A 56,834-nucleotide genomic window follows, 5' to 3' on the forward strand; every position below is an offset into this window, starting at 1 on the left:
CCAGTCCGTCATCGGTGCGTCTCCCGGACCGCCGGACGCCCGCTCAGGTCGCCGCGCGTAGCGTGCCGCGCATGAGCTACAGCCAGCCCGACCCCTCGGAAGAGACCACCCAGGCCGAAGCGCCCGAGCAGCCCGACACGGACCGCGAGGTCCTCGAGGAGCGCGACGACGAACAGGCCGCACTCGAGATCGACGCGGACGACGTGCCGACCGACGGTGAGGACCCGGGCGCCGACGCGGAGTCCTGATCCGTCCGGCCGAACGGTCAGTCCTGCGGGACAGGCGGCCGCAGCACACCGTCCGCATCGATGGACGGAGCGGTTCCGGGGAAGTCGCGTTGTCCGAACCGATCGACGAGGGACGCCGCGCGACCGGTCGGGTCGGGCACCGGACGCCCGTCGTCGTACTCGAAGTCCACTGATCGCAGGCGGCCGTCGACGAACGTCCCGTCGTCCTGCAGCGTGAGCTCCAGGAAGGCTCCGAAGCGCGTGGCCCGTTCGGCTCCGAAGACGCCGCCACCACCGAAGTTGCCGAGGCTGTAGGCGATGAGCCTTCCCTTGTGGAACTCGGTGCCCCGGAGGCTGTGCGGTCCGTGGCCGATGACGACGTCTGCTCCGGCGTCGACCGCCGCGTGGGCGAACGCCCGGACATCGCCCCGGTCTTCCCCGTACATCTCCTCTCGCCCTGGACGGACGGCGTTCGCCGCCGGGCCCTCGGCACCCATGTGCGCGTGCACGACGACCACGTCAGCGGTGGCTTCGGCTGCCGCGACCAGCTTCCGGACGTGCCGGAGGTCGGTCACCCGGTTCGTCCCGGCGTACGGCGCGAATCCGATGGTCGCGACGATCGTCCCGCCGATGTCCGAGCACGCGACCTGGTCCGTGCGACCGACGCTCGCGATGCCCACGGCCGCCAGCGCTTGTTCGGTCCTCCGGTACCCCGCGGGGCCGAAGTCACCAGTGTGGTTGTTGGCGAGGTTCACGAGATCGAACCCGTCCAGGTGCTGCGCCGTCTCCGGGGCGCTCCGGAACGCGAGACAGTCCGCTCGCCCCTCGCACTTGTCGTAGCCCGTGTCGTCGGAGATCACCTGCTCGAGGTTGCCGGTGACGAGGTCCTGCGTGAACCACGACCGGACGGCGGCGAAGTGCCCGGCGCCGCCGTCCGCGGGGACGCGGTGTCCGACGTCGTGCACGAGCACGTCGCCGACGGCACCGATCGACACCTGACCGGGCACCTCCGCATCGTGGTGCGGCGTGTTGTTGGTGCACCCTGCGATCGAGGTCACGTGGGTGGCACCGACGCTGGTGGCGGCGATCAGCGCGACGGCGAGGCCGATCCGCCACGGGATCCGTGCACGGTTGCCGAAGGAGCGGCTCGATGCTCGGTCGCCGGGGAGACGAACTCGTAGTGTCGGACCCCGCCCTGCAGCGTCCCGGGAGATCGAACAGCCACGTCGCGCGGTCCCGTTCGGCCAGCCGGGCCAGGCCGAGGCACGCGGCGATCAGCACCGCCGTGAGGACGACCGGGAGCGTCGCAGCGGCGACCAGTTGCACCGCCGGTCGTTCTGACGACAGCCACCCGTGCAGGAGCGCGTCGACGACCGCCAGCAGCGGCATGTGGATCATGTACACGGGCAGGGTGCGCCGCCCCAGCCGTCGCAGACCCGACCCGATGAACCGCACCCGTCCGAGCCACGGCGCCACCGCGAGGGCCATCGCCACGCCCAGCAGCGAGACGACGGGCCACACGCCAGGGGTCTCCTGGGTGCGGGTCAGGCGCATCAGTGTGAAGGCGGCGCCGTACGCCGCGACCGCGCCGAGTGCGACGGGCACCGTGACGCGGGGGAGGGTCCGTCGGATCCGCGGGGCGAGGTGCGCTCCGAGCAGGAAGAACGTCAGGTTCGCGAGGAGCGAGCCCCGGTTGCTGACGATGTCGACGGCGCCGGCCGTGACCAGCACCGTCAGCACTGCGGCAGCCGAGACGACCACCCACGGCGGGAGCCGGACGAGCGTCTTCGCCACCACGAAGTACAGCGCGAGGGCGTACAGGTACCAGGTGTCCGGGGGGCTGATCGTGACGGCTTCGACGAACGCACCGACGCCGCGCGGGACGAGCGTGGGAAAGTCCGGGAAGGCCCACATCGCCGCGGTGTGGATGAGCGACCAGAGCAGGTAGAGGTACAGGAACCGGACCACCCGGGGTCGGAGCACCGCGGCCCACGGCCTGCGCAGGGCGTCGGCGGCGTAGAACCCGGAGACGAGCAGGAAGAGGGGCATCAGGAAGGGCCAGACGAAGTCGGCGAGCAGGCCCCACACGCCGGGTACCGGGACGGGCAGGTGCCAGTCCACTTGGAGGAGGTCCTTCATGACGACGTGCCAGAAGACCACCAGGACGATGAGGAGTCCCTTCAGGGTGTCGCCCCACGCATCGCGGCTCATCGGGCGGTCTCCGTCGAGGGGAACGCCGCGGCGAGGAGCTCCCGGACGAGTTCGACGTACGGCAGGCCGACCGCCTGGTACATGCGGGGTACCTGCGACTGCTCGGTGAACCCGGGGGAGGTGTTCACCTCGTTGAGCACGACGCCATCGGTCGTGACGAAGAAGTCGAACCGTGCCACGCCGGCGCACCCGAGGACCTCGTACAACGTGCGCGCGGCGTCGTCGACCGCAGCGTGTTCGTCGTCGCTGAGCCGGGCGGGCAGGGTGAAGGCGGCGGTGCCGTCGTACTTCTGCTCCCGGTCGAAGAGCGTGCCCTCCGCGACGCCGATCTCGAGCGTGGAACCGGTCCGGAGCGCGCCCGAACGATCGCGGAACACGGCGATGTCGACCTCTCGTCCGGTGACGAACGTCTCGACCAGGACGTCGCTCCCAGCAGCTCGCGCCGAGGCGAGCGCCCCGGGGTACTCGTCGACCGCACGCACGACGGAGACGCCGTTGCTGGAGCCGCCCGTGGTCGGCTTGACCACGATCGGCGGCGCGAACGGGAGCTCTCCCGCAGACGCTCCAGCGCGGACGAGCGCGGCCGGTGCCGTCCTGATGCCCACGGCCTCGGCGATCGTCTTCGTCACCCACTTGTCCATGCCGAGGGCTCCGGCGCGGACGGGGACCCGGCCACCGGCACCCCGATCATGTCGAGCAGACCGGCGACGGCTCCGTCCTCGCCGTGCTCTCCGTGGAGGGCCGGGAACGCGACGTCGCACGACGTCAGCAGCGCGACCGCATCGGCCGCCGTCAGAGCGGGACCGTCGGTGTGCTGCCACGAGGCGTCCGCGGTGATGGTCAGGAGGACGGCGTCGAGGCCGAGCTGTCGGATCGCGCGTCCCACGGCGGCGGCCGAAGCGAGCGACACGTCGTGCTCGGCGTTCACCCCGCCTCCGATGACGGCGATGCGGTGCGGTGCGGCTGTTCCGGCGTGCTCAGGCATGTGCGGTCTCCGTGGTTCGGCTGGCGGTCCGGTGGACCCGGGCGACGCGAGATCCGATCCGGGTGACGATCTCGTGCTCGATGGTGTCGGCCCAGCGCGCCCAGTCGGCGACCAGCGGAGCGCCGTCCGTACCCGGCCCGAAGAGCGTCACCGTCTCGCCCAGGTGGAGGCGGTCGTCGCCGGTGTCCACCACGACCATGTCCATCGAGAACCGGCCGACCAGGGGCCGTCGCCTGCCTCTGACGAGGACCTCGGCGCGGCCGGAGGCGCTCCGCGGGAGTCCGTCGCCGTAGCCGAGGGGGAGCAGGGCCAGGTTCGTCCGACGGTCCACCACGTGGTCGCCGCCGTAGCCGATGCCGACGCCGGCGTCGACCCGCCGGACGCCGACGACCGGTGCGGTCAACGACAGTGTCGCCTGCAGGTCCGTCGCGGTGCCCGACGGGTCGATGCCGAACAGGCCGGCGCCGATCCGGTGCACCTCGTACCCGTCCCCGACGCCCGTGACGGTGGCGGCGGTGGCAGCGAGGTGCGTGACGAACCCGCTGAGGCCCCGGCGGCGGGCGGTCCGGACAGCGTTCGCGAAGAGGAGCCGCTCGCGGTCGTTCTGGGGGTTCTCCGGCTGGTCGGCGCAGGACATGTGGCCCATCACGCCGACGACGCGGACCGTGCCGAGCGCGTGGAGCTCTCGTGCCGCGCTGCACAGCGCAGCCCAGTCGGACGGCGAGGCACCGTCGCGCGCCATGCCGATGTCGACGTGCAGGTGGATCCGTGCGGTGCGACGGGTCCGGAGCGCCGCACGGCTGACGGCGCCGAGCAGTTCCGGGCCGGCCACCGCGACGTCGACGTCGGCGAGCAGCGCACCCTCGAAGTCCGCGTCGACGGGATTGAGCCAACTGACCACCGGCACCGCTGCACCGCTGGAGCGGACGGCGAGGGCCTCGTCGATCGTGGTGACGCCGATCGAGGTCGCACCGCTGGCGACGACCGAGTGGGCGATCGACCCGTGCCCGAACCCGTCTGCCTTGAGGACGGCCATCAACCGACCGCCCGTCCGGGACGCGAAGGCGGCCACGTTCTGCCGGACGGCAGCGTCGTGGACGAGGAGCATCGGTGCGGAGGCCGTCATGCGCCGAGCTGACTGGTCGACAGAACGCTGGAATACATGTCTACAGGTTGGCGCAGCGGGATCGCCCGGTCATCGTCCGGATGGATGAGGTCGACCGCCGCGGGACCCAAACCGTCGGCGCCGGGCGGATGACGGCAGCGTCCGTCCGGGGTGCCAGGACCGTCCGGTGGTCGGCTCAGCTTCGCCGTCCGCCTCCAGCGCACCGTGTCGACGCGCGGGAAGGGCGACGATGCGCGACGTGGTTCGGGGTGCGGCCCGCCAGCCGAGGCACCTGAGCAGTCGTGGTCGGGCGGGCGATGACGCCGAGGCGTTCATAACCTCGGCATCACCGCCGCCTCCGTCGGGTCACGTCACCGGCGGTCGGTCCTCCGAGGCCGACGACGGACCAGCAGGAACCCGCCGCTGACGAGCAGGAGTGCAGCAGCGGCAACGAGCACGCCGACGCTCTCGGCGCCGGTGAACGCAAGCCTGTCGGCGGACGTCCGCTCATTCGTTCCCGGTCGGTCCGCCGTGGTTCCGCTCCCCGACGTGACTGACGTACCGGGGTGCGTCGGGTCGATCACCTGACCCTGGTCCTCGGGGCTGACCGGGCTGACCGGCTCGACGGGGTCGACGGGATCGACGGGATCGACGGGCGGGACGATCGGGGTCACCGCTACGGGCATGATGCCTGCGTCGACCGTGTCGTTGCGCTCGACCCCTGCAAGGCGTCCTTCGTCAGACCGGAGTGCCGCGATCGTGATGGTGCCGGTCGAGCCGTCCTCGTCCGCGTCGGAGTCGTTACCGTGGTCGCCGCCGACGAGTTCCTCGGCGAACTCGCGGCCCTCGGGTGCGGTCCAGTGCACGCGGTAGGTGCCAGGCCGGAGCCCGTCGAAGTGGTACTCCCCGTCGTCGTCCGTCGCGGTCGCGGCCACCACCTCGTGCCCCCGGTCGTCCTCGCCGGTCAGCCGGACCGGCACCGTGGCGATGCCCGGCTCTCCACGGTCCTGGACGCCGTCACGGTTCTCGTCGGACCACACGCGGTCGCCGACGGCTCCCGCCACCACGGTGATCGTTGCGGGGTTCGACTGGACGGGGAGGGCGAGGTTCGACGCCCGCAGCCCGAAGCGGTTGGTGTACCGGTCGCCGTCCTGCTGCCCGCTGGTCACGACCGCCACCTCGTGCTCGACCGTCTCGCCGACGCCGACCGAAGCGGTCCGCAGGATGCGGAACGCTGTCACGGTCGCGAGTCCGGTCGGACATCCGGCGGCGCCGAACTCGGCCTCGGTGCACCACGGGGTCGCGCCACCCGGCGTGTTGGACTGGTCAGCGCCATCGAGGGCGACGTGCGATGCCCTGCGACTGGTGTAGCGCACGCTCTCGCCGGAGTCCACGTCGACTGCGATCGGCTCCGCCAGTCCGATCGATCCGTGGAAGGCGGAGTTCCGCCCGTCGCCGCGGTGGGGGAGCACGTCGATCACGTCGAGTCCGTCGATCGTGCTGGCATCGGTGTTCGTGTACCCCAGCGTCCACTCGAGCACGTCCCCGGTGACGACCACCGGATCGACGGCGGCCTTCTGGACACCGACGCCGCCGGTCGTGACGATCTGCAGCGCTCGGGCGGCGTCACGGAACTCGGCGGCCGACCGGTCCGTCGGGGAGGCGATCTCCGTGACGTTGGTGATCGGGCCCGCCGGCGCGAGGTTCGAGATCGCCGTCGTGTAGGTGATCGGGTCGATGGCTTCGTTCGGGCGCACGACCAGCGTCCACGTGAGGCGTTGGAGGCCGTTGCCGTCGGCGTCCTTCGTCGTGTCGATGTGCGGCGGCAGCGAGGCGCTCCCGGCGGCGTAGGCCATGTGGCGGGGGAGCACGTCCCGCACGGTCACGGTCGTCTCGATCCCCGTGGTGTGTCCGTTCGTGAGCGAGGGGTACAGGGCGTAGTCGACGGTGTTGCCGGCGACCGCGAAGCTGGTGTCGTCGGGGGTGTCACCCGCGTCGTGGCCGGGGTCGACGATCTTCTTCTGGATCCGGGCGAGGTTCTCGGTGATGAGGACGCTGTCCGACAGGGGACCGGCTCCGAGGTCGGGGTCCGACCAGATGTCGTGCAGCCAGTGCTCGGCCCGGTCGCCGAACCAGACGTGGCCGAAGTCGTACGCACGCGTGCCGTCGGCCGCGTCCTCGACGGTGACGTAGCTGTACAACGCAGCGGTGTCGCCTCCTGCGATGTCCCCGGTCGCACGGACCGCTCCGACGGCCGCGATGCCGCCCGGGACGTCCTCGGGCTGGTCGTACCAGGGGCCGTCCTGGTCGTCGCACGTCGCCCGCTGGCCCGCAGCGGGCGACGGCATGTCGTAGGCCGCGTACTGCACCTTCGCGGCGGACAGGTTGCTGGTGTCTGCGGCGACCTCGCCGTCACCGGCGCGCGTGAGGCGTTGCGTGTCGCGGTCGAACGTGTCGCAGATGATCACGCCGTGGAAGGGGGACAGCCCCGGGTTCTCGGCACCGACATCGCTGCGGAGCACCGAACCGGGAGTCGTCCAGGGTCTCCGCCGCGAGCGGACCCCTGCTCGACCGTCCGTCCGTCGTCGTCCACACGGTAGAGGTTCTTCTGCGCCGATCCGGCGGCGGCACCGACGATCGTGCGCGTCGCGACGTTGTCTGCGAGCGGCTCCGTGCCGCCGGGGAAGTTCGTCGTTCCGCTGGCGGAGGTGGTCTGGAGAGCCGTGTAGGTGTTGATCGATCGGGCCGAGCTGCCCGCCGACGGGTTCGGCATCCACAGGCTGATGAAGCCGCTGACGAAGGTGAACTTGGCGCCGCCGGCGATCGGGCCGTTCGTGATGCTCTTCGACGGGATGTGTGTCGGGTCGGTGACGGTGCCGTCGATCGTGACGTCGATGTCCCGGCCGGGGCCTGACTGGTCGCACGTGAACCGCCCGGAGTCGGTGACCGCGTGCTCGCCACCGCCAACGCCGCCGGGGAGCCCGCCCATCTGCGAGTCGCCGAGCAGGTTCGGGCCGCAGACGGGGTTGCCGGCGTTCCAGAGGACCGCGTTGGACGGCACCGTGCCGAGGATCTGCGTGAGGTCGTCGGTGAAGGTCATCGGGCCGGCACTCCGCTCGAACCCGAGGAGGCCCTGGCCCGCGACGACCGGCTGCCAGTCGACGGCGATCGGGTACACCAGCTGCAGCCCGTTGGTCGTGCCGTCCGGTCCGGTGACCCCGGTCCGGAGGGTCGACGCGTGGACGGCGTTGCTGAGGTTGTAGCGGGCAGCCGCCGAGACGGTGGTGGCCGGGGACGTCGCCTCGACGGGGCCGTTCCCCGCGTTGTCCGCCGTGGCGGTGACGTGCACGGCGAGCGAGTCTCCGTTCCGCAGGTCGCCCGAGACGTCGAGGACGATCGGGACGAAGACGGTGGTCCCCTCGTCGAGCGTGCCGATGGTGCACCGCAGCTCGGCACCGCTGATCGCCGACCCTGCACCCGTGCAGACACCGGGGACGCCGGCCCAGGTCGTCCCCTCGGGGGCGGTCGCGATGAAGCGTTCGTTCGTGCTCGTCGCGTCGTTCGAGTTCAGGGACACGCGGTAGGTGATCGCGTCCATCGTCCGCACGACGCCGTTCGCAGCGCTGGTGTCACCGCCGGCATCGTCGGTCGGCGTGAACGGACCGTTGCCGTCCTCCGCGACCTCGATGTGGAGGCCGATCGTGCTGGACGTCGCCGCTGTGCCGGTTCGAGGGGGAGGCGCGGGACTCGGCGGCGGTGTCGGCCTGCCCGCCGTGACGGCCGCCCGTGACGGTTCCGGCGCGGGCTCTGCGTCCGGTGCCGACCCGGATGCGATCGAGGTCCCTCCGGAGCCCGACGTCAGCTCCGACGCCGTCTCGGTGGGTTCGTCCGGCTCGCTCGCCAGCGCGGGGGCGGCCGGGATCACGACTCCGACGACGATGCCGAGGGTGATCAACGTCGAGGCTGTGGCGTGCGCGGTGCTGCGGATTCGCATGGGTCTCCAGTTCTCGCGACGTGCAGGGTGCGGGATGTCGGGCTTGAGCGCCCGATGGAGTCCGAGCATAGAACTGGCATACCACATCTACAATGCCTTGCAGCCGCGAGGATTTGCTCCGGGTCAGGACCCGGAGTGCTGCACTCCAGCAGGGGTGGCGTCCGTGTGCCAGCGCAGTGGGTGTCGGCCTGCTCGGATTGCTGCACCGGAGCCGACGAGAAACGCCCGACCGGTCTCACCACCGTCCGCACACGAGCGCCGATAATGCATATTATGTCAACTCAGGTCCCCGGAACGGATCCCCGTGGGATGCTCGACGCCATGACCACCAAGCCCACGATCCTGTTCGTCTGCGTCCACAACGCCGGACGCTCCCAGATGGCAGCCGGGTACGCACGGGCACTCGGCGGCGACCGTGTCGAGGTGCTCTCGGCGGGCTCCGAGCCGAAGGACGCGATCAACCCGGTGGCGGTCCGCGCCATGGCCGAGGACGGCATCGACATCGCGGGCACGCAGCCGAAGGTCCTCACGACGGACGCCGTCCGGATCGCCGACGCCGTCGTCACGATGGGCTGTGGCGACGCCTGCCCGGTCTTCCCCGGCAAGCGCTACGAGGACTGGGAGCTGACCGACCCGGCCGGCAAGGACATCGAGGACGTCCGACCGATCCGCGACGAGGTCAAGCAGCGCGTCGAGGCACTCCTTTCGCAGTTGCTCGACTCCCCCGTGTGACGGCCGATGGACCGGCGCAGTTCACCCACGTCCGGGACGGCGTCGGCGGACCGCCTGCCACGTTGCGAGAGCGATGCCGGTCAGCAGCGCGACCGCTCCGAGCACCACCCCGGCGAGCAGGTGCGCGGGGCCGGTGAACGCGAGTCCGCCGGAGCCCGTCTGGTCGTCCCACGCCCAGCCCATCGGCCCGGCACCGCCGCCCGCGGGAGCCGCCGACGCAGTCGGGGTGTTCGTCGGCACAGGTGACGGCGTCGGGTTCGGGTCGACGAGCCACGTGTTCGTGACGACGCACGTGGTGTCGTCACCTGCGGCGACCGTCACGGCGTCGCCGTCCGACACCGCTGCAGCGCCGCAGTCCCACCCGTCGGAGCGGAAGCCCTCCGTCGGTCCGTCCTCGCGGAGCGTGTACGTGCCAGCCGGCACCGCGCGTGCCGTGACCGCCTCGTCGCCACTCCGACCGGTGACGGTCTCCGTCGCTCCGGTCGCGGTGAGGACCCAGTCCGTCGGCGGAGCCGTGCCTGCCGGAGCGCCGACGACGTCCTTCCGGAGCGTCAGTGTTCCGGTGGCGGTGACCCCCCTCCGCGACGTTCGTGACGACGCAGACGACGTCGGCGTCCTCGGGGACGGTCACCACGCCGGCGTCCGACACCGGCACCACCGCCTCGCCGTCTGTGCACGCCCAGCCCTCGCTGCGGAAGCGCGGCGGCCCCGACTCCGACAACCGGTACTCCCCCGGTGCGACGCTGACGGCCTCGACGGCGCCGGACCGTCCGGTCACGGTCGTGTCGCCGTCGGACGACGTGGCCGTGAGGGTCCACGAGGACGGTGGCTCGTCGGATCCCTCCACCGCCTTCCGGAGCGTCAGGGTGGACGCCGCCGCATCGGCGCAGGCCACCTGCGCGGCGAAGGCGTAGTCGTGGATCTCCCGAGGCGCTCCCGGCCCCTGGTCGGACCCGTGGGTGAACGACGCGGCGACGACGTTGCCGGACAGGTTCTGCGTCTGCGCCCAGGTGACGGCGGCGTTCGGCGCGTACAGACTGCCGTTCAGCTCGGCGGTGTTCCCGACGACCGCCACCGCGGTGGCCTCCGGGAAGTTCCAGAGCACGTACGGCGAGGCGGCCTCCGGCCACCCCTGTCGTGGGAGCGTCCCGCTGAAGGTGGTCCCCGTCACCGTGATGACGAGCGGCGTCGAGGCGGAGAGCGCCTGACCGTCGAGCAACCCGATCTGCGAGATGTTCGCGAGCTCGGACGGCGTGAACCTGAGGAAGTTCGTCCGGCCCGGGACGAGGTCGACGTACACCTGCGGTGTGGGAGACGTGACCGGTCGTGGCACCGTCGGGGACGTCGCGGTCGGCGCGCTGTACAGGGCTTCGGTGGCCGGACACGCGGCGATCGCTCGCGACAGCGGACGGTAGGCGGCGAAGGCCCCGGCGATGTCCGGGGCGCCCCGGAGGTCGGCGACGGACGCCGCCGTCTGCGGCACGGTGTCGCTGCCGATCCGCGGGGTCGCCGTCGGGTCCGTCACGCCCGCCGGGACGACCTGGTACGAGTTCGGGTTCTCCTGCAGCACCGTCCACGCGGTCGGGCTGCCCCCGAGCTTCGTGTACCCACCGTTCGCGATGTTCAGCACCGACGTGCTCCCGGCCCAGTCCACGCCGCCACCGGCGTACAGGTACGTGTCGCGTTCGTCGCCGGGTGAGCGGAACGTCGGCGGCGGCGTCGCACCGGCGCCCACGTTGTACGGCTGCCGGAACCGGACGGTCCCGGCTGCGGCCATGGTGCCCTCGGACTCGTCCACACCGGGCCCCACGGTGACGTCCCCGTCGGCGATGACGAGGAAGCCGGAGTTCGCGCGCCGGTCGAGGGTCACCGGGTTCACGGCCTCGACCGCGGCTCGAGCCGGTTCGACCGGGCCGACGAGGGCGAGACCGGACGTGACGACCAGAGCTCCTGCGACGAGGACGGCGGTCAGCGCGCGACTCCGGCCGCCGATCGGACGTCGGTCGGCCTGCCGGCCCTGGTTCGCGTGTGCCATCCAGCCACGCTGATCGATCGGCGGACCGGTGACACCGCCCGGTCCGGGTGATCCCGCTGCCGAGCGCGACGTTCAGACGACTGCGACGCTCAGACGACCGCGACGGTCATGCCCGCGGAGGTGGCGGGCCCGTCCATCGCGACGAGCGCCGCCGGCAGGTCCTCGAAGCCGATCGTGCGTCCCACCGACTCAGCCGGCCGCAGCCGTCCGGCGACGACGTCGTCGAGCATCGCGGCGTACTCCCCCACGGCGATCCCGTGGCTGCCGAGCAGCTCGAGCTCCTCCGCGATCACGCGGCCCATCGGGATCGCGGGCGTCGCCTCGTCGTCGAGCAGCAACCCGACCTGCACGTGCCGGCCCCGCGGCCGCAGCGAGGCGACGGCCGCGACCGAGGTGGCCCGGCTGCCGAACGCGTCGACCGAGACGTGCGCGCCTCCGTCGGTACGAGCCCGCACGGTGGCGACGACGTCGGCGTCCATCGGGACCACGACGGCTCCGAGCGCCTCGGCCCGTGCCAGGGCGGACGGTGCGACGTCGGTCGCGATGACCCGGGCGCCGGCCGCGACGGCCACGATGACGGTCGACAGGCCGACGCCGCCGCACCCGAAGACCGCGACCCACTCCCCCTCGGCCACCCGTCCGCGGGCGTGCAGCGCGTGGTACGCCGTGCCGAAGCGGCAGCCGAGCCCCGCGGCCTCGGCGAAGCCGACGCCGTCGGGCAGCCCGACGAGGTTCACGTCGGCGTGCGGCACCACCACGGACTCGGCGTACGAGCCGGGCAGGGTGAAGCCCGGCTGCTGCTGGCGGGTGCACACCTGGGTGGCGCCGGCCCGGCACTCCGCGCAGGTGCCGCACGCGAAGACGAACGGCGCGGTCACGCGGTCGCCGACCGAGAATCGCGTCACCGCCGACCCGGTCGAGGAGACGACCCCGGCGAACTCGTGACCCGGCACGTGCGGTAGACGGACGGAGTCGTCGTGCCCCTTCCAGGCGTGCCAGTCGCTCCGGCACACACCGGTGGCGGCGACGCGCACGACGACCCCGTCCTCCGGGGCGACGGGGTCGGGGAGGTCGACGATGGCGGGGACGGCACCGAACCGGTCGTACTGCACTGCGCGCATCCCGCCATCCTGACAGAGGCTGGACCACGTCAGGGGCGTGCGGCGCACCGCCGAGCCGCCACCCGCCCGTCGCCACCCGACCGCCCGTCGGACGGAGGCGACGGGGCGGACGACCCCCGCGCCTCCAGGCCGGCGACGACACCGGCGACGACACCGGAGACCACACCGGCGACCCTGCCGGAGACCACACCGGCGACCCTGCCGGTGACAACACCGGCGACGCTGCCGGGGTCCACCGTGGCGGGATCGGCCGTTGCCCCCGAACCCGGACCCCCGGTTCACTGGGCGGATGGGACTGCGCTTCTCCGACGACCCCGCCGACCTCGACGTCGCCCGTGTGCACCGCTGGCTGAGCGAGGAGTCCTACTGGGCCCGCGGACGCGACCGCGCCACGCAGGAGGCGATCATCGCGGGGTCGCGGAACTTCGGCGTGTACGACGACGCCACCGGGCAGCAGCTCGGGTACGCCCGCGTCATCACGGACGGTGTGACCTTCGGCTGGCTCGCCGACGTCTTCGTCGACCCGGACGCCCGCGGGCGGGGTGTCGGCGTCGCGCTGGTGCAGGGCGTGACGGCGGCGATCGAGCCGCTCGGGCTGAAGCGGTTCGCGCTCTTCACGGCCGATGCGCACGGCCTCTACGAGCGCTTCGGGTTCCGGCCGCTGCCGGACGCCGACGGGTGGATGATGCGGCCCGGCCCCGGCTTCGGTGCCGACGTGCACGACTGACCCGCTGGTCGACAGAGCGCAGCTGAGGTGCAGGCCGGCCCCCGGGGCCGCGCTTGTCCACGGAGCGCGGGCGACGCGCCCGCGCCGGTCCCCCGGCCGCCGAACCCCGGTAGAAGGAGGAGCAGGGGTCGCGCCCAACGGCGGGTGCGGGGATGGAGGAACGGTGTCCGTGCGCCGGAAGCAGACGACGACCACCACCACAGCCCTCGGCACCGCGGCGGTGATCGCCCTCGTCCTCGGGGGCTGCGCCTCCGGCATCCAGCCGCGCGACGACCGCGACGTGGACTACTCGCTCGACGCCCACCTCACCGGCACGCTCGACGTGATGGGCTTCGGCCTCGGTGACGACGTCGCGACGGTCCGCGACCGCGACGCCCGGGCCGCCCTCGGCGGGGACGTCCGCGTCTCGATGGCGGAGGGCGCGCTCGACACCCAGACGTTCCTGTCCGCGGTCGCGGCCGGCGACCCACCGGACCTCGTCTACGCCTCGCGCGACGACATCGGATCCCTCGCGACGCAGGGTGCACTCCTCCCCCTCGACCGGTGCCTCGCCGGTTCGGACACCGACACGGCGCAGTTCCGCGACTCCGCGGTGGCCCAGGTCTCGCACGGTGGGCACGTCTACGGCGTCCCCGAGTTCAACCAGCTGCAGATCGCGATGGCGTCGACGGACCTGCTCGACCGGTCGGGGCTGTCGATGGCGGACGTGAACGGCTCGGACTGGTCGGCGATGACGGCGGCGAACGAGGCGATGACCCGGACGACCGGCAAGCGCCTCGACGTGATGGGGGTCGACGCGAAGCTGCCGGACTTCTTCTGGCTCTGGACCCTGGCGAACGGCACCCGGCCGATCTCGGAGGACGGCCGGACGGCGCAGCTCGACGACCCGGCCGTGGTCGAGGCCCTCGCGCACGCGGTCTCGCTGACCGAGCCCGAGGGCGGCTTCGACCGGGTGAAGGCGGTGCGGGACGCGGCCGACCTGTTCGGCGAGGACAACCCGTTCGCTGCGGGGAAGCTCGGCGCCGAGCCGATGGACAACTGGTACGTCAACGTGCTCGAGGACGTCAGCCCCGACGTGCGCCTGCAGTTCGACGCGTTCCGCGACCGGAAGGGGCAGCCGATCGCGTTCGCCGGCGGCAGCGCCTGGGCGGTCCCGGTCAACGCCCGCGACCCGCAACTCGCCTGCCGGTACGCGGTGACGATGACGAGCGTCGACGCGTGGCTCGACGCCGCGAAGTCGCGGATCCGGGAGGGCGCCAAGACACACAAGCAGTTCACCGGCCTGCTGACCGCGAACCGCACGGCGGACGCCCGCATCGAGCGGCTCGCACTCGACCAGGCGTCGTCGCAGGGCCGGTCGTCCGACGACCAGTGGGTCCAGGCCGTCCGGGCGATCTACACGGCGAACGACCGAGCGGTCTCGGCCCCGGCGAACCCCGCGGCGGCCGAGTTCGCGAAGGCGTGGCAGGACGGGGTGAACAGCGTGCTCAACGGGCAGGACACCCCGGAGCGGGCGATGGCCCGTGCGCAGCAGGTGGCCCAGCGGGCGCTCGACGACGCCTGGGCCGAGGAAGGACGACGATGACCACGATCCAGCGCCCCGCGGCGGCCATGCCGCCCGGAGCGGAGCGGCCCACTCCCGCGCCGCCGGCCGCCCCGGCGTCCGCCGACGGCGCCGCCGCGAGGCCACCAGCGCCCTGCTCTTCATCAGCCCCTGGATCATCGGCTTCCTCGTGTTCACCCTCTGGCCGATCCTGCAGAGCGCGTGGCTGTCGATGACCGACTACGACGTCCTGCACGCGGCCCGCTGGGTCGGCTGGGACAACTACGTCGAGCTCTTCCATGACCCGAAGGTCGCCCTCTCGCTCGGCAACACGGTGCTCTACACGGTGCTCGAGGTGCCGGCGCACGTCCTGGTGTCCCTCGCGCTCGCACTGTTGCTGGCCCGAGCCGGTCGGTCGTCCGGCTTCTTCCGGACGGTCTTCTTCCTGCCGAAGATGACCCCGGCGGTGGCGGTCGGCGCCCTGTTCCTCCTGGTGTTCAACGGGCAGGACGGCCTGGTGAACCGTGCGCTGGCGTTGGTCGGCATCGACGGACCGGCGTGGACCACCGATCCCGCGTGGGTGAAGCCCGGCCTCGTCATCATGAGCCTCTGGACCGTGGGCGCGAGCGTGGTGATCTTCCTCGCCGCCCTCCGCGCCGTCCCGACCGACCTGCTCGAGGCGGCGACCCTCGACGGCGCGGGCCCCTGGCAGCGGACGCTCCGGGTGACGCTCCCCCTGATCAGTCCGACCGTCTTCTTCGTGACGGTGGTCACCACGATCGCGTCGTTCCAGACGTTCACCGAGTCGTACACCGCGTTCTTCGGGGCGTCGAGCTCCGCGTACGGCAACGACGCGGCCCTGTTCTACGTCATCTACCTGTTCCAGCAGGGCTTCGAGTACCTGCACATGGGCTTCGCCTCCGCGATGGCCTGGGTGCTGTTCGTCATCATCCTCGCGGTCACGATCGTCCAGATCCGCGTCTCGCGACGGCTCGTCCACTACGAAGGCGGTGACGCATGAGCGCCGGGACCCTGCCTGGAGGCGGGGCCTCCCCCGACACGACGGTCGGCGTCGGCGCCGGGCCGGTCCCACCCCGCTCGGTGCGGGCCGGTGCGGTCGGCGCGGTCCGCCCCGACCGCGGCTCCGGCCGCGGCTGGCGCCGCGGGCTGACCGTCGCTGCGCTGGTCGTCTGCGCCGTCGTGTTCCTGTACCCGTTCCTCTGGCTGGTGAGCGCGTCGTTCAAGCCGCGCAGCCGGGTGTTCGACAACGCCCTGATCCCCCGCACGTTCACGTTCGACAACTACGTGACGATCTGGCAGACGGCACCGATGGCGCTGTGGATCGTGAACACGCTCGTCGTCACCCTGCTCGCCACCGTGGCCGTGACGTTCACCTCGGCGATGGTCGCCTGGGGCTTCGCGTACTTCCGGTTCCGCGGGCGCAACCTGCTGTTCGGGTTGGTCCTCGCGACGATGATGCTGCCCGGCGCGGTCACGATGATCCCGACGTTCATGATCTGGAACACCCTCGGGCAGTCGGGGACGCTGACGCCGCTGTGGGCCGGCAACCTGTTCGGGTCCGCGTTCTACGTGTTCCTGCTCCGCCAGTTCTTCCTGGGGCTGCCACGGGACACGTTCGACGCGGCGACGGTGGACGGAGCCGGGAACTTCCGGGTGTTCTGGTCGGTCGCCCTGCCGCTCTGCAAGCCGGCGCTCGTCGTGACCGCGCTGTTCGAGGCGCAGGCGAGCTGGACCGACCTGATGAAGCCGCTCATCTACCTGCGCGACTCGTCGACCTTCACGGTGCCGCGCGGGCTGAAGGCGATGGTCGACCAGTTCGGGTTCGGCGGCGAGTTCCACTGGGAGCTCATCGTGACCGCGTCGGTGATCACGACGGTGCCGATGATCATCCTGTTCTTCATCGGGCAGCGGCAGTTCGTCGAGGGGATCGCCACGACGGGCACGAAGGGCTGAGGCACGGCACCGACTCGCGGCGCCGTGCCCCGGGTTCCGACCCGCGGCGCAGCGCCGCAGGCGGTGCTCAGTACTCGACGCGGCCCTCGCGGTCGTGGAACTCGCCCGTCGGCCCGTCCGTCCCGATCGTGGCCAGCGCCACCGTCGCGTCGGTGCCCTCGGTCACGGTCTGGTGCCCGCCGAACCCGTTGAACTCGGTCGCGGTGTACCCGGGGTCGCTCGCGTTCACGCGGAACCCGGGCAGGTTCTTCGCGTACTGCACGGTCAGCGCGATGAGCGCGGCCTTCGACGCCGCGTACGGGATCGACGGCACCGGGAACTCGTCGCGGCCGGGCGTCGTGAGCCACCTGGCGAAGCCGACGCCGGACGCCACGTTCACGATGACCGGGTTCGCCGACCCGCGCAGCTTCGGCAGCGCCGCCTGGGTGACCCGGACCACGCCGGTGACGTTCGTGTCCAGCACGGAGGCGATGGCGTCGGCGTCGAGGTCGTCCACGCCGAACGAGGTGCCGAGCACCCCGGCGTTGTTCACGAGCACGTCGAGCGACGGGATGGTCGCGACCGCGCGGTCGATGCTGTCCTGGTCGGTCACGTCGAGCCGGACGACGTGGGCGCCGAGGGCACGGGCCTCGTCGCCGCGGCTGGTGTCGCGCATGCCGGCCCAGACGGTGTGCCCCGCCTCGACCAGGCGCCGGACGGTCTCGAGTCCCAGGCTGCGGTTGGCTCCGGTGATGAGTGTCGTTGTCATGCGTCCAGCCTGCGCCCGAGCGCCGCGCTCCCCAGGCACCGCACGACGGTGGGACCGGCAGTACCAGGGAGGACGTCGTGCGTGGGGCGATGATGGTGGGCATGAGCGAGTTCGCGAGTGTGCTGCGGTCCTGGCGTGACCGGGTGCGTCCGGAGGAGGTGGGGCTCCCCGCGGGTGCCGGTCGCCGGACGTCCGGGCTCCGCCGCGAGGAGCTCGCCGCCCTCGCCGGGGTGAGCGTCGACTACGTCGTCCGGCTCGAGCAGGGGCGTGCCACGAACCCGTCGCCGCAGATGCTCGGCGCGCTTGCGACGGCACTCCGTCTCTCCGTCGAGGAGCGCGACCACCTCTTCCGTGTCGCCGGGGCCGCCGCGCCGTCCCGTCAGGTGGTCCCCCGGCACGTCACCCCGGGGGTCCAGCGGATCGTCGACCGCCTCGGCGACGTGCCGCTCGCGGTCTTCACGGCGACGCACGACATCGTCCTGTGGAACGACCTCTGGGCGGCGCTCAACGGGGACCCGGAGCAGTACGCAGGCATCGAGCGGAACCTCGTCTGGCGGCACTTCATGCACGGGCACGACGGCGTCGCGTGGGACGACACCCACCAGGAGGAGTTCTCGAGCGACCTCGCCGCCGACCTCCGCGCCGCGATCGGCCGTTACCCCGCCGATCGCGGCCTCGCCGAGCTCGTGGCGCGGCTCCGTCGGGAGTCGCCGGAGTTCGAGCGGCGCTGGGAGACCGGCCGGATCGCCGAGCACCGCGCGAGCCGCAAGACGGTCGCCACGCCCGTCGGCCCGATCGAGATCGACTGCGACGTGCTGAGCGTGCCCGGCGGCGACCTGCGGATCGTCGTCTACACCGCGGTGCCCGGCACCGAGGACGCCGCCAAGCTCGACCTCCTCCGGGTGACCGGGCTGCAGGAGCTCGCGCCGACCGTCACGCCGCGGTGAACACCAGCGACGCGTTCTGACCGCCGAACCCGAACGAGTTGTTGAGCGCTGACCGGATCGGAGCCGTCCGTGCCGAACCGGACACCACGTCGAGGTCGACCGCCGGATCCAGGTGCTCCAGGTTGAGCGTCGCCGGCACGACCCCGGTCTCGATCGCCCGGACGGACAGGATCGCCTCGACCGCGCCGGCTGCACCGAACATGTGGCCGATCGCGCTCTTCGGAGCGGTGACGAGCGCTCCGGTGCCGACCGCACGGGCGATGGCAGCAGCCTCGCCGACGTCCCCGACCGGCGTGCTCGTCGCGTGCGCGTTGACGTGGTCGACGTCCGCACCGGTGAGCCCGGCCATCCGGATCGCTGCCGTCATCGCTCGTTCCTGCTCGCTGCCGTCGGCGAGCGGCGCGGTGATGTGGTGGGCGTCCGAGGTGATCCCCCACCCGGCGAGCGTGCCGTGCGACCGCTGGGCACGAGCTGCTGCGTGCGCGGCGCGTTCGAGCACGACGAACCCCGCTCCCTCGCCGAGGACGAACCCCGGCGGGAGACGTCGAACGGCCGCGAGAGCGTCGTCGGGTCGTCGTCGCCCGGCTTCGCGAGCGCCTGGGACTGCGCGAAGGACGCCATGGTGACCGGCGTGACGGCGGCTTCGGTCCCGCCGGCGATCACCACGTCGGCCTCGCCGGTGACGATGAGTCGAGCGGCCATCGCGATCGCCTCAGCGCCGGACGCGCACGCCGACACCGTGGTGTACGCCCCGGCTCGTGCGCCGAACGCGATGCTGATCTGCGCTGCCGCGCCGTTGGCCATGAGCATCGGCACCGTGCGGGGTGACACCCGCCGGGCGCCGGATGCACCGAGCACGTCGTGGGCGTCCAGCAGGGTCTCCACTCCCGATGCCGGTGCCCACGACCACCGCCAGTCGGTCGCCCTCGACCGCCGGGGCCCCGGCGTCCGCCCAGGCCTCCTCCGCGGCGACGAGCGCGAGCTGCTGGCTCCGGTCGAGCCGGGCGGCACGGACCCGACCGAGGGCACCGTCCGCGTCCAGCGCGGCGTCCGCCCCCACCATGATCGGGACCTGCGCCCACAGCGCGCCCGGGCGTTCGAGGACGTGCACGCCCGAGCGCCCGGCGACGAGTGCGTCCCACAGGACGTCGACGCCGTGGCCGAACGGGGAGACCGCGCCGTAGCCGGTGATGGAGATGTCCACGGAAGACTCCTTCTTGTACGTTGAACAAGTTGAGTTGTACCACGTACAATTCCGGCATGGCAACCACGACGGACGCGCCCGGCACGGCACGCGGCGCGGCGACCCGGGCGAAGATCCTCGCAGCGACCGCCGGACTGCTCACCGCGACCGCCGGAGACGGCGGTCCCCGTCGGACCGTCACGGTCAGCGAGATCGCCCGCGCGGCCGGGGTGTACCCGAACCAGATCACGCACCACTTCGGCTCGAAGGACCGACTCGTGCTCGACGCGTCGTTCGCGCTCTTCCTCCGCGACACCACGCGGTTGCAGGCGGTCGGGCGACGCGCCCGGTCGGCCGAGACCTTCCGGCAGACGCTCGCACGCACGGCGCTGGCGATGCCGTCGACGCTCCTCGTCGTCCGGGCACTCGCGGCGACCGGCGACGACGACGGGCAGCGCGAGCGGGTGCGGCTGCTCCTCGCGGTGGTGTTCCGGCAGTCCGAGCGCTACCTCGACCGGGTGGTCGCCGAGCACGGCTGGGCGAGCGGCAGCGGGGTCGGTCGTGACGCCCGCACCTTCTGGAGCGCGGTCTTCGGCGCGACCCTGCTGGCGGACGCCGGGGTGACCGGCGGTCCGTCCGACCTCGACCTCGCCGGCACCGTCTCCATCACCTGAGCGGGGCGCCCGGGATCAGCGGTGCGCCGCCCAGAGCTCCCCTGCCCGGTCAGCACCGCGCCGGATCAACTCCGCGAGGTCCGGCCGGTCCGGCACCGGGAACGAGACGTACGCCCCACGTCCACCGGCGACGGGCCGGCCGTACGCCTTCGCCGCGAGTGTCCGGTCGGGCAGCATCCGGACGGTGATGGTCTCGAGTTCGAACTCCTCGCCACGGCGCTCGTCCCGCCACCGCAACGCGGGCGGGACGGTGACGGTGATCGCCATCGCTCCCACCACGACCTCGCCCGACGAGTCGATCGGCTGCGCCATCAGCCGCGCCAGGTCACTCGCCGAAGCCGGACCGCACGAGCGCGACGAGCGCCTCGACCGCGTCCTGCGCGTCGGGACCCGAACCCTCGATCGTGACCGTCGCGCCCTTCGGCAGGGCCAACGCCATGATCGCGAGCAGGCTCTTCGCGTCCACGCCGTTCACCCGCACCGACGCCTCGTACTTCGCTGCGGTCTTCACGAACTCCGCCGCGGGCCGGGCGTGCAGCCCGCTCTCGTTGACGAGTTCGACGCGCTCGGACGCGGCCACGTCGTCGCCGGTACCGGTACCGGTCTCGGCGGCCGGCGCCGCGCCTCCAGGCTGGTCACCGGACGGACTGGAGGCGATGCTCGCGTCCGCCTCGGAGGCTGCGGCGGACGCGGCAGCGGCCAGGACGGCGTCGGCGTCACCGCCCGTCTGCGCGGCGACCGCCGCGGCCACCGCGCCTTCGACCAGCGGGGCCTGCGAGACGTGCACGCGTGCGCGGAGGTCGTCGTCGAGGAAGTCGAGCGCCGTGTCGGTGGTGAGGTAGGCCGACCCGAGGTCGCACAGCACGACCACGGCGTCCGCGGCGGCGAGCTCCTCGATGCCGGCGGTGATCGCCTCGAACGAGGTGCCGATGCCGCCGTCGTCGGTCCCGCCGGCGGCGACGAGCGGGACGTCCGCTGCCATCTGCCGGGCGAGTTCGACGGTGCCGGTCGCGATCGCCGCGCTGTGCGAGACGATCAGGATGCCGACGGTCACGCGGCGCTCCCGGCCGTCGTCGCGTCCACCGCCGCGCGGAGGATGTAGACGGTCGACTGCGCTCCGGGGTCGCGGTGCCCGACGGCACGCTCCCCGAGGTAGCTCGCACGGCCCTTGTGGGCGACGAGTGCGTCGGTCGACTCGGCACCGGTGACGGCCGCGTCGGCCGCGGCGGCGAGCACCTGCTCGGGGCCCTCGCCGGCGGCTGCCGCGGCTGCGGCGGCGTCGACGGCGGGCGACCACGCGTCGACCATCGTCTTGTCGCCGACGGCCGCCTTGCCGCGGGACACGATGCCGTCGCGCGCGGCGGTCAGCACGGCGACGAGGCCGTCCGCGTCGAGCTCGGTCGCGTCGCCGGCCGCCTGGGCGGCCTTGAGGTACGCGGTCCCGAAGAGCGGGCCGGCGGCGCCGCCCACCGTCGAGATGAGCTTCGTCGCGACGACCTTGAGCACGGCGCCCGGCGTGTCGAACGCACCGGAGTCGACGGCCTCGAGCACGGCGCGGAACCCCCGGTCGAGGTTCTCCACCGTGGTCGCCGTCGCCGATCTCGCGGTCGAGCGTGACGAGCTCGGCCCGGTGCTCGTCGATGGTCGCGGCGGTGCGTCGGACCCAGTCGGTGGCCCATGCGGTGTCGAGCGCCAATGCGGTTCCCTTCGTGTTCCGGCCCGGCGGGCTCGGGGTCGTGGTGCGGTGGGTCAGCGTCCCCAGCGCAGGGCAGGGGTCTCCACCGGTGCGTCCCAGAGGGTGGTGAGTTCGTCGTCGAGCACCGTCACGGTGAGCGAGAACCCCTGCATCTCGAGGGACGTCACGTAGTCGCCGACCAGGCTACGCGCGACGTCGTACCCGCGGTCGGAGAGGACCTCGGCGGCGCGGCGGTAGACGATGTAGAGCTCCGACAGCGGGGTGCCGCCCATGCCGTTCACGAGCAGCAGGAGTCTCGAGCCCGCTGGCGCGTCCAGGTCGGTGAGGATCGGTTCGAGCACGCGGTCGACGAGTTCGTCGGCCGGGGCCATCGCGATGCGCTCGCGACCGGGCTCGCCGTGGATGCCGATGCCGAGTTCGACCTCGTCCTCCGCCAGCGTGAAGGACGGCTCGCCGGCGTGCGGCACCGTGCCCGAGCTGAGCGCCAGCCCCATCGACCGCGTGACGTCGTTGACGTGCCGGGCGACGGCGGCGACGGCGTCGAGGTCGTCCCCGCGCTCCGCGGCGGCGCCCGCGCACTTCTCGACGACGACGGTCCCGGCGACCCCGCGACGGCCGGCGGTGTAGAGCGAGTCCTGCACGGCGACGTCGTCGTCGACCACGATGGACTCGACCCGGATGTCCTCCATGCCGGCGAGCTCGGCGGCGGTCTCGAAGTTGAGCACGTCACCGGTGTAGTTCTTGACGATGTGGAGCACGCCCGCTCCCCGTCGACGGCCTTCGTGGCAGCGACGATCGGGTCCGGCGTCGGGCTCGTGAACACCGGACCGGGCACCGCGGCGTCGAGCATCCCGTGGCCGACGAACCCGGCGTGCAGGGGCTCGTGGCCGCTGCCACCGCCGCTGACGATGCCGACCTTGCCGGACACCGGCGCATCGGCGCGGTGCAGGTGGATCGGGTCCTCCACCAGGACGACGTGCCCGGCGTGCGCACGGGCGAACCCGCGCACGGTCTCGAGGACGACGGCCTGCGGATCGTTGATGAGCTTCTTCATGCTGACCTCCACGGGTGAGGGGCGATCGCGGGGCAGCACGCCGCCGTCGTCGACCGGAGTTGCCTCAATCTACATCGCAGCCGCGGACGCCCGTTCGGGTCCGGTGCACGTTCGTGCAGGGGGTGCTCCGCAGTGGGGACCCCGCGCACCCTCCGGCGCACAGCCCGCTTGCACGTTCGTGCACTTTTCCGCACTTCCCTCAACAACGCATCGCCGCGCGGGAAGCAGCGTCACTATGCTCGGCGTCAATCACTCAACGGGGAGTGCCGGCGCAGCACCACCGGACCCCCACCCTCACGCACTGGAGGTCACCGATGGACGGCATCGGCGTCAATTTCCTGTCTGAGCTCGTCGGTACGGCGATGCTCATCATCCTCGGTGGCGGCGTCGTCGCCGCTGTCTCCCTGACGAAGTCCAAGGGCTTCGGCGCGGGCTTCCTCATGGTCACGATCGGTTGGGGCTTCGCGGTCTTCGCCGGCGTCACCGTGTCGTACAAGTCCGGTGGCCAGCTCAACCCGGCGGTCAGCCTCGCGCAGGCCATCCTCGGCAACATCACCGTCGGCGAGATGTTCCTCTACTGGCTGGCCCAGTTGATCGGCGCGATCATCGGTGCGGTCATCGTCTGGCTCGCCTACAAGCAGCACTTCGACGAGGAGCCCGACGCGGCCGCCAAGCTCGGCGTCTTCTCGACCGGCCCGGCGATCCGCACCTACGGCTGGAACCTCGTCACCGAGATCATCGGCACCTTCGTGCTGGTCTTCGTCGTGATCGCGTTCACCAACGGCAAGACCCTCGCCGAGCTGGGCGCCATCCCCGTCGCCTTCCTCGTGATCGCGATCGGCGTCAGCCTCGGTGGCCCGACCGGCTACGCCATCAACCCGGCACGTGACCTCGGTCCGCGCATCGCGCACGCCTTCCTGCCGATCAAGGGCAAGGGCACGAGCGACTGGTCCTACGCCTGGGTGCCGGTCGTCGGCCCCCTCGTCGGTGGTGCCCTCGCCGCTGGCCTGTCGTACGCGCTGCTGCCGCTCGCCTGAGCACTTCTCGCTGAACACTCACCGAACGAACCCGTAAGGAGCACCAATGGCCGACTACATCGTCGCCATCGACCAGGGAACGACCAGCACGCGAGCGATCGTCTTCGACCACTCCGGCTCGATCATCTCCGTGGGCCAGAAGGAACACGAGCAGATCTTCCCGCGGGCCGGCTGGGTCGAGCACGACCCGTCCGAGATCTGGGACAACACCCGTGAGGTCATCGGCCAGGCACTGTCCCGCGCCGACATCACCCGCCACGACGTCGCGGCGGTCGGCATCACGAACCAGCGCGAGACCGCGGTGGTCTGGGACAAGACGACCGGCAAGCCGGTGTACAACGCCATCGTCTGGCAGGACACCCGCACGCAGGCCATCGTCGACAAGCTCGCCGACGGCGACACCGACCGCTACAAGGCGATCGTCGGTCTGCCGCTCGCGACCTACTTCGCCGGCACCAAGATCATGTGGATCCTCGAGAACGTCGAGGGTGCGCGTGAGAAGGCCGAGGCCGGCGACCTGCTGTTCGGCACCACCGACACCTGGGTCCTCTGGAACCTGACCGGTGGCGTCGACGGCGGCGTCCACAAGACCGACGTCACGAACGCGTCCCGCACGCTGTTCATGGACCTCGAGACGCTCCAGTGGCGCGACGACATCCTCGCCGACTTCGGTGTGCCGAAGTCGATGCTCCCCGAGATCGTCAGCTCCTCCGAGGTCTACGGCCACGTCGAGTCGTCGAACCTGCTCCGCGAGGTCCCGATCGCCGGCATCCTCGGCGACCAGCAGGCCGCGACCTTCGGCCAGGCGGCGTTCGACCAGGGCGAGTCGAAGAACACCTACGGCACCGGCAACTTCCTCATCTTCAACACCGGGACCGAGATCGTCCGCTCCGAGAACGGCCTGCTCACCACCGTCGGCTACAAGCTCGGCGACCAGGAGACGCACTACGCCCTCGAGGGCTCGATCGCCGTCACGGGCTCGCTCATCCAGTGGCTCCGCGACAACCTCGGTCTCATCGGCAGCGCCCCGGAGGTCGAGGCCCTCGCCAAGACCGTCGAGGACAACGGCGGCGTGTACTTCGTGCCGGCGTTCTCGGGGCTGTTCGCGCCGTACTGGCGTCCGGACGCACGCGGTGCCATCGTCGGCCTCACCCGCTACGTCAACAAGGGTCACATCGCCCGTGCCGCCCTCGAGGCGACGGCGCTGCAGACCCGCGAGGTCCTCGACGCCGTCAACGCCGACTCGGGCGTGGACCTGACCGAGCTCAAGGTCGACGGCGGCATGACCGCCAACAACGAGCTCATGCAGTTCCAGGCGGACATCCTCAACGTGCCGGTGGTGCGTCCGGTCGTCGCCGAGACGACGGCGCTCGGCGCGGCCTACGCGGCCGGTCTCGCGGTGGGCTTCTGGGCCAACCTCGACGAGCTCCGTGCCAACTGGCAGGAGGACCAGCGCTGGGAGCCGCAGCTCGACGAAGCCGAGCGCGACCGCCAGATCCGCCTCTGGAAGAAGGCCGTCACGAAGACCTTCGACTGGGTCGACGAGGACGTCCAGTAGTGCAGTCCTGACGTGACCGCCTGGAGGCGCGGTGCCGGTTCCTGGAACCGGCACCGCGCCTCCAGTCAGTTGCGCTGCGTTCCGTCCCGTCCCGTCCCGTTCCGTCCCGTCCCGTCCCGTTCCGCAAAACGCAACGTGGGCGGTTTCTCGCAGCGCTGTGCCGCTGCGAGCAGCCGCCGTCGTTGCGTCTTGCGAGCGGTGAGCGGCTAGGCGGCCGGGGCCGCGCCGACCCAGTCAGCCAGTTTGCGCGCTGCAGCGCCGGAGTCGATCGCCTCGGCCGCGACGAGCATCTGCTCGCGGAAGCGCTGCAGGATCGGCCGTTCCACCTCGGACGGGTCCTCGGCCAGCCGGAAGGCGACGAGTCCGGCCGCGGCGTTGAGCAGGACGATGTCGCGCACCGCTCCGACCTCGCCGTCGAGCAGGCGGTGCACCACGGCGGCGTTGTGCTCCGGGTCGCCGCCGAGCAGGTCCTCGATGCGGGCACGGGCGATGCCGAGGTCGCGCGGGTCGATGTCGTGCTCGGTCACGCGGCCGCCGGTGACCTCCCAGATGTGGCTGTGACCGGTCGTGGTGAGCTCGTCGAGCCCGTCGTCGCCGCGGAACACGAGCGCCGTGGCCCCGCGGGTCTGGAACACGCCCGTGATGATCGGCACGAGCTCGAGCTGCGCGACCCCGACCGCGTTCGCCTCGCAGCGCGCCGGGTTGACGAGCGGCCCGAGGAAGTTGAAGACCGTGGGGACGCCGATCTCCCGCCGCACCTTGCCCGCGTGGGCGAAGCCGGGGTGGAAGGCGCTGGCGAACGCGAACGTCAGCCCGACACGCCGGAAGGTGTCCGCGACACGCGCGGCGTCCATCGTGAGGTCGAGGCCGAGGGCGGCGAGGACGTCGCTCGAGCCGGACTTCGACGAGCTCGCGCGGTTGCCGTGCTTGACGACCGGGACGCCGGCCGCAGCGATCACGATCGCGGACATCGTCGAGACGTTCACGGTGCCGACCACGTCGCCGCCGGTGCCCACGATGTCGAGCGCCATCGGGTCCACGTCGAGCGGGACGGCGGCCTCGAGGATCGCGTCGCGGAAGCCGACGACCTCGTCGACGGTCTCGCCCTTGGCGCGGAGCGCCACGACGAACGCCGCGATCTGCGCCTCGGTCGCGCGTCCCTGGACGATCTCCTGCATGGCCCATGTGGACTGGCTGATCGTCAGGTCTTCGCGCGCCATGAGCGCGCTGATCGCCGAGGGCCAGGTGAGGAGGTCGGACATGTCTCGATCGTAGTGAATTCGAGAGACCCGCCAGTCTCCTGCGAAAACACTGTCGGGGGTTTCGGCCATAATGGAGGACGTGACTAGCACCCCTCTCTCCAGATCCGCCAGCGGTCCGGTCCTGGAACAGGCCGAACGCCGTTGCCGTGGGGACGATCGTGTGGCTGGGCAGCGAGGTCATGTTCTTCGCCGGCCTGTTCGCGATCTACTTCACGCTGCGCAGCACCTCGCCCGAGCTCTGGGCGACCGAGACCTCCAAGCTCGAGGTGCCGTTCGCCTCGGTGAACACGATCATCCTGGTGCTGTCCAGCTTCGCGTGTCAGTTCGCGGTCTTCGCCGCCGAGCGCTTCCAGGTGCACCGCACCAGCTGGAACCCGAAGGACTGGGGCATGACGGAGTGGTTCTTCGTCACGTACTGCATGGGCGCGATCTTCGTCTGCGGCCAGATCTTCGAGTACGCGAACCTCTGGCACGAGGGCGTGACGCTCTCCTCCAGCGCCTACGGCTCCGCCTTCTACATGACCACCGGCTTCCACGGCCTCCACGTCACCGGCGGCCTCATCGCCTTCCTGCTGACGCTCGGCCGCGGCTTCGCCGCCAAGAACTTCGGTCACAAGGAAGCGACCACCGCGATCGTCGTGTCGTACTACTGGCACTTCGTCGACGTCGTCTGGATCGGCCTCTTCGCCGTCATCTACCTTCTCAAGTAGGAACTGGATAGCCCCCACCGCATGTTCAACAGAAGCAAGTCCAAGAAGGGCCGCCGCTCCCCGATGGCGACCGTGTCGCTCATCGTCGTCGGTCTCATGACCACCGGCGGTGCGTACGCGCTGTTCAGCTCCACGGCGAACGCCGACGACAGCACGAGCACCGTGGCGGCGTCGAGCCAGTCGAAGGTGAACGAGGGCCAGAAGCTCTTCGCCTCCAACTGCGCCACCTGCCACGGCCTCTCCGCGCAGGGCACCAGCGAGGGTCCGTCCCTCATCGGTGTCGGCGCCGCGTCGGTCGACTTCCAGGTCGGCACCGGCCGCATGCCGATGGCTGCGCAGGGTCCCCAGGCCGAAGAGAAGCCGGCGCAGTTCACGGACGAGCAGGTCGATGCCCTCGCCGAGTACGTCGCGTCCCTCGGCCCGGGCCCGTCGGTCCCCTCCACCGAGCTCACCAACGGCGAGGACGGCGACGCCGCCGAGGGTGCCGAGCTCTTCCGCATCAACTGCGCGATGTGCCACAACGTGGCCGGCGCCGGTGGTGCGTTGACCGAGGGCAAGTACGCGCCGAACCTGCAGTCGGTGTCCGGCAAGCACATCTACGAGGCCATGGTCACCGGCCCGCAGAACATGCCGGTCTTCAACGACCTCAACCTCACGCCCGAGCAGAAGGCCGACATCATCACGTACCTCAAGTACGTGCAGGACAACAAGTCGCCCGGTGGGTTCGCCCTCGGCTCCCTCGGCCCGGTGGCAGAGGGTCTGTTCATCTGGATCTTCGGACTCGGCGCGGTCGTCGCGATGACCGTCTGGCTGACCGCGAAGTCCAACTGATCGTCCGTGTCGAACGACACTGAAGGGAACACCATGGCAGAGCACGACGACGAGGCACTGAACTCGTCCTCGGCTGTCGAGAAGCACGGCACGACCACGACGCCGGCCGGTATCGCGGTCCTCCCCGCGGACCCGTTCGAGAACCCGGGCGAGCCGCCGCACCGCGCGCGCCGCACCGACGTCGACCCGAAGAAGCAGCGCCTCGCCGAGCGTCAGGTCGCCACGTTCTTCTACCTGTCGATCGTGGGCAGCGTCCTGGCGATCGCGGCCTACGTGGCCTTCCCGATCGACTCCGACGACTTCGGCAACGGTCCGCTCCGCGAACCTCTTCCTCGGTCTGTCGATCGCGCTGGCCCTGCTGGCGCTCGGCCTCGGCGCCGTGTACTGGTCGAAGTCGCTCGTCGTCGACCGCGAGATCTCGGAGCTCCGCCACACCACCCGTGGCACGGACGCGACCCGCGCGAAGGCCGTCGAGGCCTTCCAGCTCGCCGACAAGGAGTCCGGCTTCAGCCGTCGCAAGCTGATCCGCAACTCGATGATCGGTGCCCTCGCCGCGTTCCCGCTCCCCGGCATCGTCCTGGTGCGCGACCTCGCGCCGGCGGCCGACCCGAACGAGCTGCTCCGCCACACGTTCTGGAAGTCGGGCATGCGCCTGACCAAGGACCCGACCGGTCTCCCGATCAAGGCGTCCGACGTCACGATCGGCTCGGTCTTCCACGTCATCCCCGACGGGATGCTCGACTCGGAGCACATGCTCGAGGAGAAGGCCAAGGCCGCCGTCCTCCTCATGCGCCTCGACCCGAAGGACCTGAACCCCGCCAAGGGGCGCGAGAACTGGGGCTACGACGGCATCGTCGCGTACTCCAAGATCTGCACCCACGTGGGGTGCCCGGTCGCGCTCTACGAACAGCAGACGCACCACCTGCTGTGCCCGTGCCACCAGTCCACGTTCGACGTGTCGAACAACTGCGACGTCATCTTCGGCCCGGCCGCACGCCCTCTCCCCCAACTTCCTATCGCGATCGACGACGACGGCTACCTGGTTGCCCAGAGCGACTTCCACGAGCCCGTCGGACCGTCCTTCTGGGAGCGTGAACGCTGATGAGCACCACCACCACCAACGCACCCGCGTCGAGCACCAAGCCGGCGCCGGAGCGTGGATCCCGCATCATCGGCGGGGTCGCGAACTACATCGATGAGCGCACGAGCATCTCGGGCCTCGTGAAGGAGGTCGGGCGCAAGATCTTCCCCGACCACTGGAGCTTCATGCTCGGCGAGGTTGCGCTGTACAGCTTCGTCGTCGTCCTGCTCTCCGGCACCTTCCTGACGTTCTTCTTCCAGGCGTCGATGGCCGAGGTCGTCTACAACGGCTCCTACGTCCCGCTCAAGGGCGTCGAGATGTCGACGGCGCTGCAGTCCACGCTGAACATCTCGTTCGACATCCGTGGCGGGCTCTTCGTCCGGCAGATCCACCACTGGGCGGCCCTGCTGTTCGTGGCCTCGATCATGCTGCACATGGCCCGCGTGTTCTTCACCGGCGCCTTCCGCAAGCCGCGTGAGCTCAACTGGGTGTTCGGCTTCCTCCTCTGGGTCCTGGCCATGGCCGAGGGCTTCACGGGCTACTCGCTCCCCGACGACCTGCTCTCCGGCAACGGTCTGCGCATCATCGTCGGCATGATCGAGGGCGTCCCGGTGATCGGTGTCTGGATCGCCTACCTGCTGTTCGGCGGTGAGTTCCCGGGTACCGACATCGTCGGCCGCCTCTACACGCTGCACATCCTGCTGCTGCCGGCGATCCTCGTGGCGGTGCTCGGCGTCCACCTCGTGCTGGTCGTCATCAACAAGCCACGCAGTTCGCGGGTCCGGGCAAGACGAACGAGAACGTCGTCGGTGTCCCGATCCTCCCCGCGTTCGCCGCCAAGGCCGGTGGGTTCTTCTTCATCGTCGCGGGCATCCTCGCCCTCATCGCGTCGATGTTCACGATCAACCCGATCTGGAACTACGGCCCGTACGACCCGTCCCCCGTGTCCGCCGGTACCCAGCCTGACTGGTACATCGGCTTCGCGGACGGTGCGCTCCGTCTGGTGCCGCCGCACTGGGAGGTCGTGTGGTTCGGCTACACGGTGTCGTTCAACATCCTGGCGCCGATCGCGGTGCTGGTGCTCCTCATCCTGGCGATCCTGCTCTACCCCTTCATCGAGGGCTGGATCACCGGTGACAAGCGTGAGCACCACATCCTCGACCGCCCGCGCAACGCCCCGACCCGGACGGCGTTCGGTGCTGCCGGCATCACGCTCTACGCGAGCCTCTGGGCCGCCGCGTCGTCGGACATCATCGCGACCCACTTCATGGTCTCGATCGAACACGTGATCCACGTGATCCAGGCCACGACGGTCCTCGGCCCGTTCCTCGCCTTCTGGATCACGAAGCGTGTCTGCCTCGCACTGCAGAAGAAGGACCGCGAGATCGTGCTCCACGGGTACGAGTCCGGCCGCATCGTGCGACTGCCGCACGGCGAGTACATCGAGGTGCACGAGCAGCTCGACGAGTACGAGCGCTGGAAGCTCCTGCAGTTCAACGAGTACAAGCCGCTCATGATCCGCCCGAACGCCAAGGGCAAGATCTCCAGCGTGCAGAAGCTGCGTGCCGGCGTCTCCCGCTTCTTCTTCGAGGACCGCATCACGCCGGTCACGAAGGCCGAGCTCGAGGCAGCGCACGCCGCGCACCACGGTCCCGAGTTGGACGGCGGCGAGCACCCCGCTGCTGCCGTCGGAGCGGGCAACCACTAGCAAGTCAGCCGAAGCAACCCCCGTCACGGAAGTGGCGGGGGTTTCTTCGTGCGTCGGGAACACGCCGGGTCACGTTCACGTTCGATTCACCGACACGTGCTGGACTCGTCCAGGACGGTGTGGCACTGTGTTGCATCGAGCACCCGCCAACGGAATGGAACCCCGATGGACAGCCGGACGGCCGAACACCCCAGGCCGAACCACTTCCTCCTCCACCTCAGCGACACCCACCTCGTGGCAGGCGACGGTGACCTCTACGGTGACGTGGACTCTGCCGCGCGTCTGACCGAGATCATCGCCGACATCGAAGCCGCGGGCACCCGCCCCGAAGCGATCGTCGTCACCGGCGACGTGGCCGACAAGGGCGAACCGGGTGCCTACGCCCGCATCCGCGACATCGTCCAGCCGGCGGCCGAGCGCATCGGTGCCCAGGTCATCTGGGCGATGGGCAACCACGACGAGCGCGGCGCCTTCCGCCAGGAGCTCTTCGGTCTGCAGCCGACCGACCGCCCCGTCGACTTCGTCTACGAGGTGAACGGCCTGCGCGTCATCACGCTCGACACCAGCGTGCCGGGCCGGCACCACGGTGAGGTCTCGCCCGAGCAGCTCGACTGGCTCGCCGAGGTCCTGTCCGAGGCGGCGCCGCACGGCACCATCCTGGCGATGCACCACCCGCCCGTGCCGAGCGTGCAGGACCTCGCGGTCCTCGTGGAGCTCCGCGAGCAGGACGCCCTGGCCGAGGTGGTCGAGGGCAGTGACGTCATCGCGATCATCGCCGGACACCTGCACTACTCGACGAGTGCCGTGTTCGCGGGCATCCCCGTCTCGGTGGCGAGTGCGACGTGCTACACGCAAGACCTCACCGAGTTCCAGGGCGGCACCCGCGGTCACGACGGCGCGCAGTCGTACAACCTGGTGCACGTCTACGGCAACAACGTCGTGCACTCGGTGGTGCCGATCGGGCACTACGCCACGGTCGGGCAGCCCGTCACGGCGGCCGAGACCGAGGCCCGTCTCGAGGCCGCCGGCGTCTCGATCCCCGCCGCGGTCGAGCCGGCGCCGGTCACGTCGAGCATCCCCGTCTTCACCCTCGACGCGGTGCCCGTCTCCCCCATCCGCCGGTAGGGCGCTGTCGCCCGCGAAAGCGACAGTTGTCCGGCACAGTCCGGTCTCACCCCCGCCGAAGCGACAGTTCCCCGCGAACATCCCGCGGGGAACTGTCGCTTTCGGGGGTGAGCGGGTGGCTCGTAGCGCGCGCCATGCGGGCTCGAGTCGCCTGTTGCGTCTGCAACGGTTGCGTGTGCATGGTGCGACAACGTGCTCGTCGTTCGACAAGCGCTTTGTCGCTCGTTGCGTCTGCAACGGTTGCGTGCGCATGGTGCGACAATGCGCTCGTCGTTCGACATGTGTTTTGTCGCTCGTTGCGTCTGCAACGGTTGCGTGTGCATAGTGCGACACCGTGCTCGTCGGTCGACAAGCGCTTTGTCGCTCGCCACCCCCTCGCACCCGCCCGCTTGCGCACGGACACCCCTGGAGCGACCCGGCGGCCCGCCCGAGCACTACGCGCCCGCCCGCGCCCTACGCGCCCGATCGCTCCCACGGTGCCGGGAACGGGAAGTACTTCTCGAGGAAGCCCGTCACGCGCTCGGTCCGCTCCTCGTCGCTCACCTCGGGGAAGCTCCCGTCGTTGAGGCAGAAGAAGTCGGCGTTCCGCTTCTTGAGCAGGTCGTCGAGCGCTCGGAGTCCGGACTGCATCGTCGTGTCGATGTACCGCACGTCCGCGTTCTCCTGCACGATCGCGCGACCGGTGAGCAGCGAGTAGTAGTGGTAGAGCGAGTTGGTGACGGAGATGTTCTCCGCCGCGCGGAACCGCGAGGCAGCGGTCGCCGCGAACTCGTCGGCGAACTCGTGCTCCATCTCGGTCATGATCGACTTCCGGAGCGGCGTCGGCGCGTGCTCGAGGTGCCGGGTCGTGACCGCACCGAAGCGCTGCTGCAGCAGCCGCCGGTTGACGCGGGCGGAGTTCTCGAAGCCGCTTCGCGCCGGGTTGTTCGACCCGAGGCCGATCCGGGTCGTCGCGAGGATGAACTTCGTCACGGAGCCCGGGCTGAAGAACGACGACGGGTCGACCATGCGCCCGAAGAACATGTCGTCGTTCGAGTAGATGAAGTGCTCGCTGATGCCCGGGATGTGGTGCAGCTGTGACTCGACGGCCTGCGAGTTGTGCGTGGGCAGGACGGACGGGTCGGCGAAGAACTCCTCGCTCCGCACGATGCGCACCTTCGGGTGGTCGGCGAGCCATGCCGGCGCCGGCGAGTCGGTGGCGATGTAGATCTGGCGGATCCACGGTGCGAAGGTGTGCACGGACCGGAGCGCGTACTTGAGCTCGTCGATCTGGCGGAAGCGGGCCGGAGCGTCGTCGCCCTCGCCCAGAACAGCACCGGACTGCGCGGCCTGGCGGGCGCGCTGGTACTCGATGGCGTTGCCGTCGACCCACGAGAACACGATGTCGATCGGGAAGCGGATGTCCGAGACGTGGTCGTCGAACATGTGCTCGACGGTGCGCCAGGTGCGACCGTACCGCTCGATGTCGACGAGCACGAACTCGTCGATCGGCAGGCTGCGGCGCATCAGCGCGTTCTCGACGGGCGCGAGCACCTCGGTGTCGGTGACGCGCCAGAACTCGACCTGCACGCTCGTCTCGGCGCCGTAGCGGAGCCGTCCGAGGGGCTCGACGCGGGGGCGGAACACGCGGAGGACGGGTTCGTCGACGGAGGCCAGGCCGTCGTCGATGACGAGCACTGCGGGCTTGCCCGGCGGCTTCGCGTAGAACGGCTCGTTCGCGGCGGCGGCCATCACGGCGCTCTCGGCACGCTGTCGGTCGCGCTCGTCGAGGGCGATGACCGGACGCTGGTCGTTCCCGCGGATCAGCAGGTGGTCGACGTCGCCGGCGGTGAGTGCGTCGTCGAGGAACAGGAGGTCCTCGATCATCGACTGCTGCGGGGTGAGGTGGCCGTTGACGAGCGTGAGACGACCCTTGCGGACGACGACGTCCGGCCGGTCGAGACCGCCGGAGGACGGTCGAGGGTTCAGCAGAGGACTCTCGGTCACCGGCTCGGTCTCGTTGCTCATCCATGCCCTTCGGGTCGATCGGCCGGGTCCTGCACCCGGCCTCTGCGATCCTACCGTCCGCGCGGACGCTCGGCCCGCTGGTGGCGGTTCAGGGCCTGGAGGCGCTGCTCGCCGCCGTCTCGCGCGGCACCTTGACGAGGATGCCCACGACGATGAAGAGCGCCGCTGCGACGAGCTGGAGGGCCGCCCAGACCTGGCCCGGGATCTCCACGACGGCGAGCGGGTTCCAGCAGACGGCGACGGCGGCCATCAGGACGGCTGCCCACCAGGCACGGCCGCGGACGGTGAACACGAGCACGATCAGGGCCAGCACGGTCACGCCCCAGCGGGCGAAGACGAACGCCGACGAATCGACGATCGCGACGCACGCGAGCAGGACGATCGCGGCGATGAGCGACGGTGCGAGCGCGGGCCGGGTGAACGGCGGCAGCTCCGCCTTGCCGGTGGCGGCCGGCCGAGCCCCCTGACCGCTGCCCGTGGTCCCCCGGGCAGGCGTCGTGGGCAGCCCGCTCTGGGACGACCCCACCGGGGGCCGCCCCTTCCGAGCGGCCATCAGGCCGAGGCGCCGTCGAGGTCGATCGCCTGGATCGAGCGGGACATCGGCGGGAGCTCGCGGACCCGCTCGAGGGCCGGCACGAGTTCGGCGAGGTACGCGCGGTAGCCCTCGTCGGTGAGGTGCAGCCCGTCGTCGGTGAAGCGCTCGTCGAGGTGATCGCCGTCGGCGAGGGCGGGCCACGCGTCGAGGTACTGCGCGTGGCAGGTCGCGACGAACTGGCGGAGGTGCCGGTTCGCGGCCTCGATCTTCGGGGTGAAGTCGGCCTGGCGGGGCAGGATCGACACGAGCAGGAGGCGCACGCCCGGGAGCTCGCGCCGGAGCGTGACGAGCACCGACTCGACCCCGCGGACCACGTGTTCGACGCTCGCGCGGTGGTTGCCGAAGTCGTTGGTGCCGACGAGCAGGACGATCACCTCGGGCTGCTGGGCGATGACGTCGTCGAGGCGCGCGAGCACCCCGTCGGTGGTGTCGCCGCTGACGCCCTGGTTGACGGTGCGCTCCCCGGCAGCCAGTCGCCCCACGACCCCTGGGCCGTGATGCTGTCACCAAGGAACAGGACGGCGCCGTGGTCCTCGGTGGTCGCTGCCCCGTCGGGCTGGACTGCGTCGTCGGGCTGGACTGCGTCCGCGGTCATGCTGCCTCCTCGTGTGCCGGTTCCTGGTTCCCATTCTGCTGGGTCCAGTTCCGCCCCGTCGACTCGGTGTGCTCGGACTCGCGTTCGGCGGCGGCCGTGATGCGCTCCACCATGCCGGGGAAGATCACCCCGTGGAACGGCAGGATCGAGTACCAGTACAGCCGGCCGGACAGCCCCTGGGGGAAGTAGATCGCCCGTTGCCGGTAGTCGCTGCCGCCGTCCTCGGCCGGGGTCACGGTCATCTCGAGCCACGCACGGCCCGGTGACTTGAACTCGGCGCGGAGGCGCAGGTAGCGCCCACGCTCCAGCCGCTCGACACGCCACCAGTCGAGGGCGTCGCCCTGCTCGAGGCGCTTCGGGTCACGACGGCCACGACTGAGGCCGACCCCGCCGGCGATCTTGTCCATCCACCCGCGGGCGACCCAGGCGAGCGGGAACGAGTACCAGCCGTTGTCGCCGCCGATGGACTCGACCACGCGCCAGACGTCCTCGGCCGAGGCGGACGAGTGGCGCTTCCGGTCGTCGACGTACACGGTGTGGCCGGCCCAGTCGGGGTCGCTCGGCAGCGGGTCCGCCGGCGTCGCCGCGAGGGTGGCGTTCCGCCAGCTCGTCTCGACCTCGCCCGTCCGCATCCGGCTGAGCGCGAGCCGCACCGCGCGGCGGTAGGTCGTGAGCCCGCCCGCCGGCCGCGGGACCACGTCGTCGATGGCGTGCTCCCGCTGGACGCACTCGAACTGCAGCGACTCGATGATCGGCGTCGCGAGCTTCCGCGGGATCGGTGTGACGACGTTGAACCAGTGCGCGGCGAGGCGCGGCGTGAGCACCGGCAGGACCGAGATCGGGCGCTGCGGCAGCTTCGCCTCGACCGCGTACCCGTTGAGCATCTGGCCGTAGCGCAGCACGTCGGGCCCGCCGATGTCGAACGTCCGGTTGACGTCGGCCGGGATCTCGAGCGCCTGCACGAGGTAGTAGAGGACGTCGCGCACGGCGATCGGCTGGATGCGGTTGCGCACCCACCGCGGTGCCGGCATCCACGGCAGGACGTCGGTGACGTGGCGGATCATCTCGAACGAGGTGCTCCCCGACCCGATGACGACGCCGGCCTGGTACGCGATCGTCGGCACCCCGGACTGGAGCAGGACGTCGCCGACCTCCTTCCGGCTGCGGAGGTGCTTCGACAGCTCGCCGTCCGGGTGCAGTCCGCCCAGGTAGACGAAGCGACGGACGCCGGCGGCCTTCGCCTCGTGCGCCATGGTCTCGGCGGCCTGGCGTTCGGCGCGCTCGAAGTCGCCCTCCGCCCCCATCGCGTGCGCGAGGTAGTACACGGCCTCGACCCCCTCGACGGCGGCGCGCACCGCCGTGGCGTCCTGCAGGTCGCCCTCGGCGATCTCGACGTCGTCGTGCCAGGGGACGTCCTGGAGCTTCCGAGGGGGTGCGGACGAAGACCCGGACGCTGTGGCCGGCTTCGAGGAGACGTGGGACGAGGCGACCGCCGATGTACCCGGTGGCCCCGGTGACGAGGACGTGCATGCGGGGAACGGTACGCGGGTCGCCTCCGGGTAGGCTTGCGGGGTGGACAATGCAGCGTTCCCCGCCGAACCCCAGCAGATCAGTGCCGATGTCGTCCGGGGTCTCATCGACCACGCGATCCTGAAGCCCGAACTCACCCGTGCGGACGTCGACGCCCAGCTCGACGAGGCTGCCCGGTACCGCGTCTTCAGCGTGTGCGTCCGTCCGAGCGACGTCGCCCACGCGGTCGAGCGCCTGCAGGGCACCGGGGTCGGCGTCGGCACCGTCATCGGCTTCCCGCACGGCACCACGTCCACCGGCGCCAAGGTCGCCGAGTCGCTCCAGGCCCTCGCCGACGGCGCCTTCGAGCTCGACATGGTCCAGAACATCGGCGCCGCCAGGTCCGGCGACTGGGAGCGCGTCGAAGCCGACGTCCGCGCCGTGGTCGACGCCGCGGGCAGCACCGTCGTGAAGGTCATCCTCGAGACCGCGTTCCTCGCCGACGACGAGATCGTCGCCGCCTCCCGCGCAGCCCGGTCCGCCGGCGCGGCCTTCGTGAAGACCTCCACCGGGTTCGCCGGCGGCGGTGCGACGGCCGAGCACATCCGCCTCATGCGCGAGACCGTCGGACCCGACACCGGTGTGAAGGCCTCGGGCGGCGTCCGCGGGCTCGACACCCTGCTCGAGATGGTCGAGGCCGGAGCGAACCGCATCGGCACGAGTGCCTCCGCACGCATCCTCGACGACGTGGCGCACCGCACCGAGACCGGCACCGCGTCGGCCCTCGGCGACGACACCTCGTCCTACTGACCGGAGCGACCGACGTCGACGACGTCGGCCGGCCCACCCGACCCGACCCACCACACGGGCCGGTGCCCACCGGACGCGAGGCTGCGTCCCGCAGCCGCACCGTGCCTCCAGTCCGCCGCATCGGAGCGAGCATGACCACCACCGCAACGCAGACCACCCCGCTGGCCCTCGCCGTCGACCTCGGCGGCACCAAGGTCGAGGCCGCGCTCGTCACCGACGCCGGCGTCGTGCTGCCGGCCACGCGCTTCCGCAGCCCGACCGGACCGCAGCGCACCTCCGACGAACTGCAGGCGGCCGTCGACGAGGTCGTCACCGCGGCCCTCGCGGCCCTGCCCGTCGACGCGACGCTCGTCGGCGTCGGGATCGGCTCGGCCGGCCCCGTCGACGAGGAGCACGGGCTCGTGTCGCCGCTCAACATGCCGGTCTGGCGCGGCTACCCGCTGCGCGACCGCGTCGCAGAGCACGTGCCGGCAGGCGTCCCGGTGACCCTCCGGATGGACGGGCTGGCGATCACGCTGGCCGAGCACTGGGTCGGGGCGGCCCAGGGCTACGACCACGTGATGGGCATGATCGTGTCGACCGGCGTCGGCGGCGGGCTCATCCTGCACGGCCGCACCGTGAGCGGTCCGACCGGCAACGCCGGGCACATCGGCCACGTCGAGTGCGGCGGCTTCGACGACCACTGCGCCTGCGGTGGCACCGGGTGCCTCGAGGCGATCGCCAGCGGCCCGAAGACCGTCGCCTGGGCACAGCGCCAGGGCTTCACGGGCACCACCGGCGAGGAGCTGTCGGCGGCGTACGCGGCCGGCGACGAGATCGCCGTCGCTGCCGTCCAGCGGAGCGGCCGGGCGCTCGGGCAGGCGATCGCCGCCGCCACGAGCCTGGTCGACCTCGAGATCGTCGCGGTCGGTGGCGGGTTCTCGCACGTCACGCCCGACCTGTTCGAGTACGCGCGGCAGGCCGTCGCGGAGCGCGTCGAGTTCGGCTTCGTGACCAAGGTCCGGATCGTCCCGACCGGCCTGTCGCAGGACGGTCCGCTCATCGGAGCCGCAGCGCTCGTGCACCGCGCGGACGTCCTGCGCTGAGTCCGCGCCGGTCGAGCGCCGCGCCGGTCCCACAGGGCGGCCGTCGGCTGTGGAGGTGGCCGGTGACGGCCTGGAGGCGCGGTGCGGGCCCGCCACGCGCCTCCAGTCCGTCTGCACGCCGTCCGCTGTCCACAGGGGTGCCGGACGGACAGGGTGGTCCGGCAGGATGTGCGGGTGCCCCGCTCGCGACTCCTGACCAGCGACGACTGGCCGGAGGCCGAACTGCGCGCCGCGGTGCTCGCGGGTGAGCTGGTGCCCGTCGGACCGTGCTGGGCCTCCCCCGCCGAGCCGCAGACGCCGGCGCTGCGGGCTGCCGCTGCCGCGTGGGTCCTCCGTGACGGTCGGCTCATCGCGAGCACACTGACCGCCGCCTGGATCTGGGGTGCGGCGTCGCGGCCGCCCGCCCCGCTCGAGGTGTGCGTCCCGCCGCAGGTCCGGGTGCACGTGGAGGCCGACGTCCGCCTCCGCGAGGTCCGCATCGACCTGCGCGACACCGTCCGGTTCGGTGCCCTCCGCGTGACGGTGCCGGCGCGGACCGCCGTCGACCTGCTGCGCACCCCGGGTACGGCGGGCGGGCGGTTCGGTTGTGCCGAGGCCTCCGCCGTGGCCGGGCTCCTGGCGACCGGTGCCACGTCGGCGGCAGTGGTGCTCGAGCGGCTCTCCGCCCTCGGGACCGTCCCGATGGTCCGGCAGGCCGAGCGACGGCTGCGCGACCTGCAGGACGCCCCTCAGGCCCCGATGGACGTCGGTCCGGTCAGCCCGCGCTGACGCGGTAGACGTCGTAGACGGCGTCGATCCGTCGGACGGCGTTCAGCACGCGGTCGAGGTGCGTCGTGTCGCCCATCTCGAACACGAACCGGCTCAGGGCCAGACGGTCCGACGAGGTCGAGACGGTCGCCGACAGGATGTTGACGTGGTGGTCGGTGAGGACCCGGGTCACGTCGCTGAGCAGACCCGACCGATCGAGCGCCTCGATCTGGATCTGCACGAGGAACACCGACTTCGACGACGGGGCCCACTCGACCTCGATCATCCGGTCGGGTTCGTTCATGAGCGACTTCACGTTCGTGCACGACGCCTGGTGCACCGAGACGCCCTGGCCCCGGGTGATGAACCCGACGATCTGGTCGCCCGGCACCGGGGTGCAGCACTTCGCGAGCTTCACGAGGATGTCCGGCGCACCGCGGACCAGCACGCCGCTGTCGCTGTTGCGCAGCTGCCGGCTCGTCACCTGGCGCGGGAACGCGAGCTCCGGTTCGTCCGTCTCGGTCTCGGCCTGGACGTTGCCGAGGACCTTCTCGATGACCGACTGGGTCGAGACGTGCCCCTCGCCGATGGCGGCGTACAACGCGGACACGTCGTCGTACCGCATCGAGGACGCCACCTCGGAGATGGAGTCCTGGCTCATGATCCGCTGGAGCGGCAGGTTCTGCTTGCGCATCGCACGGGCGATCGCGTCGCGGCCCTGCTCGATCGCCTCTTCGCGTCGTTCCTTCGTGAACCACTGCTTGATCTTGTTCCGGGCACGTGGGCTCCGGACGAAGGTCAGCCAGTCCTGGCTGGGACCGGAGTCGGGGTTCTTCGAGGTGAAGATCTCGACGACGTCACCACTCGACAGTGCGCTCTCGAGCGGCACGAGGCGACCGTTGACCTTGGCGCCCATCGTGCGGTGCCCGATCTCGGTGTGCACGGCGTACGCGAAGTCGACCGGCGTCGCACCCGAGGGCAGGCCGATGACCTTGCCCTGCGGCGTGAAGACGTACGTCTCCTTCGCACCGATCTCGTACCGCAGCGAGTCGAGGAACTCCCCCAGGTCGCTCGTCTCGGCCTGCCAGTCCGTGATGTGGGCGAGCCACGCCATGTCCTGGTCGGTCGCTGACGAGGTGTCGACGTCGCGACCGGCCGCGCGCTGCTTGTACTTCCAGTGCGCCGCGACACCGAACTCGGCGCGCTGGTGCATCTCGTGCGTGCGGATCTGGATCTCGACGGCACGCCCCTGCGGCCCGAGGACCGTGGTGTGGAGCGACTGGTACAGGTTGAACTTCGGGGTCGCGATGTAGTCCTTGAAGCGCCCCGGCAACGGCGTCCACCGCGCGTGGACGGACCCGAGCATGGCGTAGCAGTCGCGCACCGTCGGCACGAGGACGCGGATGCCGACCAGGTCGTAGATCTCGTCGAACTCGCGCCCGCGGACGATCATCTTCTGGTAGATCGAGTAGTACTGCTTCGGCCGCCCCATGACGTCGCCGCGGACCTTCGCCGCCTTGAGGTCCTTCTTGAGGGTGCCGATGACGTTCTGCACGAACTGCTCGCGCTTCGGCTGACGTTCCTTGACCAGGCTGTCGATCTCGACGTAGAGCTTCGGGTGCAGGACCGCGAACGAGAGGTCCTCGAGCTCGAGCTTGATCATCTGGATGCCGAGCCGGTGCGCGAGCGGCGCGTAGATCTCGAGCGTCTCCTTCGCCTTCCGTGTGGCGGAGGCGGACTCCACGAAGCCCCAGGTGCGGGCGTTGTGCAGGCGGTCGGCGAGCTTGATGACGAGCACCCGGATGTCCTTCGACATCGCGATGACCATCTTGCGGACGGTCTCGGCCTGGGCGCTGTCGCCGTACTTGACCTTGTCGAGCTTCGTGACGCCGTCGACGAGCATGGCGATCTCGTCGCCGAAGTCCTGGCGCAGCTGGTCGAGCTGGTAGTCGGTGTCCTCGACGGTGTCGTGGAGCAGGGCGGCGGCGATCGTGATCGTGCCGATGCCGAGGTCGGCCAGGATCTGTGCCACCGCGACCGGGTGCGTGATGTACGGCTCGCCCGACTTCCGCTTCTGCCCGTCGTGCGCACGCTCCGCGACCGAGTACGCGCGCTCGATGAGCGTGACGTCGGCCTTCGGGTGGTGCGAGCGCACCGTGCGGATCAGGGTGTCGACGGCGCCGGCGGGCTGCGCACGCGAGAACAGCCGGGGCAGCAGCGACCGGAGGGAACCGAGGTTGCCGGTGGTGTTCGGGCCGAGCGGGCTGGACGGACGCGGAGCGGAACCGGGACGGCTGGCGCCTTCGCGCGCTGCGCCGTCGCCGCGCGCTGCGTCGTCGCCGCGCGCTGCGTCCTGGGGGGTGGACTCACGGGTGTCCGTCATGATGCGCCTCCCGGGGACTCGGCCAGAGCTCGATCCGAGCTCGATCCGACAAGACTACGCGTGCCCGGTCAGTGCTCGTGACGCGGTTCAAAAAAAAAAAAAAAAAAAGCCCTGGGCGTCCGACCGGACGACCGGGGCGCCGGACTGCTCCCACGCGACCATCCCGCCGGTGAGGTTGACCGCCGGCACGCCGGACTGCTCGAGCGCTGCCACCACACGGGCCGAACGGCCGCCGGAGTGGCAGACGATGATCGCCGGCTCGTCACCGCCGTCGATCTCCTTCCAGCGGGCGACCAGCTCGGACATCGGCACGAGCGTTGCCTCGGGCGCGTGGACGTCGTCCCACTCCCCTGCTCGCGGACGTCGAAGAGCCGCGCGCCGGACTCGAGGCGACGACGTGCCTCGGCGACGTCGATCTCGGTGATCTCGGTGGGCATCAGACCTCCGCCGTCGCGTCGACCTCGCGCCGACGCTTCTCGGCGGCGGCCTGCTTCTTCGCGTCGGCCTGCTTGACCTTCGGCTCGTTCTCGCGCAGGTGTGCGTACATCGGCGAGGCGATGAAGATCGTCGAGTAGGTGCCGACGATGATGCCGATGAAGAGCGCCAGCGAGATGTCGCGGAGCGTCCCGGCGCCGAGGACGTACGACCCGATGAAGAGGATCGCCGCGACGGGCAGCAGCGCCACGACCGAGGTGTTGATCGAGCGGACGAGCGTCTGGTTCACCGCCAGGTTGACCGACTGCACGAAGGTCCGGTGGGATTCCTGACTCGTGTTCTCGCGCACCTTGTCGAACACCACGACGGTGTCGTACAGGGAGTACCCGAGGATCGTCAGGAAGCCGATGACCGCGGCAGGCGTGACCTCGAGCCCGACGATGCCGTACACACCGGCCGTGATCAGGAGGTCGTGCAGCAGCGCGACCATCGCGGAGACCGACATCTTCCAGGTGCGGAAGTACACCGCCATGAAGACCGCGGCCAGCGCCAGGAAGATCACGAGCCCGCGGATCGCCTGGGCCAGCACGTCGGCGCCCCAGGTCGCACCGATGAACGTCGCCGCGACCTTGTCCTCGGGCACGTCGTACGCCTTCGCCAGGGCGTCCTGCACCTCGGTGGTCTCTCGGTCCGTCAGCTGCCCGGTCTGCACGCGGATGCCGTGCTGGCCGAGCTGCGAGACGCGCGGGACGCCCTCGGGGACGATCGACTCGACCGTCTCCGTCGCGAGGTTCTGGTCGAGGGTCTTCACGTCGGAGAGCGTGAACTCGGAACCGCCGGTGAACTCGATGCCGAGCTGGTACCCACCGCGGAGCCACGGCACCGCGAGCGAGATCGCGATCGCGATGACCGCGATGAGGTACCAGGTCTTGCGCCGGCCGACGATGTCGTACGAGCGCTTCCCCGTGTAGAGGTCGCTGCCGAACTGGCTGAAGCTGGCCATCAGTCGTCCTTCCCGTCCGGCGTGGTGCCGTTCTCGACGGAACCCTGCTGGGCCTTCCGCTCCGCGATCGTCTGTCGGCGCTGGGCCTCGCCCGCACTGCGCTGGCGCTTGCCGTCGACCACGGGGGCGCGGAACTGTGCCCGTCCCCGGTAGACGGCGCCGAGGGCCGCTGGATCGAGCCCGCTGAACTTGTGGCCCTCGCCGAAGAACCGGCTGCGGGCGATGATCTGCATCATCGGGTGCGTGAACATCACGACCACGACGACGTCGATGAGGGTCGTGAGGAGCAGCGTGAACGCGAAGCCCTTCACGTCGCTCACCGCGAGGATGTAGAGCACGATCGCGGCGAGGAAGTTGATCGAGTCGGACGCCAGGATCGTGCGCAGCGCGCGCTTCCAGCCGGACTCCACGGCGCTCTCGAGCCCGCGACCGTCACGCAGTTCGTCACGGATGCGCTCGAAGTACACGATGAAGGAGTCGGCCGTGATGCCGATGGCCACGATCAACCCCGCGACGCCGGCGAGTGACAGGCGGTAGTCGACGCGCCAGGACATGATCGCGATGACCAGGTAGGTCAGGGCCGCGGCCACGCCGAGCGAGAGCACCGTGACGAAGGCCAGCGCCCGGTACTGGATGACCGAGTAGATGATCACCAGGATGAGCCCGATCAGACCGGCGACGAGGCCGCCGACGAGCTGCGCGGTACCGAGGGTCGCCGAGATGTTCTCGTTCGACTGCACCTGGAAGTTGATCGGCAGGGCGCCGTACTTGAGCTGGTCGGCCAGGGTCTTCGCGGACTCGGCGGTGAAGTTGCCGGTGATCTGCGCCTTGCCGTTGGTGATCGCCGCGTTCGTGCTCGGGGCGGTGATCACGGAGCCGTCGAGGACGATCGCGAACTGGTTCTGCGGGGCCTGCAACGACACCAGGCGGTTCGTGACCGTCCGGAAGTCCTTCGTGCCGTCACCGTTGAACGTCAGGTTGACGGCCCACTGACCCGTCGACGTGCCCTGCGAGTCGGTCGCGAGACCGGACGTCGCGTTGCTGATGTTCGAGCCCGGGGCCTCGACCGGTCCGAGGATGTACTTGGCCAGCACCGTCCGCGTCGCACGTCACGAGGGGCTCGTCGTCGAGCGCCGCGGTGACGTCGTCCGGCGCCTTGCAGTCGTAGTTCGTGTAGAGGTCCTGCAGCTTCGGCGTGACCCAGTTGAGGTCGCTCGCGTTCGACGGCTTCGCGCTCGGCGTCGCGGCGGGTGACGCCGGCGGCGAGTACGGCGTCGGGGACGCGGACGAAGTCGGCGTCGCCACCGACCGAGGAGCTCGTCGCCGCCTCGGTGTAGAGCACCGGGCGGAACGTCAGCTTCGCTGCGGCCTCGATGCGGTCGATCGTCGCCTTGTCCGGCTTGCCCGGGATGGAGACGACCGATGTTGTTCGTCCCCTGGGTGTTGATCTGCGACTCGGAGACACCCGTGGCGTTGATGCGCTGCCGGATGATGTTCACGGCCTGGTCGAGCTGCTGGCTCGTCACCGAGGCCGCCCTCGGTGTTCTGGGCCGCGAGGGTCAGCTGCGTGCCGCCCTGCAGGTCGAGGGCGAGTTCCGGGACCCAGCTGGCCCCTTCGAACCACTTGCCGCTGTCGTCCTTCGTGGATCCGGCGAGGATCGACGCGGCGGTGTTCAGACCCGCGAGGACCGCCATCAGGATCACCAACCAGGTGAGCGAGCGGATCGCCTTCTTGACGGGTGTCGATCGTGCCACCGGTCGTCTCGTCTTTCTGTCAGGACCGACGGTCGTGACCGGCGGCAGGTGTCGCCGCCGGATCGGTGGACCCGGCGGCCGAGATGTCAGTCTTCGGTCTTGCGCTTCGCCGCGTCGGCGTCGGTGTCGGTCGGGTCGACGCGCTCACCGTAGACCGGCTCGCCGTTGAGCTCGGCGACGGGCTTCGGCGCTGCCGGCTCGTCTTCCGGCGTGGCGGTGGTCTCGATGTCCGACGCGCTGTCGTCGACGACGCGCGACAGGGTCTGACGGTGCACGGTGACGACGGTGCCGGGGGCGATCTCGACGTCGGCGGTGACCTTCTCGTCGTCGACCGACAGGAGCGTGCCGTACAGGCCGAAGGAGAGCATCACGCGAGCACCCGGCACCATCTTGGTGGCGAGCTCGCCCTGCTGCTTCTTGCGCTTGCGGCTGTTGTAGAACATGAAGGCCGCGAACGCCACGACGATGACGATGAGGATGACTTCTTGACCCATGATGCGATGCCTTCTCTGGTTGCTCGGTTTCGGGCCGTAGCAGTCTAGGGCACACGACTGTGCGTGGCATGTCGACCCCGGACCGCCCGGACGGTCAGACGGTGTCGGGATCGGTGTCGTCGTCGAACAGCCCGGGCTGCGCGCCGGCCGCCTGCCCCGGGGTCATGCCGAAGTGGCGCCACGCCTGGGGGTGGCGATCCGGCCGCGCGGGCTCCGGGTGACCAGGCCGACGCGTACGAGGAAGGGCTCGACGACCGACTCGATCGTCTCGGATTCTTCACCGACGGACACCGCCAGCGTGTTGAGGCCCACCGGTCCCCCGTCGAACCTGGTGAGCATGATCTCGACGACGGCGCGGTCGAGGCGGTCGAGGCCGAGCTCGTCGACGTCGTAGAGGTCGAGGGCGCCCTGCACGGCCGCCATGCCGTCGGTCGTCCGGTGCACGAGCGCGTAGTCCCGCACGCGGCGCAGCAGACGGTTCGCGATGCGGGGTGTGCCGCGCGACCGGCCGGCGATCTCGCGCAGTGCCGTGCGGTCGATGTCGAGTTCGAGCAGGTGAGCGGCCCGGATGAGGACCTGCTCGAGCTCGTCCTTCTCGTAGAACTCGAGGTGCGCGGTGAACCCGAAGCGGTCGCGGAGCGGGTTCGGCAGCAGGCCGGCGCGCGTCGTGGCCCCGACGAGGGTGAACGGCGCGAGGTCGAGCGGGATGCTCGTCGCACCGGCGCCCTTGCCGACCATGACGTCGATCCGGAAGTCCTCCATCGCCAGGTAGAGCATCTCCTCCGCCGAGCGCGCCATGCGGTGGATCTCGTCGATGAACAGGACCTCGCCGGGGACGAGGGACGACAGCACGGCCGCGAGGTCGCCGGCGTGCTGGATCGCTGGCCCGCTCGACATCCGTAGCGGACGGCCGGACTCGTGCGCGACGATCATCGCGAGCGTGGTCTTGCCGAGCCCGGGCGGGCCCGCCATCAGGATGTGGTCGGGGGTGCGGTCCTGCATCGCGGCGGCCTTGAGGAGCAGGTCGAGCTGGCCGCGGACCTTGCGCTGGCCGACGAACTCGTCGAGGGACTTCGGCCGGAGCGCGCCCTCGAACGCGAGCTCTTCCTGCGACTCGGCGCTGGCGGCGGTGATGCCGCTCACCGGCCGGCCCCGGCGGGACGGAGCGCACCGAGCGCCGCGCGGAGCAGCGCCTGCGTCCCCATGGTCGCCGCACCCGGCTCGGTCGCGATGGTGTCGTCGACCGCACGCTGGGCCGCGTCCTCGCGCCAGCCGAGCCCGACCAGCGCCTCGACGACGTCGACGGCGGCCGGGTGGGCCGCTCCCCCGCGGGCGGCTGCGACGACGGGCGCCTGCTCGAACGCGGCGAGCTTGCCGGACAGGGCGACGATGATGAGCTTGGCGGTCTTCGGGCCGATGCCGGAGACCTTGCGGAACGCGCCGTCGTCGTCGTTCGCGACGGCGTTCGCGACCTGTGCGGGTTCCATGTGGGCGAGGACGCCCATCGCCGACTTGGGGCCGACGCCCGAGACGCTGCGGAGCAGGTCGAACACCTGGAGCGCGTCGGTGGACTCGAAGCCGAAGAGCAGGTGCTCGTCCTCGCGCACGATCATCGCGGTGCGGAGGAACACCTCGGCGCCGTGCCGCATCGACAGTGCGTGGGCCGGCGTGACCGTGACGGCGTACCCGACGCCCCCGACCTCGACCACGACGGCCGATCCGGCGACGTCGATGCAGGTGCCCCGGAGACTCGCGATCATGCCCCGAGCCTACGGCCGCCCACCGACGATGCCGACCTGCCACGCTGCGGTCGTGCCGCGGCGGCAGCTGCACGGGCGAGCGGTGAGTCGACGGTGCCGCCCTGGGCGTCCCGCCACGCACGCTGTGCCGGGGTGAGGTTCGTCGGACGCGAGCCGACGGTGTCGGGCGAGCCGAGCCTCCAGGCATGGCACACGGCCAACGCGAGCGCGTCGGCGGCGTCGGCCGGTTTCGGGGCCTCGTCGAGCCCGAGCACGCGCGCGATCATCGTCTGCACCTGCCGCTTGTCGGCGTTGCCGTAGCCCGTGACCGCGGCCTTGACCTCGGACGGGGTGTGCAGTCCGACCGGCAGCCCGCGGGCGGCCGCGGCGATGGAGCGCCAGGCCGGCCGCCTGCGCGGTGCCCATCACGGTGCGGACGTTCGCCTGCGCGAACACGCGCTCCACGGCGACGGCGTCCGGTCGGTGCTCGTCGATCTCGGCCGCGATGCCGTCGGCGATGAGCAGGAGGCGCTGCTCGAGCGCCATGTCCGCCGGCGTGCGCACGACCGTCACGTGGACGAGCCGGGCGCGCCGGTTCGGTGCGACCTCGACCACGCCGACGCCGCACCGCGTGAGCCCGGGGTCGACCCCGAGCACGCGCAGCATCGGGCTAGTCCTCGTCCTCGTCGAGCTCGGCCTGCACGTCGGCGGGGACCTCGAAGTTCGAGTAGACGTTCTGCACGTCGTCCGAGTCCTCGAGGGCGTCGATGAGCCGGAACACCTTGCGGGCGGTCTCGGCGTCGACCGGCACCTTGAGGCCCGGGACGAACTCGGCGTCGGCGGAGTCGTAGTCGATGCCGGCGTCCTGCAGCGCGGTGCGGGCCGCGACGAGGTCGCTCGCCTCGGTGATGACCTCGAAGCCGCCACCCTGGTCGATGACGTCCTCGACGCCCGCGTCGAGCACGGCCGTCATGACGGTGTCCTCGTCGAGGCCGTCCGTCTTCGTGACCGAGATGACGCCCTTGCGTGAGAAGTTGTACGCGACGCTGCCCGGGTCGGCCATGGTGCCGCCGTTGCGCGACATCGCGGTCCGGACCTCGGCCGCGGCACGGTTCTTGTTGTCGGTCAGAGCACTCGATGAGCATCGCGACGCCGTTGGGGCCGTAGCCCTCGTACATGATCGTCGTGTACTCGATGGTCTCGCCCGTGAGACCGGCACCGCGCTTGATGGCGCGGTCGATGTTGTCGTTGGGGACCGAGGTCTTCTTGGCCTTCTGCACGGCGTCGACGAGGGTCGGGTTGCCGGAGAGGTCGGCACCGCCCATCTTCGCGGCGACCTCGATGTTCTTGATCAGCTTGGCGAACGACTTCGCACGGCGCTGGTCGATGACCGCCTTCTTGTGCTTGGTCGTTGCCCACTTGGAATGCCCGGACACGGTGCTCCTTGCGTCTAGCGGAAAATCTGACTCAGTTTACCGGCCTGGAGGCGCGGATCGCCCCCGCCGCGCTGGTCGCGCCGGTCGTCCCGGTCGCGCTGGTCGTGCCGGTCGTCCCTACCCGCAAGACGCAACGGTAGCGGTTGCTCGCAGGGGTATTGCGCTGCGAACTGCCGCCAACGTTGCGTTTTGCGAGATGGGAGGGCGGTTGGGCGCTCCGGACGAGGTCGAGGAAGCGGCGGTGGAACCGGTCCTCACCCGCGACCTCGGGGTGGAAGGCGCTGGCGATGACGTTGCCCTGCTGCACCGCCACGGCCTGACCGTCCGGCAGGGCACCGAGGACCTCGACACCCGCGCCGTGCTGCTCCACCACGGGGGCCCGGATGAACACCGCGTGCACCGGGGCATCACCGAGCGCCGGCATCGGGATGTCGATCTCGAACGAGTCGTTCTGGTTGCCGAAGGCGTTCCGGCGGACCGTGGTGTCGAGCACGTCGAGCGTCTGCTGCCCGGTGATGCCGTCGGTGATGCGGGAGGACAGCATGATCATCCCGGCGCACGTGCCGTACGTCGGCAGACCCCGACGGATCGCATTGGCCAGCGGCTCGGCCACGCCGAACGCCCGGGACAACTTGTCCATCACGCTCGACTCGCCGCCGGGGATCACGACGCCGTCGAGGGCCTCGATCTCCTCGGGCCGACGGAGCGGCACCACGTCGGCGCCGAGCTCCGTCAGCGAGGCGATGTGCTCGCGGAAGTCGCCCAGCAGTGCGAGGACCCCGATGCGGGGCCGCGCACCGCTCGTCGTGCTACCAGCCACGCTCGGCGAGGCGGTGCGGTGCGGGCACGTCGGCGACGTTGATGCCGACCATCGCCTCGCCCAGCCCGCGGGAGACCTCGGCGATGACCTTCGGGTCGTCGTGGAAGGTGGTGGCCTTGACGATCGCGGCGGCACGCTTGGCCGGGTCGCCCGACTTGAAGATGCCGGAGCCGACGAAGACACCGTCGGCGCCGAGCTGCATCATCATCGCGGCGTCGGCCGGGGTCGCGACGCCACCGGCGGTGAAGAGCACGACGGGCAGCGTGCCGGTCTGTGCCACCTCCTTCACGATGTCGAACGGCGCCTGCAGTTCCTTCGCGGCGACGTAGAGCTCGTCTTCCTTGAGGTGGCGCAGTGCCGCGATCTCCTTGTTGATCGTCCGGATGTGCTTGGTCGCCTCGGAGACGTCGCCCGTGCCGGCCTCGCCCTTGGAGCGGATCATGGCCGCGCCCTCGGCGTGATGCGACGGAGTGCCTCGCCCAGGTTGGTGGCACCGCAGACGAAGGGGGTCGTGAACTTCCACTTGTCGATGTGGTTCCACGTAGTCGGCGGGCGACAGGACCTCGGACTCGTCGATGTAGTCGACGCCGAGCTCCTGCAGGACCTGCGCCTCGACGAAGTGGCCGATACGGGCCTTCGCCGTGACCGGGATCGACACCGCGGCGGTGATCTCCTCGATCATCGACGGGTCGGACATGCGAGCGACGCCACCCTGCGCGCGGATGTCCGCGGGGACGCGCTCGAGGGCCATGACGGCAGTCGCGCCGGCTTCTTCCGCGATGCGGGCCTGCTCGGCGTCGACGACGTCCATGATCACGCCGCCCTTGAGCATCTCGGCGAGGCCGCGCTTGACGCGGTCGGAGCCGGTGATCGAGGTGCCAGGGGTGCCGGAGGTGCTGGTGCTGTCGCTCATGATGCCGACCATCCTAGTCCGCCGCGGGCCACCCTTCGGCGACGAGACGGCGGGTCTCGCCGAGCAACTGGGACATCGACTTCGTCCGGGCGATGATCGGGAAGAAGTTCGCGTCGGACTGCCACCGCGGCACGATGTGCTGGTGCAGGTGCCCGGCGACCCCGGCCCCCGCGACCTCGCCCTGGTTCATCCCGATGTTGAAGCCGTCGCAGTGCGACACGGACCGCAGCACGCGCATCGCGGTCTGGGTCAGCTCGCCGATCTCGCGGAGCTCGTCCGGAGGTGGCCTCGTCGTAGAGCGGGACGTGCCGGTACGGGCAGACGAGCAGGTGCCCGTTGTTGTACGGGAAGAGGTTGAGCAGCACGTACGCGTGCTCGCCCCGCGCGACGATCAGGGCGTCCTCGTCGGACTTCCTCGGCGCCTCGCAGAACGGGCAGTCGTCGTCGTGGCCGCGGCCCTTGCCGTCCCGCCCGGCGTCGATGTACGCCATCCGGTGCGGGTTCCAGAGCCGCTGGAAGGCGTCCGGGACGGCCGCGCCGGTCGCGGCGTCCCGGATCACCAGCGGGTCCTGCTCGTCGGGCATCAGACCTGCGCGCGGTCGCGGATCGCGGTGAGGATGCGGTCCACGGCCTCGTCCACCGGCACGCCGTTGTCCTGGCGGCCGTCGCGGAAGCGGAAGCTGACCGCACCCGCGTCGCGGTCGTCGCCGCCCGCGATGAGCTGGAACAGCACCTTCTGCTTCGTGTGGTTGCGGATCTTCTTCTGCATCCGGTCGTCGGGGTGGTCGACCTCGGCGCGGACGCCGTGGCTGCAGAGCTTCGCCACGACCTCGTCGAGGTAGTCGCGGTACTCGGCCGCGACCGGGATCCCGACGAGCCTGCACCGGGGCGAGCCAGGCCGGGAACGCACCGGCGTAGTGCTCCGTCAGGACGCCGAAGAAGCGCTCGATCGAGCCGAACAGGGCGCGGTGGATCATCACCGGGCGCTGCCGGGTACCGTCGGCCGCCGCGTACTCGAGCTCGAACCGCTCGGGCAGGTTGAAGTCGAGCTGGACGGTCGACATCTGCCAGGTACGGCCGATCGCGTCGCGCGCCTGCACCGAGATCTTCGGGCCGTAGAACGCCGCACCGGCGGGGTCGGGGACGGGCTCGAGGCCGGGTTCCTCGGCGACCTCGCGCAGGGTGTTCGTCGCCTCGTCCCAGGTGTCGTCGTCGCCGACGTACTTCTCCGGGTCCTTCGTCGACAGCTCGAGGTAGAAGTCGTCGAGGCCGTAGTCACGGAGGAGCAGGCCACGAACTGGAGGCGTCGTGGTGAGCTCCTCCTTCATGCGCTCCTTCGTGGTGAAGATGTGCGCGTCGTCCTGGGTCATGCCCCGGACGCGGGTGAGCCCGTGGATGACGCCGGACTTCTCGTTGCGGTAGACCGTGCCGAACTCGAACATCCGCAGCGGCAGGTCGCGGTAGGACCGGGCCTGCGAGCGGTAGGCGAGGATGTGCATCGGGCAGTTCATCGGCTTGAGGTAGTAGTCCGCCCCCTGCCGCGTGACGTTGCCGTCCTCGTCGCGGGCCTCGTCCATGTGCATGGCCGGGAACATGCCGTCCTTGTACCAGCCGAGGTGCCCGGACTGCTCGAACAGGTCGCCCTTGGTGATGTGCGGCGTGTAGACGAAGGAGTAGCCCTCCTGCTCGTGCCGACGGCGCGGGTAGTCCTCCATCTCGCGGCGGATGATGCCGCCCTTCGGGTGGAAGATCGCCAGGCCGGAGTCGATCTCGTCCGGGAACGAGAACAGGTCGAGTTCTGCGCCGAGCTTGCGGTGGTCGCGCTTCGCCGCCTCTTCGAGCCGGACGAGGTAGGCCTTCAGCTGGTCCTTCTCGGGCCACGCGGTGCCGTAGATGCGCTGCAACTGCGGGTTCTTCTCGGAGCCGCGCCAGTACGCCGCCGCGACTCGCATGAGCTTCGGCGCGTTGCCGATCCAGCGGGTGTGCAGGACGTGCGGGCCGCGGCAGAGGTCCTGCCAGACGACCTCGCCGGTCTTCGGGTCGACGTTCTCGTAGGCCGTCAGCTCGCCGGCGCCGACCTCGACGCTCTCGCCGAGTCGCCGGACTCGGCGGCGCCCTTGAGGCCGATGAGCTCCTGCTTGTAGGGCTCCCCCGCCATGCGCTCGCGGGCTTCCTCGTCGGTGACGACGCCGCGGCGGAAGCGCTGGGCCTGCTTCACGATGCGGTCCATGCCCTTCTCGATCGCCTTGAGGTCCTCGGGGGTGAAGGGCTCGGCGGCGTCGAAGTCGTAGTAGTAGCCGTCGGTGACGGGCGGGCCGATGCCGAGCTTGGCCTCTGGGTTGATCTGCTGCACGGCCTGCGCGAGCGCGTGGGCAGCGGGTGGCGGAGGATGTCGAGCCCGTCCTGCTCCTGCAGGGTCACGGCCTCGGCGGTCTCGCCCGCGGCGGCGTCGGCCGCCAGGTCCTTGAGGACGCCGTCGACCCGGATCGCCACGACGCCGCGCTCACCGTCGAACAGCTCCGTGCCGGTCGTGGTCGTCGTCGCGGTGCGGGGCTCGGGTGCCTGGGGAAGCTCTTCGGGCGCGGGTGCGGCGACTGACTCGGTCACGATGATGGGACTCCTCGATCGAAATGGTGCGTCGAGACTGGTGCGAGCGTGCGGCTCAGGCGGGCACGGCGCCGAGCGTGGTGACGGGCAGCCGCGGCTCGAGGCGCGCGCGGCCCGCGAGGCCGTCGAGTTCGAGCAGGGCGGCGAAGCCGATGGCCTGGTACCCGGCACGCTCGAGCAGGGTGATGGTGGCGGCTCCGGTGCCGCCGGTGGCGAGGACGTCGTCGACGGCGAGCACCCGCGTGCCGGCGGGGAGCTGGCCCGGGCGCAGTTCGAGCTCGGCCTCGCCGTACTCGAGCGCGTACTGCTCGCTGGGGACCTCGCCGGGGAGCTTGCCGGCCTTCCGCACGGTCAGGACGCCGACCTGGTGCTGGGCGGCGATCCCGCCGGCCAGGGCGAAGCCGCGTGCCTCGATGCCGGCGACCGCGGCGAGCCCCTCGCCGATCGCGAAGGGGGCGGCGAGGGCTTCGCGGACCCGGCCGAAGGCCACCGGGTCGGAGAACACCGGCGTGACGTCGCGGAACAGGACCCCCGGCTTCGGGAAGTCCGGGACGACGGCGGTCCAGGCGTTCGACGAGTGCAGCTGCGGTTTCGGTCACCCCACAGCGGTACGGGAGGCACGGCGCGCGTCCGTCCCGCCCCGCACCGTGCGCGGACGGCCGGCACGGTGCGGGACGGGCAGAGGTGTTGTGGCGACTGAGGACGGTCAGTGCCAGCTCCGAGCGCTCGGTGCCAGAGGTGCAACGCCGCGCTGCGCAGGAGCCACTCGGCCTCGCGCTGCTGACGCTCCCGCTCGAGGCGGTTGCGCGTGGCGATGTCGACCGACGGTCGCACGTGGTGCGTGCGCCGGCTCCAGATGATGAGCGACATCCCGATGCGGGAGCGCGATGCGGTCGGACAGCGAGACCCGGCGGCGCACCGCACGGACGTCGGGAGGGCGAGGTGGTGGTGGTCTTCGTTGACAAGGTGTTCCCCTTCGAGGCGTGCCGGTTCTGGGCACGACGGAACTGCCCGGGACCCGGGCTCGAGAATGAATGCACAAGAATGCAATCCGCGGCTCGTGAGCGATTGCGCGAGCGCGGTCAGGAATTGCTGCCGATGTGTCGAGCGTCCCACCCACCACCGACATTCACGAACCACCGACCGGCGCATTCCGGCAGGCACCGCGCGGGCCACCGAAGTGGCGTCCGGGACGGTGCCGACCGAGCGTCAGCGGGGGTCGTGCCCGGTGCTGTCCGGCGAGCGGTGATCAGCTCGGACGGGCCTGGGCGCGGGTGTCGGCAGGTGTCGGGCGCTCTGTCTCAGCGGACCCGGAACGGGGTGCCGCCGAACGTACGGATGCCGCGGAACGGAGTCGTTGCGGTGATCATCATGGTCAGGCCCCCTCTCGGTGTCGTGCTGACGCGGTGCTGGTGCTCGTGAACACTATCCACACCGACATTCCCCGCGCAAGCCTTTTCCGGAATTCGTCGAGAATTGCATTCCTGAACACGCAGAACACCCCCGGTGCCGATCGGCACCGGGGTGTTCCGGGACAGGTGACTACACCGCTGCGGGGGTCGCGGCGGTCGCCGTGAGGGAGCCGTCGACCACGTCGATCCGGACGGTGTCGCCGCCGGTGACGGCCTCGTCCACGACGAGGGCCGCGATCCGGTCGTCGACCTCGCGCTGGATGAGCCGGCGGAGCGGACGGGCGCCGTACTCGGGCTCGTACCCGTGCTCGGCGAGCCAGTCGACCGCGGCGTCGGACACGGAGAGCTCCATGCCCTGGGCCATCAGGCGCAGCGTGGTGTCCTGCAACAGCAGGGACACGATCGCGTGCAGCTGCGACGGGTCGAGCTTGCGGAACAGCACGATGTCGTCGATGCGGTTGATGAACTCCGGCCGCATGGACTCGCGGAGCTTGCCCATCACCCGGGCGCGCAGGTCCTCGTCCGAGTACCCGCCGTCCGTCGACGCGGAGAACCCGAGCGCACCGGAGCGCGACGCGAGGAACTCGGACCCGATGTTCGGCGTCATGATGGCGACCGTGTTCCGGAAGTCCACCGTGCGCCCCTGGCCGTCGGTCAGGCGACCGTCGTCCAGCACCTGCAGCAGCAGGTTGAACACGTCCGGGTGCGCCTTCTCGACCTCGTCGAGCAGGATCACCGAGTACGGGTTCCGACGGACGCGCTCGGTGAGCTGGCCGGCCTCGTCGTAGCCGACGTACCCGGGAGGGGCACCGACCAGACGGGACACGGTGTGCCGCTCCCCGAACTCGCTCATGTCGAAGCGGAGCATCGCCGACTCGTCGCCGAACAGCGATCCGGCCAGGGCCTTCGCGAGCTCGGTCTTGCCGACGCCCGTCGGGCCGAGGAACAGGAAGCTGCCGACCGGGCGACGCGGGTCGCCCATGCCGGTCCGGCTGCGCCGCACCGCGGTCGCGATGGCGCGCACGGCGTCGTCCTGGCCGACGACACGCTCGTGGGGTTCGTCCTCGAGCGCGGCGAGCCTGGTGCGGTCGCCCTGCGTGAGACGGGCCGCCGGGATGCCGGTGGCGCGTGCCACCGCCTCCGCGATGTCGGCCTCCGTGATCGAGGTGCCCACGGCGGTCGGACTGGAGGCGCGACCAGCGTCCGCCGTCGAGGCGGCGGTGATCCGCGCCTCCAGACCGTCGATCTCGTCGCGCAGGCGCGACGCTCATCCTCGTAGTGCTCCTCGGCGACGGCCGCGTCCTTCGACGCGGTCAGCGTCGCGACCTGGGCGCGGAGCGCGGAGACGTCGACGTCGCCGGAGAGGGCGAGGCGACGGCGTGCGCCGGCCTGGTCGATCAGGTCGATGGCCTTGTCGGGCAGGTGCCGGTCGGTGACGTAGCGGTGCGAGAGCTCCACCGCGGCGCGCAGGGCGTCGTCGGTGTAGGTCACGTCGTGGTGCTCGGCGTACCGAGGGGCGAGGCCGGTGAGGATCGCGACGGCGTCCTCGACGCTCGGCTCCCCCACCGTGACCGGCTGGAAGCGACGCTCGAGTGCGGCGTCCTTCTCGATCCGGCGGTACTCGTTGAGCGTGGTCGCGCCGACCATGTGCAGGTCGCCGCGGGCCAGGCGGGGCTTGAGGATGTTGCCGGCGTCCATCGAGCCGCCCTCGCCACCGCCACCGGCGCCGACGACGGTGTGGAGCTCGTCGACGAAGACGATGAGCTCGTCGGCGTGCGCCGCGATCTCGTCCATCGCCTTGGTCAGGCGCTCCTCGAAGTCGCCGCGGTACCGGGTGCCGGAGAGCATGCCGGGCAGGTCGAGCGAGACCACGCGCTTGCCCTGGAGCAGCACGGGGACGTCGCCGTCCGCGATGCGCTGGGCGAGGCCCTCGGCGATCGCGGTCTTGCCGACACCGGGCTCGCCGATGAGGACGGGGTTGTTCTTGGTGCGTCGGAGCAGGATCTCGACGGTCTGCTCGATCTCGTCGGCGCGGCCGATCACGGGGTCGATGCGTCCGTCACGGGCACGCTCGGTGAGGTCGGTGCCGAACTGGTCGAGCGTCGGGGTCTCGGAGTCGCCGCGGGTCGCGGTGTCCTCGGTCGTACCGGGCATGGGGCGCCCCTCGTGCTGCTGCCGCGGCCTGCTGGGCGTAGTCCTGCATGACCTGCGGGGTGACACC

At 70.9% G+C, this 56,834-nt stretch carries 42 protein-coding genes and 16 pseudogenes (1 of these 58 cut by a window edge); 19 read left to right on the forward strand and 39 right to left on the reverse strand.

The window, feature by feature from the left end; genetic code table 11:
* Positions 1 to 71 precede the first annotated feature (71 nt).
* Positions 72 to 248 carry a hypothetical protein gene (locus ACZ8AI_RS11415; RefSeq protein ID WP_464858321.1) on the forward strand — a complete coding sequence of 59 codons (177 nt, stop codon included), beginning with the start codon at positions 72 to 74 and terminating at the stop codon, positions 246 to 248.
* 17 nt (positions 249 to 265) lie between these two features.
* Here the strand turns inward: ACZ8AI_RS11415 and ACZ8AI_RS11420 are convergent, their stop codons facing one another.
* The 7 genes and pseudogenes from ACZ8AI_RS11420 to ACZ8AI_RS11450 all read right to left on the reverse strand — a co-directional run bounded on the left by ACZ8AI_RS11420 (position 266) and on the right by ACZ8AI_RS11450 (position 8,522).
* Positions 266 to 1,285: a CapA family protein gene (locus ACZ8AI_RS11420; RefSeq protein WP_464858322.1), complete on the reverse strand. Its 1,020-nt coding sequence runs from the start codon at positions 1,283 to 1,285 to the stop codon at positions 266 to 268.
* 226 nt (positions 1,286 to 1,511) lie between these two features.
* A pseudogene (locus ACZ8AI_RS11425) lies at positions 1,512 to 2,438 on the reverse strand (acyltransferase family protein); the annotation flags it as partial.
* Complete coding sequence (locus ACZ8AI_RS11430; protein ID WP_464858323.1) at positions 2,435 to 3,067, reverse strand: D-alanine--D-alanine ligase family protein; 633 nt, start codon at positions 3,065 to 3,067, stop codon at positions 2,435 to 2,437. The pseudogene ACZ8AI_RS11425 and the gene ACZ8AI_RS11430, both read right to left, overlap by 4 nt.
* Positions 3,064 to 3,423, reverse strand: a complete 360-nt coding sequence (locus tag ACZ8AI_RS11435; protein ID WP_464858324.1) for a hypothetical protein — start codon at positions 3,421 to 3,423, stop codon at positions 3,064 to 3,066. Before ACZ8AI_RS11435 ends, ACZ8AI_RS11430 begins: the two co-directional genes overlap by 4 nt.
* Positions 3,416 to 4,549 carry an alanine racemase gene (gene alr, locus ACZ8AI_RS11440; RefSeq protein WP_464858325.1) on the reverse strand — a complete coding sequence of 378 codons (1,134 nt, stop codon included), beginning with the start codon at positions 4,547 to 4,549 and terminating at the stop codon, positions 3,416 to 3,418. The genes ACZ8AI_RS11435 and alr overlap by 8 nt, the downstream gene beginning before the upstream one ends.
* A gap of 350 nt (positions 4,550 to 4,899) precedes the next feature.
* A complete protein-coding gene (locus ACZ8AI_RS11445; RefSeq protein ID WP_464858326.1) occupies positions 4,900 to 7,050 on the reverse strand; it encodes an SdrD B-like domain-containing protein in 2,151 nt (716 codons plus the stop codon).
* Positions 6,993 to 8,522, reverse strand: coding sequence for a hypothetical protein (locus tag ACZ8AI_RS11450; protein WP_464858327.1), 1,530 nt, complete (start codon positions 8,520 to 8,522; stop codon positions 6,993 to 6,995). Before ACZ8AI_RS11450 ends, ACZ8AI_RS11445 begins: the two co-directional genes overlap by 58 nt.
* Positions 8,523 to 8,843: 321 nt before the next feature.
* Here ACZ8AI_RS11450 and ACZ8AI_RS11455 point away from each other — a divergent pair, with 321 nt between their 5' ends.
* Positions 8,844 to 9,254, forward strand: coding sequence for an arsenate reductase ArsC (locus ACZ8AI_RS11455; RefSeq protein WP_464858328.1), 411 nt, complete (start codon positions 8,844 to 8,846; stop codon positions 9,252 to 9,254).
* Between the two features lie 21 nt (positions 9,255 to 9,275).
* Here ACZ8AI_RS11455 and ACZ8AI_RS11460 read toward each other — a convergent pair whose 3' ends face one another.
* The 4 genes and pseudogenes from ACZ8AI_RS11460 to ACZ8AI_RS11475 form a co-directional block, all read right to left on the reverse strand.
* Positions 9,276 to 9,575 (reverse strand): hypothetical protein, encoded by a 300-nt coding sequence (locus tag ACZ8AI_RS11460; RefSeq protein WP_464858329.1) that lies wholly within the window; start codon positions 9,573 to 9,575, stop codon positions 9,276 to 9,278.
* A gap of 24 nt (positions 9,576 to 9,599) precedes the next feature.
* Positions 9,600 to 9,809: pseudogene (locus ACZ8AI_RS11465) on the reverse strand (hypothetical protein); the annotation flags it as partial.
* A 52-nt stretch (positions 9,810 to 9,861) separates the two neighbouring features.
* A pseudogene (locus ACZ8AI_RS11470) lies at positions 9,862 to 11,289 on the reverse strand (collagen-binding domain-containing protein); the annotation flags it as partial.
* Between the two features lie 89 nt (positions 11,290 to 11,378).
* Complete coding sequence (locus ACZ8AI_RS11475) at positions 11,379 to 12,410, reverse strand: alcohol dehydrogenase catalytic domain-containing protein (RefSeq protein WP_464858330.1); 1,032 nt, start codon at positions 12,408 to 12,410, stop codon at positions 11,379 to 11,381.
* 289 nt (positions 12,411 to 12,699) lie between these two features.
* Here ACZ8AI_RS11475 and ACZ8AI_RS11480 point away from each other — a divergent pair, with 289 nt between their 5' ends.
* From ACZ8AI_RS11480 to ACZ8AI_RS11495, 4 genes are all read left to right on the forward strand, one after another.
* The gene (locus tag ACZ8AI_RS11480; RefSeq protein ID WP_464858515.1) at positions 12,700 to 13,137 is read left to right on the forward strand and encodes a GNAT family N-acetyltransferase; all 438 of its coding nucleotides are present in this window, start codon (positions 12,700 to 12,702) and stop codon (positions 13,135 to 13,137) included.
* A gap of 163 nt (positions 13,138 to 13,300) precedes the next feature.
* Positions 13,301 to 14,722, forward strand: a complete 1,422-nt coding sequence (locus tag ACZ8AI_RS11485; RefSeq protein ID WP_464858331.1) for an ABC transporter substrate-binding protein — start codon at positions 13,301 to 13,303, stop codon at positions 14,720 to 14,722.
* On the forward strand, positions 14,661 to 15,701 hold the full coding sequence (locus ACZ8AI_RS11490; RefSeq protein WP_464858332.1) for a carbohydrate ABC transporter permease: 1,041 nt from the start codon (positions 14,661 to 14,663) through the stop codon (positions 15,699 to 15,701). The genes ACZ8AI_RS11485 and ACZ8AI_RS11490 overlap by 62 nt, the downstream gene beginning before the upstream one ends.
* Positions 15,698 to 16,654: a carbohydrate ABC transporter permease gene (locus ACZ8AI_RS11495; protein ID WP_464858333.1), complete on the forward strand. Its 957-nt coding sequence runs from the start codon at positions 15,698 to 15,700 to the stop codon at positions 16,652 to 16,654. Before ACZ8AI_RS11490 ends, ACZ8AI_RS11495 begins: the two co-directional genes overlap by 4 nt.
* Positions 16,655 to 16,721: 67 nt before the next feature.
* Here the strand turns inward: ACZ8AI_RS11495 and ACZ8AI_RS11500 are convergent, their stop codons facing one another.
* A complete protein-coding gene (locus tag ACZ8AI_RS11500) occupies positions 16,722 to 17,402 on the reverse strand; it encodes an SDR family NAD(P)-dependent oxidoreductase (protein ID WP_464858334.1) in 681 nt (226 codons plus the stop codon).
* A gap of 101 nt (positions 17,403 to 17,503) precedes the next feature.
* Between ACZ8AI_RS11500 and ACZ8AI_RS11505 the strand changes: the two genes are divergently transcribed.
* Positions 17,504 to 18,349, forward strand: coding sequence for a helix-turn-helix domain-containing protein (locus ACZ8AI_RS11505; protein ID WP_464858335.1), 846 nt, complete (start codon positions 17,504 to 17,506; stop codon positions 18,347 to 18,349).
* Here the strand turns inward: ACZ8AI_RS11505 and ACZ8AI_RS11510 are convergent.
* A pseudogene (locus tag ACZ8AI_RS11510) lies at positions 18,336 to 19,553 on the reverse strand (beta-ketoacyl-[acyl-carrier-protein] synthase family protein). The gene ACZ8AI_RS11505 and the pseudogene ACZ8AI_RS11510 overlap by 14 nt on opposite strands.
* A 56-nt stretch (positions 19,554 to 19,609) precedes the next feature.
* Between ACZ8AI_RS11510 and ACZ8AI_RS11515 the strand changes: the two are divergent.
* Positions 19,610 to 20,206 carry a TetR/AcrR family transcriptional regulator gene (locus ACZ8AI_RS11515; protein WP_464858336.1) on the forward strand — a complete coding sequence of 199 codons (597 nt, stop codon included), beginning with the start codon at positions 19,610 to 19,612 and terminating at the stop codon, positions 20,204 to 20,206.
* Positions 20,207 to 20,221: 15 nt separating this feature from the next.
* Here the strand turns inward: ACZ8AI_RS11515 and ACZ8AI_RS11520 are convergent, their stop codons facing one another.
* From ACZ8AI_RS11520 to dhaK, 4 genes and pseudogenes are all read right to left on the reverse strand, one after another.
* The gene (locus tag ACZ8AI_RS11520) at positions 20,222 to 20,518 is read right to left on the reverse strand and encodes a hypothetical protein (protein WP_464858337.1); all 297 of its coding nucleotides are present in this window, start codon (positions 20,516 to 20,518) and stop codon (positions 20,222 to 20,224) included.
* A 13-nt stretch (positions 20,519 to 20,531) separates the two neighbouring features.
* The gene (gene dhaM / locus ACZ8AI_RS11525; RefSeq protein WP_464858338.1) at positions 20,532 to 21,260 is read right to left on the reverse strand and encodes a dihydroxyacetone kinase phosphoryl donor subunit DhaM; all 729 of its coding nucleotides are present in this window, start codon (positions 21,258 to 21,260) and stop codon (positions 20,532 to 20,534) included.
* Positions 21,257 to 21,902, reverse strand: a pseudogene (gene dhaL / locus ACZ8AI_RS11530) (dihydroxyacetone kinase subunit DhaL). Before dhaL ends, dhaM begins: the two are co-directional and overlap by 4 nt.
* Before the next feature lie 53 nt (positions 21,903 to 21,955).
* Positions 21,956 to 22,956, reverse strand: a pseudogene (gene dhaK / locus ACZ8AI_RS11535) (dihydroxyacetone kinase subunit DhaK).
* Positions 22,957 to 23,270: 314 nt separating this feature from the next.
* Between dhaK and ACZ8AI_RS11540 the strand changes: the two are divergent.
* On the forward strand, positions 23,271 to 23,993 hold the full coding sequence (locus tag ACZ8AI_RS11540) for an MIP/aquaporin family protein (RefSeq protein WP_464858340.1): 723 nt from the start codon (positions 23,271 to 23,273) through the stop codon (positions 23,991 to 23,993).
* Between the two features lie 46 nt (positions 23,994 to 24,039).
* Positions 24,040 to 25,551 carry a glycerol kinase GlpK gene (gene glpK, locus ACZ8AI_RS11545; RefSeq protein WP_464858341.1) on the forward strand — a complete coding sequence of 504 codons (1,512 nt, stop codon included), beginning with the start codon at positions 24,040 to 24,042 and terminating at the stop codon, positions 25,549 to 25,551.
* Positions 25,552 to 25,757: 206 nt separating this feature from the next.
* On the opposite strand, the gene trpD is transcribed toward glpK, so the two are convergent.
* A complete protein-coding gene (gene trpD / locus ACZ8AI_RS11550; protein WP_464858343.1) occupies positions 25,758 to 26,813 on the reverse strand; it encodes an anthranilate phosphoribosyltransferase in 1,056 nt (351 codons plus the stop codon).
* Positions 26,814 to 26,968: 155 nt separating this feature from the next.
* On the opposite strand from trpD, the gene ctaE reads away from it, so the two are divergent.
* The 5 genes and pseudogenes from ctaE to ACZ8AI_RS11575 all read left to right on the forward strand — a co-directional run bounded on the left by ctaE (position 26,969) and on the right by ACZ8AI_RS11575 (position 32,268).
* Positions 26,969 to 27,523 (forward strand): aa3-type cytochrome oxidase subunit III, encoded by a 555-nt coding sequence (gene ctaE / locus ACZ8AI_RS11555; protein WP_464858516.1) that lies wholly within the window; start codon positions 26,969 to 26,971, stop codon positions 27,521 to 27,523.
* Between the two features lie 21 nt (positions 27,524 to 27,544).
* Entirely contained in the window at positions 27,545 to 28,354 is an 810-nt protein-coding gene (gene qcrC / locus ACZ8AI_RS11560; RefSeq protein ID WP_071293026.1) for a cytochrome bc1 complex diheme cytochrome c subunit, read from the forward strand.
* Between the two features lie 33 nt (positions 28,355 to 28,387).
* A pseudogene (gene qcrA / locus ACZ8AI_RS11565) lies at positions 28,388 to 29,456 on the forward strand (cytochrome bc1 complex Rieske iron-sulfur subunit).
* Positions 29,456 to 31,143 (forward strand): annotated as a pseudogene (gene qcrB, locus ACZ8AI_RS11570) (cytochrome bc1 complex cytochrome b subunit). The pseudogenes qcrA and qcrB overlap by 1 nt, the downstream one beginning before the upstream one ends.
* A gap of 165 nt (positions 31,144 to 31,308) precedes the next feature.
* Entirely contained in the window at positions 31,309 to 32,268 is a 960-nt protein-coding gene (locus ACZ8AI_RS11575) for a phosphodiesterase (RefSeq protein ID WP_464858345.1), read from the forward strand.
* A gap of 453 nt (positions 32,269 to 32,721) precedes the next feature.
* Here ACZ8AI_RS11575 and ACZ8AI_RS11580 read toward each other — a convergent pair whose 3' ends face one another.
* The 4 genes and pseudogenes from ACZ8AI_RS11580 to ACZ8AI_RS11595 form a co-directional block, all read right to left on the reverse strand.
* On the reverse strand, positions 32,722 to 34,275 hold the full coding sequence (locus ACZ8AI_RS11580; RefSeq protein ID WP_464858346.1) for a stealth conserved region 3 domain-containing protein: 1,554 nt from the start codon (positions 34,273 to 34,275) through the stop codon (positions 32,722 to 32,724).
* Positions 34,276 to 34,363: 88 nt separating this feature from the next.
* The gene (locus ACZ8AI_RS11585) at positions 34,364 to 34,828 is read right to left on the reverse strand and encodes a DUF6804 family protein (RefSeq protein WP_464858347.1); all 465 of its coding nucleotides are present in this window, start codon (positions 34,826 to 34,828) and stop codon (positions 34,364 to 34,366) included.
* Entirely contained in the window at positions 34,828 to 35,352 is a 525-nt protein-coding gene (locus ACZ8AI_RS11590; protein ID WP_464858348.1) for a GDSL-type esterase/lipase family protein, read from the reverse strand. The genes ACZ8AI_RS11585 and ACZ8AI_RS11590 overlap by 1 nt, the downstream gene beginning before the upstream one ends.
* A 109-nt stretch (positions 35,353 to 35,461) precedes the next feature.
* Positions 35,462 to 36,995: pseudogene (locus tag ACZ8AI_RS11595) on the reverse strand (SDR family oxidoreductase).
* Positions 36,996 to 37,037: 42 nt separating this feature from the next.
* Here ACZ8AI_RS11595 and deoC point away from each other — a divergent pair.
* The 3 genes from deoC (at position 37,038) to ACZ8AI_RS11610 (ending at position 39,637) form a co-directional block, all read left to right on the forward strand.
* Positions 37,038 to 37,784, forward strand: coding sequence for a deoxyribose-phosphate aldolase (gene deoC / locus ACZ8AI_RS11600; protein WP_464858349.1), 747 nt, complete (start codon positions 37,038 to 37,040; stop codon positions 37,782 to 37,784).
* 131 nt (positions 37,785 to 37,915) lie between these two features.
* A complete protein-coding gene (locus ACZ8AI_RS11605) occupies positions 37,916 to 38,869 on the forward strand; it encodes an ROK family protein (protein WP_464858350.1) in 954 nt (317 codons plus the stop codon).
* 174 nt (positions 38,870 to 39,043) lie between these two features.
* Positions 39,044 to 39,637 carry a type IV toxin-antitoxin system AbiEi family antitoxin gene (locus tag ACZ8AI_RS11610; protein ID WP_464858351.1) on the forward strand — a complete coding sequence of 198 codons (594 nt, stop codon included), beginning with the start codon at positions 39,044 to 39,046 and terminating at the stop codon, positions 39,635 to 39,637.
* Here ACZ8AI_RS11610 and ACZ8AI_RS11615 read toward each other — a convergent pair.
* The 15 genes and pseudogenes from ACZ8AI_RS11615 to thrS all read right to left on the reverse strand — a co-directional run bounded on the left by ACZ8AI_RS11615 (position 39,624) and on the right by thrS (position 53,054).
* Positions 39,624 to 41,999 (reverse strand): RelA/SpoT family protein, encoded by a 2,376-nt coding sequence (locus ACZ8AI_RS11615; protein ID WP_464858352.1) that lies wholly within the window; start codon positions 41,997 to 41,999, stop codon positions 39,624 to 39,626. The two genes, ACZ8AI_RS11610 and ACZ8AI_RS11615, sit on opposite strands and share 14 nt — an antisense overlap.
* On the reverse strand, positions 41,983 to 42,153 hold the full coding sequence (locus ACZ8AI_RS11620) for a hypothetical protein (RefSeq protein WP_464858542.1): 171 nt from the start codon (positions 42,151 to 42,153) through the stop codon (positions 41,983 to 41,985). The genes ACZ8AI_RS11615 and ACZ8AI_RS11620 overlap by 17 nt, the downstream gene beginning before the upstream one ends.
* Entirely contained in the window at positions 42,087 to 42,305 is a 219-nt protein-coding gene (locus ACZ8AI_RS11625) for a rhodanese-like domain-containing protein (RefSeq protein ID WP_464858353.1), read from the reverse strand. Before ACZ8AI_RS11625 ends, ACZ8AI_RS11620 begins: the two co-directional genes overlap by 67 nt.
* Before the next feature lie 130 nt (positions 42,306 to 42,435).
* Positions 42,436 to 43,437: a protein translocase subunit SecF gene (secF, locus tag ACZ8AI_RS11630; RefSeq protein WP_464858354.1), complete on the reverse strand. Its 1,002-nt coding sequence runs from the start codon at positions 43,435 to 43,437 to the stop codon at positions 42,436 to 42,438.
* A complete protein-coding gene (gene secD, locus ACZ8AI_RS11635; protein ID WP_464858355.1) occupies positions 43,437 to 44,531 on the reverse strand; it encodes a protein translocase subunit SecD in 1,095 nt (364 codons plus the stop codon). The genes secF and secD overlap by 1 nt, the downstream gene beginning before the upstream one ends.
* Before the next feature lie 15 nt (positions 44,532 to 44,546).
* On the reverse strand, positions 44,547 to 44,963 hold the full coding sequence (locus ACZ8AI_RS11640) for a hypothetical protein (protein ID WP_464858357.1): 417 nt from the start codon (positions 44,961 to 44,963) through the stop codon (positions 44,547 to 44,549).
* 315 nt (positions 44,964 to 45,278) lie between these two features.
* Positions 45,279 to 45,686: a preprotein translocase subunit YajC gene (locus ACZ8AI_RS11645; protein WP_464858358.1), complete on the reverse strand. Its 408-nt coding sequence runs from the start codon at positions 45,684 to 45,686 to the stop codon at positions 45,279 to 45,281.
* 94 nt (positions 45,687 to 45,780) lie between these two features.
* Positions 45,781 to 46,829, reverse strand: a pseudogene (ruvB, locus tag ACZ8AI_RS11650) (Holliday junction branch migration DNA helicase RuvB).
* Positions 46,826 to 47,446, reverse strand: coding sequence for a Holliday junction branch migration protein RuvA (gene ruvA, locus ACZ8AI_RS11655; protein WP_071291527.1), 621 nt, complete (start codon positions 47,444 to 47,446; stop codon positions 46,826 to 46,828). Before ruvA ends, ruvB begins: the two are co-directional and overlap by 4 nt.
* Positions 47,443 to 48,088: pseudogene (ruvC, locus tag ACZ8AI_RS11660) on the reverse strand (crossover junction endodeoxyribonuclease RuvC). The gene ruvA and the pseudogene ruvC overlap by 4 nt, the downstream one beginning before the upstream one ends.
* Positions 48,089 to 48,095: 7 nt before the next feature.
* A pseudogene (locus ACZ8AI_RS11665) lies at positions 48,096 to 48,861 on the reverse strand (YebC/PmpR family DNA-binding transcriptional regulator).
* 211 nt (positions 48,862 to 49,072) lie between these two features.
* Positions 49,073 to 49,681 (reverse strand): annotated as a pseudogene (pdxT, locus tag ACZ8AI_RS11670) (pyridoxal 5'-phosphate synthase glutaminase subunit PdxT); the annotation flags it as partial.
* Positions 49,671 to 50,594 carry a pyridoxal 5'-phosphate synthase lyase subunit PdxS gene (gene pdxS / locus ACZ8AI_RS11675; RefSeq protein ID WP_464858359.1) on the reverse strand — a complete coding sequence of 308 codons (924 nt, stop codon included), beginning with the start codon at positions 50,592 to 50,594 and terminating at the stop codon, positions 49,671 to 49,673. The pseudogene pdxT and the gene pdxS, both read right to left, overlap by 11 nt.
* A gap of 13 nt (positions 50,595 to 50,607) precedes the next feature.
* Positions 50,608 to 51,178: pseudogene (locus ACZ8AI_RS11680) on the reverse strand (HIT family protein).
* Positions 51,178 to 53,054: pseudogene (thrS, locus tag ACZ8AI_RS11685) on the reverse strand (threonine--tRNA ligase). The pseudogenes ACZ8AI_RS11680 and thrS overlap by 1 nt, the downstream one beginning before the upstream one ends.
* Here thrS and ACZ8AI_RS11690 point away from each other — a divergent pair.
* Positions 52,974 to 53,192: a hypothetical protein gene (locus ACZ8AI_RS11690; protein ID WP_464858543.1), complete on the forward strand. Its 219-nt coding sequence runs from the start codon at positions 52,974 to 52,976 to the stop codon at positions 53,190 to 53,192. The pseudogene thrS and the gene ACZ8AI_RS11690 overlap by 81 nt on opposite strands.
* 64 nt (positions 53,193 to 53,256) lie before the next feature.
* Here the strand turns inward: ACZ8AI_RS11690 and ACZ8AI_RS11695 are convergent, their stop codons facing one another.
* Both ACZ8AI_RS11695 and ACZ8AI_RS11700 read right to left on the reverse strand, forming a co-directional pair.
* Positions 53,257 to 53,706 carry an adenine phosphoribosyltransferase gene (locus ACZ8AI_RS11695; protein ID WP_464858360.1) on the reverse strand — a complete coding sequence of 150 codons (450 nt, stop codon included), beginning with the start codon at positions 53,704 to 53,706 and terminating at the stop codon, positions 53,257 to 53,259.
* A 1,037-nt stretch (positions 53,707 to 54,743) separates the two neighbouring features.
* Positions 54,744 to 56,834 (reverse strand): annotated as a pseudogene (locus tag ACZ8AI_RS11700) (ATP-dependent Clp protease ATP-binding subunit) (it continues 504 nt past the right edge of the window).

It is taken from the genome of Curtobacterium sp. AC273 (genome assembly GCF_979253735.1).

What these genes read in the sequence shown, in the direction of transcription:
- alr (WP_464858325.1), bottom strand. Translation starts at nt 4,549, where the DNA reads ATGACGGCCTCCGCACCGATGCTCCTCGTCCACGACGCTGCCGTCCGG.
- ACZ8AI_RS11415 (WP_464858321.1), top strand. Translation starts at nt 72, where the DNA reads ATGAGCTACAGCCAGCCCGACCCCTCGGAAGAGACCACCCAGGCCGAA.
- ACZ8AI_RS11580 (WP_464858346.1), bottom strand. Translation starts at nt 34,275, where the DNA reads ATGAGCAACGAGACCGAGCCGGTGACCGAGAGTCCTCTGCTGAACCCT.
- ACZ8AI_RS11450 (WP_464858327.1), bottom strand. Translation starts at nt 8,522, where the DNA reads ATGCGAATCCGCAGCACCGCGCACGCCACAGCCTCGACGTTGATCACC.
- ACZ8AI_RS11540 (WP_464858340.1), top strand. Translation starts at nt 23,271, where the DNA reads ATGGACGGCATCGGCGTCAATTTCCTGTCTGAGCTCGTCGGTACGGCG.
- ruvA (WP_071291527.1), bottom strand. Translation starts at nt 47,446, where the DNA reads ATGATCGCGAGTCTCCGGGGCACCTGCATCGACGTCGCCGGATCGGCC.
- secF (WP_464858354.1), bottom strand. Translation starts at nt 43,437, where the DNA reads ATGGCCAGCTTCAGCCAGTTCGGCAGCGACCTCTACACGGGGAAGCGC.
- ACZ8AI_RS11615 (WP_464858352.1), bottom strand. Translation starts at nt 41,999, where the DNA reads ATGACGGACACCCGTGAGTCCACCCCCCAGGACGCAGCGCGCGGCGAC.
- ACZ8AI_RS11475 (WP_464858330.1), bottom strand. Translation starts at nt 12,410, where the DNA reads ATGCGCGCAGTGCAGTACGACCGGTTCGGTGCCGTCCCCGCCATCGTC.
- pdxS (WP_464858359.1), bottom strand. Translation starts at nt 50,594, where the DNA reads ATGAGCGACAGCACCAGCACCTCCGGCACCCCTGGCACCTCGATCACC.
- ACZ8AI_RS11645 (WP_464858358.1), bottom strand. Translation starts at nt 45,686, where the DNA reads ATGGGTCAAGAAGTCATCCTCATCGTCATCGTCGTGGCGTTCGCGGCC.
- ACZ8AI_RS11495 (WP_464858333.1), top strand. Translation starts at nt 15,698, where the DNA reads ATGAGCGCCGGGACCCTGCCTGGAGGCGGGGCCTCCCCCGACACGACG.
- ACZ8AI_RS11605 (WP_464858350.1), top strand. Translation starts at nt 37,916, where the DNA reads ATGACCACCACCGCAACGCAGACCACCCCGCTGGCCCTCGCCGTCGAC.
- ACZ8AI_RS11575 (WP_464858345.1), top strand. Translation starts at nt 31,309, where the DNA reads ATGGACAGCCGGACGGCCGAACACCCCAGGCCGAACCACTTCCTCCTC.
- ACZ8AI_RS11625 (WP_464858353.1), bottom strand. Translation starts at nt 42,305, where the DNA reads ATGTCCGAGCTGGTCGCCCGCTGGAAGGAGATCGACGGCGGTGACGAG.
- qcrC (WP_071293026.1), top strand. Translation starts at nt 27,545, where the DNA reads ATGTTCAACAGAAGCAAGTCCAAGAAGGGCCGCCGCTCCCCGATGGCG.
- ACZ8AI_RS11515 (WP_464858336.1), top strand. Translation starts at nt 19,610, where the DNA reads ATGGCAACCACGACGGACGCGCCCGGCACGGCACGCGGCGCGGCGACC.
- ACZ8AI_RS11500 (WP_464858334.1), bottom strand. Translation starts at nt 17,402, where the DNA reads ATGACAACGACACTCATCACCGGAGCCAACCGCAGCCTGGGACTCGAG.
- trpD (WP_464858343.1), bottom strand. Translation starts at nt 26,813, where the DNA reads ATGTCCGACCTCCTCACCTGGCCCTCGGCGATCAGCGCGCTCATGGCG.
- ACZ8AI_RS11435 (WP_464858324.1), bottom strand. Translation starts at nt 3,423, where the DNA reads ATGCCTGAGCACGCCGGAACAGCCGCACCGCACCGCATCGCCGTCATC.
- glpK (WP_464858341.1), top strand. Translation starts at nt 24,040, where the DNA reads ATGGCCGACTACATCGTCGCCATCGACCAGGGAACGACCAGCACGCGA.
- ACZ8AI_RS11480 (WP_464858515.1), top strand. Translation starts at nt 12,700, where the DNA reads ATGGGACTGCGCTTCTCCGACGACCCCGCCGACCTCGACGTCGCCCGT.
- ACZ8AI_RS11585 (WP_464858347.1), bottom strand. Translation starts at nt 34,828, where the DNA reads ATGGCCGCTCGGAAGGGGCGGCCCCCGGTGGGGTCGTCCCAGAGCGGG.
- ACZ8AI_RS11505 (WP_464858335.1), top strand. Translation starts at nt 17,504, where the DNA reads ATGAGCGAGTTCGCGAGTGTGCTGCGGTCCTGGCGTGACCGGGTGCGT.
- ACZ8AI_RS11455 (WP_464858328.1), top strand. Translation starts at nt 8,844, where the DNA reads ATGACCACCAAGCCCACGATCCTGTTCGTCTGCGTCCACAACGCCGGA.
- ACZ8AI_RS11520 (WP_464858337.1), bottom strand. Translation starts at nt 20,518, where the DNA reads ATGGCGCAGCCGATCGACTCGTCGGGCGAGGTCGTGGTGGGAGCGATG.